This window comes from Paenibacillus sp. BJ-4 (genome assembly GCF_020404765.1).
GTDB lineage: Bacteria > Bacillota > Bacilli > Paenibacillales > Paenibacillaceae > Paenibacillus.
Genome location: NZ_JAIVEM010000161.1, coordinates 1 through 57,671 on the forward strand (window position 1 = coordinate 1; position 57,671 = coordinate 57,671).

Annotated in this window: 50 protein-coding genes, 7 pseudogenes and 1 riboswitch (1 of these 58 running past the window's edge); of the genes and pseudogenes, 17 read left to right on the forward strand and 40 right to left on the reverse strand. The window is 45.2% G+C overall.

The window, feature by feature from the left end; all coding sequences use genetic code 11:
* Nucleotides 1–156: 156 nt before the first annotated feature.
* Nucleotides 157–498, forward strand: a complete 342-nt coding sequence (locus LCF57_RS28365) for a hypothetical protein (RefSeq protein WP_413232226.1) — start codon at nt 157–159, stop codon at nt 496–498.
* Nucleotides 470–724, forward strand: coding sequence for a transposase (locus LCF57_RS28370; RefSeq protein ID WP_413232225.1), 255 nt, complete (start codon nt 470–472; stop codon nt 722–724). Before LCF57_RS28365 ends, LCF57_RS28370 begins: the two co-directional genes overlap by 29 nt.
* Nucleotides 725–898: 174 nt before the next feature.
* Here LCF57_RS28370 and LCF57_RS27990 read toward each other — a convergent pair whose 3' ends face one another.
* The 3 genes and pseudogenes from LCF57_RS27990 to LCF57_RS23440 all read right to left on the reverse strand — a co-directional run bounded on the left by LCF57_RS27990 (nt 899) and on the right by LCF57_RS23440 (nt 2,163).
* Complete coding sequence (locus LCF57_RS27990; protein WP_318840776.1) at nt 899–1,066, reverse strand: tyrosine-type recombinase/integrase; 168 nt, start codon at nt 1,064–1,066, stop codon at nt 899–901.
* 31 nt (nt 1,067–1,097) lie between these two features.
* Nucleotides 1,098–1,652 (reverse strand): tyrosine-type recombinase/integrase, encoded by a 555-nt coding sequence (locus LCF57_RS23435; protein WP_318840777.1) that lies wholly within the window; start codon nt 1,650–1,652, stop codon nt 1,098–1,100.
* A 148-nt stretch (nt 1,653–1,800) separates the two neighbouring features.
* A pseudogene (locus tag LCF57_RS23440) lies at nt 1,801–2,163 on the reverse strand (cupin domain-containing protein).
* Between the two features lie 224 nt (nt 2,164–2,387).
* Between LCF57_RS23440 and LCF57_RS23445 the strand changes: the two are divergent.
* Together LCF57_RS23445 and LCF57_RS23450 are read left to right on the forward strand one after the other, a co-directional pair.
* The gene (locus LCF57_RS23445; protein WP_226002858.1) at nt 2,388–3,251 is read left to right on the forward strand and encodes a LysR family transcriptional regulator; all 864 of its coding nucleotides are present in this window, start codon (nt 2,388–2,390) and stop codon (nt 3,249–3,251) included.
* 1,323 nt (nt 3,252–4,574) lie between these two features.
* Nucleotides 4,575–6,500 carry an endonuclease MutS2 gene (locus tag LCF57_RS23450; RefSeq protein ID WP_226002859.1) on the forward strand — a complete coding sequence of 642 codons (1,926 nt, stop codon included), beginning with the start codon at nt 4,575–4,577 and terminating at the stop codon, nt 6,498–6,500.
* Between the two features lie 266 nt (nt 6,501–6,766).
* Here the strand turns inward: LCF57_RS23450 and LCF57_RS23455 are convergent.
* The 3 genes and pseudogenes from LCF57_RS23455 to LCF57_RS23465 form a co-directional block, all read right to left on the reverse strand.
* A pseudogene (locus LCF57_RS23455) lies at nt 6,767–7,669 on the reverse strand (ROK family protein).
* Between the two features lie 526 nt (nt 7,670–8,195).
* Nucleotides 8,196–8,711 carry an ROK family protein gene (locus tag LCF57_RS23460; protein ID WP_318840782.1) on the reverse strand — a complete coding sequence of 172 codons (516 nt, stop codon included), beginning with the start codon at nt 8,709–8,711 and terminating at the stop codon, nt 8,196–8,198.
* A gap of 133 nt (nt 8,712–8,844) precedes the next feature.
* Nucleotides 8,845–8,994 carry a hypothetical protein gene (locus LCF57_RS23465; protein ID WP_226002860.1) on the reverse strand — a complete coding sequence of 50 codons (150 nt, stop codon included), beginning with the start codon at nt 8,992–8,994 and terminating at the stop codon, nt 8,845–8,847.
* Between the two features lie 107 nt (nt 8,995–9,101).
* On the opposite strand from LCF57_RS23465, the gene LCF57_RS23470 reads away from it, so the two are divergent.
* Nucleotides 9,102–9,551 (forward strand): DinB family protein, encoded by a 450-nt coding sequence (locus tag LCF57_RS23470; protein ID WP_226002861.1) that lies wholly within the window; start codon nt 9,102–9,104, stop codon nt 9,549–9,551.
* 182 nt (nt 9,552–9,733) lie between these two features.
* On the opposite strand, the gene LCF57_RS27740 is transcribed toward LCF57_RS23470, so the two are convergent.
* Nucleotides 9,734–9,925, reverse strand: coding sequence for a tyrosine-type recombinase/integrase (locus tag LCF57_RS27740; RefSeq protein WP_318840778.1), 192 nt, complete (start codon nt 9,923–9,925; stop codon nt 9,734–9,736).
* Nucleotides 9,855–10,226 carry a tyrosine-type recombinase/integrase gene (locus LCF57_RS23475; RefSeq protein ID WP_264083780.1) on the reverse strand — a complete coding sequence of 124 codons (372 nt, stop codon included), beginning with the start codon at nt 10,224–10,226 and terminating at the stop codon, nt 9,855–9,857. Before LCF57_RS23475 ends, LCF57_RS27740 begins: the two co-directional genes overlap by 71 nt.
* Before the next feature lie 188 nt (nt 10,227–10,414).
* Between LCF57_RS23475 and LCF57_RS23480 the strand changes: the two are divergent.
* A pseudogene (locus LCF57_RS23480) lies at nt 10,415–10,687 on the forward strand (ATP-binding cassette domain-containing protein); the annotation flags it as partial.
* Nucleotides 10,674–10,871, forward strand: a pseudogene (locus tag LCF57_RS23485) (ABC transporter permease); the annotation flags it as partial. The pseudogenes LCF57_RS23480 and LCF57_RS23485, both read left to right, overlap by 14 nt.
* A gap of 263 nt (nt 10,872–11,134) precedes the next feature.
* Here LCF57_RS23485 and LCF57_RS23490 read toward each other — a convergent pair.
* Nucleotides 11,135–12,085 carry a tyrosine-type recombinase/integrase gene (locus LCF57_RS23490; protein WP_226002862.1) on the reverse strand — a complete coding sequence of 317 codons (951 nt, stop codon included), beginning with the start codon at nt 12,083–12,085 and terminating at the stop codon, nt 11,135–11,137.
* A gap of 435 nt (nt 12,086–12,520) precedes the next feature.
* On the opposite strand from LCF57_RS23490, the gene LCF57_RS23495 reads away from it, so the two are divergent.
* Nucleotides 12,521–12,865 (forward strand): hypothetical protein, encoded by a 345-nt coding sequence (locus tag LCF57_RS23495; RefSeq protein WP_226002863.1) that lies wholly within the window; start codon nt 12,521–12,523, stop codon nt 12,863–12,865.
* A 119-nt stretch (nt 12,866–12,984) separates the two neighbouring features.
* On the opposite strand, the gene LCF57_RS23500 is transcribed toward LCF57_RS23495, so the two are convergent.
* From LCF57_RS23500 to LCF57_RS23520, 6 genes are all read right to left on the reverse strand, one after another.
* Nucleotides 12,985–14,031, reverse strand: a complete 1,047-nt coding sequence (locus LCF57_RS23500) for a FecCD family ABC transporter permease (RefSeq protein ID WP_226002864.1) — start codon at nt 14,029–14,031, stop codon at nt 12,985–12,987.
* Between the two features lies 1 nt (nt 14,032).
* Nucleotides 14,033–15,097 carry a FecCD family ABC transporter permease gene (locus LCF57_RS23505; RefSeq protein ID WP_226002865.1) on the reverse strand — a complete coding sequence of 355 codons (1,065 nt, stop codon included), beginning with the start codon at nt 15,095–15,097 and terminating at the stop codon, nt 14,033–14,035.
* Nucleotides 15,098–15,322: 225 nt separating this feature from the next.
* Nucleotides 15,323–15,763 (reverse strand): hypothetical protein, encoded by a 441-nt coding sequence (locus tag LCF57_RS28375; RefSeq protein WP_413232223.1) that lies wholly within the window; start codon nt 15,761–15,763, stop codon nt 15,323–15,325.
* Between the two features lie 3 nt (nt 15,764–15,766).
* A complete protein-coding gene (locus tag LCF57_RS28380; RefSeq protein ID WP_413232224.1) occupies nt 15,767–16,297 on the reverse strand; it encodes an ABC transporter substrate-binding protein in 531 nt (176 codons plus the stop codon).
* Nucleotides 16,298–16,334: 37 nt separating this feature from the next.
* On the reverse strand, nt 16,335–18,050 hold the full coding sequence (locus LCF57_RS23515; protein ID WP_226002866.1) for an ABC transporter ATP-binding protein: 1,716 nt from the start codon (nt 18,048–18,050) through the stop codon (nt 16,335–16,337).
* 47 nt (nt 18,051–18,097) lie between these two features.
* The gene (locus LCF57_RS23520) at nt 18,098–19,105 is read right to left on the reverse strand and encodes an ABC transporter substrate-binding protein (protein ID WP_226002867.1); all 1,008 of its coding nucleotides are present in this window, start codon (nt 19,103–19,105) and stop codon (nt 18,098–18,100) included.
* 262 nt (nt 19,106–19,367) lie between these two features.
* On the opposite strand from LCF57_RS23520, the gene LCF57_RS23525 reads away from it, so the two are divergent.
* Nucleotides 19,368–20,507, forward strand: a complete 1,140-nt coding sequence (locus LCF57_RS23525; RefSeq protein WP_226002868.1) for an iron-containing alcohol dehydrogenase family protein — start codon at nt 19,368–19,370, stop codon at nt 20,505–20,507.
* A gap of 292 nt (nt 20,508–20,799) precedes the next feature.
* On the opposite strand, the gene rbsB is transcribed toward LCF57_RS23525, so the two are convergent.
* The 6 genes from rbsB to LCF57_RS23555 are packed head-to-tail and all read right to left on the reverse strand — an operon-like array spanning nt 20,800 to nt 26,593.
* A complete protein-coding gene (rbsB, locus tag LCF57_RS23530; RefSeq protein ID WP_226002869.1) occupies nt 20,800–21,720 on the reverse strand; it encodes a ribose ABC transporter substrate-binding protein RbsB in 921 nt (306 codons plus the stop codon).
* A 33-nt stretch (nt 21,721–21,753) separates the two neighbouring features.
* Entirely contained in the window at nt 21,754–22,722 is a 969-nt protein-coding gene (gene rbsC / locus LCF57_RS23535) for an ABC transporter permease subunit (protein WP_226002870.1), read from the reverse strand.
* A 1-nt stretch (nt 22,723) separates the two neighbouring features.
* Complete coding sequence (locus LCF57_RS23540) at nt 22,724–24,205, reverse strand: sugar ABC transporter ATP-binding protein (protein ID WP_226002871.1); 1,482 nt, start codon at nt 24,203–24,205, stop codon at nt 22,724–22,726.
* A 37-nt stretch (nt 24,206–24,242) separates the two neighbouring features.
* Nucleotides 24,243–24,692 carry a D-ribose pyranase gene (rbsD, locus tag LCF57_RS23545; protein WP_226002872.1) on the reverse strand — a complete coding sequence of 150 codons (450 nt, stop codon included), beginning with the start codon at nt 24,690–24,692 and terminating at the stop codon, nt 24,243–24,245.
* A gap of 1 nt (nt 24,693) precedes the next feature.
* Nucleotides 24,694–25,572, reverse strand: coding sequence for a ribokinase (rbsK, locus tag LCF57_RS23550; protein WP_226002873.1), 879 nt, complete (start codon nt 25,570–25,572; stop codon nt 24,694–24,696).
* Nucleotides 25,565–26,593: a LacI family DNA-binding transcriptional regulator gene (locus LCF57_RS23555; protein ID WP_226002874.1), complete on the reverse strand. Its 1,029-nt coding sequence runs from the start codon at nt 26,591–26,593 to the stop codon at nt 25,565–25,567. The genes rbsK and LCF57_RS23555 overlap by 8 nt, the downstream gene beginning before the upstream one ends.
* A gap of 213 nt (nt 26,594–26,806) precedes the next feature.
* Between LCF57_RS23555 and LCF57_RS23560 the strand changes: the two genes are divergently transcribed.
* Nucleotides 26,807–27,532, forward strand: a complete 726-nt coding sequence (locus LCF57_RS23560; RefSeq protein WP_226002875.1) for a DsbA family oxidoreductase — start codon at nt 26,807–26,809, stop codon at nt 27,530–27,532.
* Between the two features lie 61 nt (nt 27,533–27,593).
* Here the strand turns inward: LCF57_RS23560 and LCF57_RS23565 are convergent, their stop codons facing one another.
* Both LCF57_RS23565 and LCF57_RS23570 read right to left on the reverse strand, forming a co-directional pair.
* Nucleotides 27,594–28,382: an SDR family oxidoreductase gene (locus tag LCF57_RS23565; RefSeq protein ID WP_226002876.1), complete on the reverse strand. Its 789-nt coding sequence runs from the start codon at nt 28,380–28,382 to the stop codon at nt 27,594–27,596.
* 226 nt (nt 28,383–28,608) lie between these two features.
* Nucleotides 28,609–29,589, reverse strand: a complete 981-nt coding sequence (locus LCF57_RS23570) for a copper amine oxidase N-terminal domain-containing protein (protein ID WP_226002877.1) — start codon at nt 29,587–29,589, stop codon at nt 28,609–28,611.
* Nucleotides 29,590–29,840: 251 nt separating this feature from the next.
* Between LCF57_RS23570 and LCF57_RS23575 the strand changes: the two genes are divergently transcribed.
* The gene (locus LCF57_RS23575; protein ID WP_226002878.1) at nt 29,841–30,758 is read left to right on the forward strand and encodes an AEC family transporter; all 918 of its coding nucleotides are present in this window, start codon (nt 29,841–29,843) and stop codon (nt 30,756–30,758) included.
* Nucleotides 30,759–31,123: 365 nt separating this feature from the next.
* Here LCF57_RS23575 and LCF57_RS23580 read toward each other — a convergent pair.
* From LCF57_RS23580 to LCF57_RS23590, 3 genes and pseudogenes are all read right to left on the reverse strand, one after another.
* Nucleotides 31,124–34,192, reverse strand: a pseudogene (locus LCF57_RS23580) (X2-like carbohydrate binding domain-containing protein).
* Nucleotides 34,193–34,466: 274 nt separating this feature from the next.
* Nucleotides 34,467–34,664 (reverse strand): annotated as a pseudogene (locus LCF57_RS23585) (M20/M25/M40 family metallo-hydrolase); the annotation flags it as partial.
* A 353-nt stretch (nt 34,665–35,017) separates the two neighbouring features.
* Nucleotides 35,018–35,527: a GNAT family N-acetyltransferase gene (locus LCF57_RS23590; protein ID WP_025719325.1), complete on the reverse strand. Its 510-nt coding sequence runs from the start codon at nt 35,525–35,527 to the stop codon at nt 35,018–35,020.
* A gap of 114 nt (nt 35,528–35,641) precedes the next feature.
* Between LCF57_RS23590 and xerS the strand changes: the two genes are divergently transcribed.
* Complete coding sequence (xerS, locus tag LCF57_RS23595; protein WP_226002879.1) at nt 35,642–36,742, forward strand: tyrosine recombinase XerS; 1,101 nt, start codon at nt 35,642–35,644, stop codon at nt 36,740–36,742.
* Nucleotides 36,743–36,746: 4 nt separating this feature from the next.
* Here xerS and mobB read toward each other — a convergent pair whose 3' ends face one another.
* From mobB to LCF57_RS23630, 7 genes are all read right to left on the reverse strand, one after another.
* The gene (gene mobB, locus LCF57_RS23600) at nt 36,747–37,295 is read right to left on the reverse strand and encodes a molybdopterin-guanine dinucleotide biosynthesis protein B (protein ID WP_318840779.1); all 549 of its coding nucleotides are present in this window, start codon (nt 37,293–37,295) and stop codon (nt 36,747–36,749) included.
* Nucleotides 37,292–38,569, reverse strand: coding sequence for a gephyrin-like molybdotransferase Glp (glp, locus tag LCF57_RS23605; protein ID WP_226002880.1), 1,278 nt, complete (start codon nt 38,567–38,569; stop codon nt 37,292–37,294). The genes mobB and glp overlap by 4 nt, the downstream gene beginning before the upstream one ends.
* A 135-nt stretch (nt 38,570–38,704) precedes the next feature.
* The gene (locus LCF57_RS23610; RefSeq protein ID WP_152381786.1) at nt 38,705–39,460 is read right to left on the reverse strand and encodes a DUF4247 domain-containing protein; all 756 of its coding nucleotides are present in this window, start codon (nt 39,458–39,460) and stop codon (nt 38,705–38,707) included.
* Nucleotides 39,461–39,473: 13 nt separating this feature from the next.
* On the reverse strand, nt 39,474–39,980 hold the full coding sequence (locus LCF57_RS23615) for a DUF4178 domain-containing protein (protein ID WP_226002881.1): 507 nt from the start codon (nt 39,978–39,980) through the stop codon (nt 39,474–39,476).
* 25 nt (nt 39,981–40,005) lie between these two features.
* Nucleotides 40,006–40,413, reverse strand: coding sequence for a DUF350 domain-containing protein (locus LCF57_RS23620; RefSeq protein ID WP_025719331.1), 408 nt, complete (start codon nt 40,411–40,413; stop codon nt 40,006–40,008).
* A 136-nt stretch (nt 40,414–40,549) separates the two neighbouring features.
* Nucleotides 40,550–41,218, reverse strand: a complete 669-nt coding sequence (locus LCF57_RS23625; RefSeq protein ID WP_010348252.1) for a PspA/IM30 family protein — start codon at nt 41,216–41,218, stop codon at nt 40,550–40,552.
* 87 nt (nt 41,219–41,305) lie between these two features.
* Nucleotides 41,306–42,328 carry an NADH:flavin oxidoreductase/NADH oxidase gene (locus LCF57_RS23630; RefSeq protein WP_226002902.1) on the reverse strand — a complete coding sequence of 341 codons (1,023 nt, stop codon included), beginning with the start codon at nt 42,326–42,328 and terminating at the stop codon, nt 41,306–41,308.
* A 311-nt stretch (nt 42,329–42,639) separates the two neighbouring features.
* On the opposite strand from LCF57_RS23630, the gene LCF57_RS23635 reads away from it, so the two are divergent.
* Nucleotides 42,640–43,446: a polysaccharide deacetylase family protein gene (locus tag LCF57_RS23635; protein ID WP_318840780.1), complete on the forward strand. Its 807-nt coding sequence runs from the start codon at nt 42,640–42,642 to the stop codon at nt 43,444–43,446.
* Between the two features lie 166 nt (nt 43,447–43,612).
* A pseudogene (locus LCF57_RS23640) lies at nt 43,613–44,656 on the forward strand (IS3 family transposase).
* A 179-nt stretch (nt 44,657–44,835) separates the two neighbouring features.
* Here LCF57_RS23640 and LCF57_RS23645 read toward each other — a convergent pair.
* The 3 genes from LCF57_RS23645 to LCF57_RS23655 form a co-directional block, all read right to left on the reverse strand.
* On the reverse strand, nt 44,836–45,504 hold the full coding sequence (locus tag LCF57_RS23645) for a 3D domain-containing protein (protein ID WP_226002883.1): 669 nt from the start codon (nt 45,502–45,504) through the stop codon (nt 44,836–44,838).
* 7 nt (nt 45,505–45,511) lie between these two features.
* A riboswitch (cyclic di-AMP (ydaO/yuaA leader) is annotated at nt 45,512–45,698 on the reverse strand.
* Between the two features lie 255 nt (nt 45,699–45,953).
* A complete protein-coding gene (locus LCF57_RS23650) occupies nt 45,954–46,676 on the reverse strand; it encodes an amino acid ABC transporter ATP-binding protein (RefSeq protein ID WP_226002884.1) in 723 nt (240 codons plus the stop codon).
* Nucleotides 46,663–48,126 carry an ABC transporter substrate-binding protein/permease gene (locus LCF57_RS23655; RefSeq protein ID WP_226002885.1) on the reverse strand — a complete coding sequence of 488 codons (1,464 nt, stop codon included), beginning with the start codon at nt 48,124–48,126 and terminating at the stop codon, nt 46,663–46,665. The genes LCF57_RS23650 and LCF57_RS23655 overlap by 14 nt, the downstream gene beginning before the upstream one ends.
* Nucleotides 48,127–48,274: 148 nt before the next feature.
* Here LCF57_RS23655 and LCF57_RS23660 point away from each other — a divergent pair, with 148 nt between their 5' ends.
* Together LCF57_RS23660 and LCF57_RS23665 are read left to right on the forward strand one after the other, a co-directional pair.
* Complete coding sequence (locus tag LCF57_RS23660) at nt 48,275–49,456, forward strand: M20 family metallopeptidase (protein WP_226002886.1); 1,182 nt, start codon at nt 48,275–48,277, stop codon at nt 49,454–49,456.
* A 36-nt stretch (nt 49,457–49,492) separates the two neighbouring features.
* A complete protein-coding gene (locus LCF57_RS23665) occupies nt 49,493–50,563 on the forward strand; it encodes a hypothetical protein (protein WP_226002887.1) in 1,071 nt (356 codons plus the stop codon).
* A gap of 68 nt (nt 50,564–50,631) precedes the next feature.
* Here LCF57_RS23665 and glgA read toward each other — a convergent pair whose 3' ends face one another.
* Nucleotides 50,632–52,074, reverse strand: a complete 1,443-nt coding sequence (glgA, locus tag LCF57_RS23670; RefSeq protein ID WP_226002888.1) for a glycogen synthase GlgA — start codon at nt 52,072–52,074, stop codon at nt 50,632–50,634.
* Between the two features lie 21 nt (nt 52,075–52,095).
* Nucleotides 52,096–54,018 (reverse strand): 1,4-alpha-glucan branching protein GlgB, encoded by a 1,923-nt coding sequence (gene glgB, locus LCF57_RS23675; RefSeq protein ID WP_226002889.1) that lies wholly within the window; start codon nt 54,016–54,018, stop codon nt 52,096–52,098.
* A gap of 239 nt (nt 54,019–54,257) precedes the next feature.
* Here glgB and LCF57_RS23680 point away from each other — a divergent pair, with 239 nt between their 5' ends.
* Nucleotides 54,258–55,484 carry a glucose-1-phosphate adenylyltransferase gene (locus LCF57_RS23680; RefSeq protein ID WP_226002890.1) on the forward strand — a complete coding sequence of 409 codons (1,227 nt, stop codon included), beginning with the start codon at nt 54,258–54,260 and terminating at the stop codon, nt 55,482–55,484.
* An 88-nt stretch (nt 55,485–55,572) separates the two neighbouring features.
* Here the strand turns inward: LCF57_RS23680 and LCF57_RS23685 are convergent, their stop codons facing one another.
* Nucleotides 55,573–56,997, reverse strand: coding sequence for a sensor histidine kinase (locus tag LCF57_RS23685; protein WP_226002891.1), 1,425 nt, complete (start codon nt 56,995–56,997; stop codon nt 55,573–55,575).
* A protein-coding gene (locus LCF57_RS23690; protein ID WP_226002892.1) for a response regulator transcription factor crosses the window boundary here: on the reverse strand, nt 56,994–57,671 show its 3' portion. 21 nt of this gene lie beyond the right edge of the window; the window shows 678 of its 699 coding nt (coding positions 22–699); the start codon falls outside the window, past its right edge — the gene reads right to left on this strand; its stop codon occupies nt 56,994–56,996. Before LCF57_RS23690 ends, LCF57_RS23685 begins: the two co-directional genes overlap by 4 nt.

The following is a 57,671-nucleotide window of genomic DNA, read 5'->3' on the forward strand; positions in this document are numbered from 1 at the left end:
ACTATAGGGAAGAATTCGAACCTTACAAAAAAAGGGGTGTGCAGCTGCTTAATCTGCGCTATCTGACTCGGTAATATGAGGCATTTTCAAAGATGTGTGTGCAAATAAAGCTGCAGTTCCAAGCTGTCTTGGATCAGGTTTTCCCTGCATATAAAGGTGTCCAAGATCAGCCTTCTACTTTCTTCAAAACGAGGTCGTTCAGAAAATTGGATTAACAAACAAGTCCAACGATTGCTCGATGCAGCAAAACAAAATCCCTTTCAGCAAACGATGTACTCAAGCCACTTGATTAATCTAAAGATCCTGATCGCCCGGATTCTTCAGTACCAGGAGCATCTTGCTGAGTTAGAACAGAACATAGATGCCCTGGCTAAAGAGATTGAAGAGTATGATTTAATCCAGACTATTCCCGGTATTGGCCATAAAATTGCTGCAACAATTTTGTCGAAACTGGTCGCGTTTGCTGGCATTGACCCCAGTTGTTTTTGCTTCAGGTAAGTTCACAGCAACTCGAAATCGAATCACCAAACGCGGTTCCCGGCAGCTTCGATATGTCCTAGTTATGGCCGTGCAGTGTGGGTTGATCCGTTCTCGCAACACTCGGATTAAAGNTAAAAGAGCCGAAGGAAAGCCTCACAAAGTTGCTCTAGTGGCATGTGCAAATAAGCTGGTTCATTGGCTGTATGCCATTTTAAAAAGTAAGAAATCATTCCGTCTGACATAACAAAAAGTTAATGGTATAACCTTCCAATGCAACTCGAATTGGAAGGGTGTTTGGCATGCTTATTTTTCACTATACCATAAGGTTTCTAAATTGTTTTGCTGGAAATGTTGACAAGCTATTAGCTGGTATAGTTGAATGCGGCGGATCTCTAAAGGAGAATCAGCCGCTAACATACTAAAAAAATCGACGATACAGTTCTCTCCGACGCTTTCCACGGAGCTGAGCATAGATTTGCGTGGTTGAGGCTTTTACATGACCCAGCATGCCTTGGATAAAAGCTAAAGGTGCTCCGTTATCAAGCAGCTGACATGCATAAGTATGACGGAATCGATGGGGGTACACATTTGTCTCGACCGCTCCGCGATCTGCCAGCTCACCTGAGCGTTGGAATGGCCATTCGCTTAACAGGAATTGTATCAGTTACAAATAAGGCTTTACAGGAGTCCTCACGACTGGCTAAATACTTCTTCAACCATACTTTACACTCTGTGGTGAAGTAATCGACCTCTCCAATTCGGCAGCCTGTGCTGTAGAGAAACTCAAGTAAAGCTCTTTCTCTTAGTGTCTGACAAGAGATCTTCAGATGAATTACATCTTCCTCCATCAAAAACTTAGGAATTCGCTTATCCATTTTGGGCTCACGTAGTTTGAGCGAAGGGTTTGTGGATATATAGGTTTCTTCATATGCAAAACGGAATAGAGAGCGCACAAAACGGATGCGGTGCCCTAGGCTACTTGGCTTTAATCGATCTGACTGCTTAGCTAGGTATTCCTTCAACAGATTCATAGTTACCTCGGAAATATCTATATCCCCGAGATCTGTTACCAGCATTCTGAGCTGCAACGCATATGCTTTCAATGTATTTGGACTAAATCCCTGGATTCGCTTATCCGCTTCATAATGACGCCAAAGTTCGCTTAAAATCATAATAAAACCTCCTACTTGGGCAATTAATTCTAGTTTGCTTCTATTAGGAGGTTTTAGACTATTGGTTCAACTAGCGTTTCCCATTAGTTGAATCATTAGCTAAGGATCGAATCAAAATCAATATAATATTTCACTGATGAGCGTTTCATCAAATTCGTTGAGGAATCGAAACGGTTCGTTCATTCACCACATTTCCCGTGTTTAGAGTAGTTTTTGGTTCGATTAATAGTAAATGGACCTCTTCTTCAGCAATTGGCTAATGTTCAACTCCTTTAGGCATAATAACAAACTCCCCTTCGTTAACAGCTATTTCACCGTCTCTCAAACGGATTAGGAGTCTCCCTTTCCATACGAAGAACATTTCGTCCTCGTGATCATGGTGATGCCAAATGAATTCACCCTTGATCTTTGCCATTTTTACGTATGAATCATTCAACTCTCCGCCTATTCTGGGATTCCAATAATCAATTATTTGCAAAAATTTATCTTGTACATTGACCTTCGAAACCATGAGATTCCCTCCTCATTATTAGTAACGTGTGCTGCATTTTGCCCCGGCTAGAATCTCCTTTTTCCCCATTCACCTCCTCATCATCAGATAACGAGGTACTCAATCACTTGGTTTTGGTGTAAATCCCTCTTATTCACTAAGTTTACATACTGCGATGCATCACGTAAAATTAAAAAATAGTGTATAGATAATCAAATTTTGTGATGCAAAAGGAGAGAGTTGTTTTGGACATTAGATCTTTGGAGGTGTTTAAGGCAGTAGCAATTGAACAAAGCATTACAAAAGCTGCTGAGAAATTGAATTATGTACAGTCCAACGTTACTGCACGAATACAACGTCTTGAGCAAGAGTTGGGCGTTCCTCTGTTATATCGATATCATAAGAAGGTATCCTTAACGCCTGCAGGACATGAACTGTTGCCGCATGTAAACAAGTTGCTTTACGATTTCGAGGAAGCGATTGAGGCAGTTAAGCTTTCTTCTGCCCCGCGGGGAACTTTGCGCATTGGAGCTATGGAGTCAACTGCTTCTACACGATTGCCATTGATTTTTACAAAATATCACAAGAAATTTCCACAAGTAGAATTAAGCTTATATATGGCACCTACTGTAGATCAGGTTAGTACCATTCTCAAATATAAGGTAGACGGCGCATTTGTGGATGGGCCAATTCTTCATCCGGAAATTGTTGAATACCCTGTCTTTGAAGAATCTCTAGTTTTGATTACAAGCTACTCTCCGGAACCATTCCAATTAGAATTGATTTTACATGAACCACTGCTTTCGTCATTCACGCATTGCATCTATTTGGGACGTTGGCAACGATGGCTAGAGGACAATGGCTATGCTCCTATGAAGGTGATGGAATATGGCACTCTAGAGGGTGTCCTTAAATGCGTTGAAAACGGGTTAGGAGTCACCGTCTTACCAATATCTATGGTTGAATCACGGATGCAGGGAAGACTTAACTGTCATCCATTACCGGAACCGTACAGAACAGTGCCCACTGTGTTTATAAGGCGTCGTGACTCGTACATGACCAGTGCTCTCTCACGATTTATGGAGCTGGTGGGCATAACTAATCTGTGATTTGTTGCTATTTGCCAACTTAGAGTATTATTCGTAGGTATAATGACTTGCCCCAGAATTTCCTTTAATTTTTATCTTTATCTTAGAAAATGGAAGTGATTGATGAACCCAATGATACTATCTTCTTCATGCATTACTTCATTCCACTTCATTATCCATCACCTATATTTGAACAGATTTAAATGATGAATAATGCATATAAACCATATATTACTATGGTAAGTCACTAAAGATAACTGCCCGTTAGCGTTATGATCGATCCTCGATTAACGCTTTTTTCCTAAGTCTGAAAATAAAAGGATCTACATATTAGTCTAATACTATATTTTCACTGAACAATTTAATTAACACATAACTCCCTTTGAACAGAAAATTTGGAGAGAAGGCTTTAACTTGCATGTTATGGCTTGGGTCTACTAAGTCCAATGAATTTTAAAAAAATGTACAAAATAGCTGCTCACTCCGGATATTTTTTACAGTATGAATATTTATGTCAAATATAATTTATGCTAATAATGCATGGTACAAAAGGATTGGGATTGTTTTTTTAATAATGTACACATTGGTTTATAGAGATACTTTCAATTCAGGGATATGATAAATGTGCTCATATCGTATTGCTGCTTGAGTGGGGCCATTTTCATAGATGGATTCGCAGTATATACGAGTTCCATTCATCATTACATTTTTAATGATTATCATTCCAATTAAAAGTTAATAACTGCCCAATTGTCATCAAGTTAACATAATATATATTACGTATATCATATTTCTTTGTTCTCATGATCACTTTTGTATCGAATTGAAGAAGTCGGCCTTGACTTCAGGGCTTGCCTGATCGTATAGTATGGGTATATCTTCAATTAAGGGAGAGATTTTGATGTCGGTGAACGTTCTTAACTAAGCAATTGCATATTCAGGGAAGACCATCAGGCGCTTGTACCCTTTCGGGACAGGTTTAGTTTGCTGTTGTGTTTTTACCCTGGTATTAGTTAAGAACATGCGGAGATCATAAATCGCCTCAGGGATTATTTCATCTAGGCCTTATTCCGTGCTGTGTTCAGCGCGGTCTTTTTGTTTTCAGATTTTGTAGTTTCCTTTTAAATGTCTTTCATTCTTGAGCCGAATAGCTTACAAATGGGCTGATGCGTGAATGAATTGGAGACGAGAAAGGAACTACACAAGCTGAATCATAGGCTTATTTGACGATATTTCCCTCTTTCTTTAAGGGCGGAGAATGAACGATTTGTTCATTCTCCGCCCTTTTTCTTTTGCAGCAAGGTTCCAAAAATCCTGAACAAACAACCAAAGGAGAGATTTCTCATGAATGAAACCACGATGCAGCGTTTGGAATACGACCGAATCAAAACAAGAGTCTCCGAATGTGCCTTTTCTTACCTTGGTAAGCAGCATGCCGCTTCCATGCTTCCCATTACAGACATTCGTACCATCAGGACTCGCCTGAATGAAACAAACGAAGCCTTGCAGTTAATACGCCACGGAGCAAGCGTCCCCATCCCCTCGCTGGAAGGGATGGAATACATCCTTCACTTGTTGGGAACCGGCTATTTGTTCAGCGAGCGCGATTTTTCTCACATGGCTCAGTTTATAAGAAGTTGCAGCCAACTCATAAAATACATGAATTCCAAGGCAGATGTCGCTCCAACTGTCAGTGCCTATGCTTCCTCCATGTATGGTATGGAGCCACTTCTGTCCGAAATCGAGAAATGTATTTATTCGGGACGAGTGACGGATATGGCCAGTAAAGAGCTGGCAAAAATCCGCAAAAAAATAACGGTTACTGAAGAACGCATAAAGAGGAAACTTGATTCTCTTATCAGTCGGCATCGATCCATCATGCAGGAAAATATGGTTAGTCAGCGCGGCGGCCGCTATGTGCTTCCAATCAAAAAAGAATTCCGTAAACAAGTAAAGGGCAGCGTCCTTGATGAATCAGGAAGCGGTCAAACAGTTTATGTTGAACCTGCTGAAATTGTTAGCCTGCAATTTGATCAGAGCGCGAACATGGCGGAAGAATCAAAAGAAGAAATGAAAGTGCTCGGAGAACTTACAGCCCTCGCCGAATCATATACCCGGGAGCTTAGTATCAACACAGAGACGGTAGGAGTACTGGATTTTTTATTGGCCAAGGCTAAATATGCCATGACTCTGGATGCTGTGCCTGTCGAGCTTAACCATGACGGGATAATAGATATCCATGGTGCTCGTCACCCGTTGATGGCGAATACCATGGTTCCGCTTGATTTTTCCATCGGCCAAGGCTATTCCTCGCTCATTATTACCGGTCCGAATACAGGCGGAAAAACGATGGCCCTCAAAAGCGTCGGCCTGTTAACTCTAATGGTACAATCTGGATTGCTCGTACCTGTTTTGGAAGGCAGCCGAATGGCTGTATTTGAGGAAATTGAGGTAGACATCGGGGACGGTCAAAGCATTGAACATGCGTTGAGCACCTTCTCAGCACATATTCGCAACATGATCGGCATTTTGGAAACGGCGGGCAGCTCCACTCTGATTCTGATCGACGAAATGGCATCCGGTACCGATCCGGGAGAAGGCGTAGGACTCTCTATTGCGCTGTTGGAAGAATTTCACCGTCGACAGGCAACGGTAGTGGCTACAACACACTTTAGCGAAATCAAGCATTTTGCTGAAAATACACCGGGCTTCCAAAATGCTCGTATGGAGTTTGATACCGAAACGCTGCAACCCTTGTATCGCCTTCGAATCGGCGAGGCCGGAGAAAGCTACGCATACGCAATTGCCTTGAAGCTGGGGATGTGGAATCGTATTATCGAGCGTTCTCAGGCCATTTCTACAGGCAGAATGTCTCGGAATACACAGGAATCGTTTATTATACCTCCTGCTCTTGCTGAGGAAAAGCCAGTTGCTGCAAGTAAACCTTCTCCTAAAAAAGAGACTTTAAACCCTTCAGCCATACCATTTGCCCTTGGCGATAGTGTTTATGTAGGCTACTTGAATCGGACTGGAATTGTCTATAAAACCGAGGATGAACGAGGGAATGTAGGGATTTTGATCCAAGGACAAAAGCTGACCATAAATAAAAAAAGGCTCGTCCTTCACATCGCTGCTACTGAATTGTATCCTGACGACTATGATCTAGACATTGTTTTAGAAACCAAAGAAAACCGCAAAAAACGAAAGCTTCTGGGACGCAAGCATGTCCAAGGATTGATCATTGAATCTCCTCCGGAAAATGAAATGTAAACGCACTTGCAACTTTAATCAGCAAGCGGACACTTGGATAAGAATGATCCACTTGCTGATTTTGCTTGTTGCCATTTCCATTCATTATGAGGACTCATAAATCAATACTTATTTAACATAATATTTATTATGTAAACTAATATTGAAATATCAAACAAACTTCCTGCCAAAAAAGGGCGTGTCTAAAGTTAAGGCGCACCCTTTTGTTTATAATTTATTAGTTTATATTACTCATCTGGTACTCGTCGTAATATACCTTTTTGTCATCATTCAAGATGAAACGATTGCTTATAGTTATATACAGCACCCAACAAATTTGCTTCATTGCCTAATTTGCTTTGTTCAATATTTACATCCACAACATTTAAGAACGAATGCATATATAATTTCTCCAGCTCTTCCCTTATGGTAGTGACCAGCAAAGGATTTGCAGATATGCCTCCCCCAATGACAAACTTTTCAGGGTCAAGAATCGCCTGCAAATTAATGATTTGTGTAGCAATGTTCCTACAGTATTCTTGAAAAATCTTTTGGACTGTGTGATCACCTTCTTCAATGAACTAGAATACCTTTTCACCTGTCATAGAATCTGCAGGAAGTCCTTTGGCTTTCGCAACAGTTTTAGTTAAAACAAAACTACTCCCTTGCATACCAAGCAGATAATCAACATTGTCTGCATGTTCGTTATTTGTTCTGATAAAAGAGAATTCCCCAGCCGATAAATGATGGCCTTTCAGCAATTTCCCTTGAGAGATGATTCCGCCGCCCATCCCTGTTCCAACTACCAGAACAACACCATCGGTGACCCCTTGTAATGAACCGCACCATGCTTCTCCAAGAGCAGCGCACTTTCCATCATTCTCAATCGCTACGGGTAAATGAAGCGCTTTCTCAAAAACTGCGATCATATTTATATCATTTATATACTTTAATGAGCCTCCATGCACCATATGACCGCTGGCCGAATTCACAATACCTGGCATACTGACGGCTACACCTTCACATTCATCTATAAACTTATTATGAATTTGCTTCAAAGCACCAAGCAGGTCCTCAAGTGAATCTAATGGTGTCGCAACTTTACCTTTATTCATAAATTCACCTTGAAAATACAAACTGAATTTTATAAAAGAGCCACCAATATCAAAAACCAGTATTTTATTTTTCATGCTACGTATAGTCCTTTCATTGGGCAGTTTGGAGTGCTTCTTTCAATAACATTAATTAATTTTAATTGTTTTGTAAATCCATCATTTTCTTTATCGTTAATAAGACATCGAAAGTGCTGCTATTATTCAGAAAGTACCATCCAGATCACTTACTACCAGTTTAAACACCAATAAACCCCTCCCCTGTATTCGTATCTCATGTAGATCCTTCCCGCTTAATAAATCGACTAAAAAAAGAACCTTTATTAAGGGGCTATACAAAGTCATTCGAAAAAATCATCAAAAGAGCGCATAGGCTTTACTTCCGTAGACTGCCCAGATAATACTAAGCACCAATAAGTCCCCCCCAAAAATCACTGAGCATAATAAAATCAGTGAGATCATAAGAGTGTCCTCGCTTTCTCTTTTAAGTTATACATGAACTTTCATGGATGAAACGCGTTCCAAGTCAAGGTGTCATTTATAATTTATTTAAAGACAATAATTTCGAGATAAAAAGGCAACTTATGCTTGGATTTGTAGGATTCTAAAAAATGAAAAAAGGACTCTTCTTCCATATTCTCTCTATAGACCACAATCTGATCAGGGTCAAATATGGATTGCAATATTTGGATAACTTCACATACACCGTTGAAAAAACTTCTGTACCCTTGCTTTCATCCCAATCCATAGACGGAAGAAATTTGATTTCACCAGCCAATCCATGTATGCCTTTTAAAACTCCACCAAGTAAATAAATTCCCATCCCTGGGGGAGAGTTCTCAGAAAAATAAATAGCCAACACACATTGATCTTCAGCTATTTCTTCTCTATACACGTATCCACATACAGCAGCATTTACGTCATTCTCCAGAATAGCCGGCAAACCAAATTTGCTTTGCACATCCTCTGCCAAACGAATTCCATTTAACCTTTCATGACTGCTTACTGTAATTTCTCCATCTACTGATTGTCCGGGGATTCCTATACCAATAACTTTAATGGAAGGATGGAGAGAAATGATGTCTTCAATTGTGGAATAAAATTGTGTAGCATTAAAAATTTGAAAAGGATGCTATTCTTTCATGAGAACGTCCTCATTTAAATTAACTACCGTCGTAGACACTACATCCGTCCCTTGTTTTTCATTCATATGTAAATCAGCGCCAGACTGTACTTATAATTAAAACGATAGGTTAACGCTGCATCAGAGTATTGATAGTTACCACACTTAAATCAGTCAATGCAGCTAGTTGGGGTTTAGTTGCCATGTCAACCTGCTTCAATACTTTGCGAACCAAATTTAAATTTATTTCCTTAATCAAATTTGTATTTGCTTTTTCCATACATAGCACCTTCTTTTTATAATTAATTCACCATAGCTTTCCAACTTAATCTGATTTATTCTAAGGTTTATCATATGAAAAACGCTCAAATAAGGAGGGCCCGTCTATTGAAGAATGCTGTTGAAGAGCTCACTAGGCTCATCGAGAATCATGAAAAAGAACTCTTTTCAATCTCAGAACATGAATTTAATGCCAAGCCTCTCCCGGAAAAGTGGTCTAAAAAGGAAATACTTGGGCATCTGTGTGACTCCGCCTCGAATAACCATCGAAGATTTATAATCATTAAGCATTCAACATCCCCAGTAAAAATTGAATCATATGCACAAAATGATTGGGTTACAGCCAATCAGTATCAGAAAGCGTTCTCTCACATGGATGTCATACATCTATGGAAGCTTTTAAATAAGCAAATCATACATGTATTAAACTCCTGTACTTCACTCGATTTTAAGAAAAGGTTTCAAAAAGAGGACCAATCCACCGAAACACTACAATGGCTCGTTGATGATTATATTCAGCATATGCGACATCATTTGGAGCAAATAAGGAAAAAATAGGATTAAGCGCTATGATAAAGGATACACCTCTCACGATACTAATAACACAAAGTCATTAATGCTATTTCCAAGTCAGGGTGAATTCCTTCTAGTTGGTTTACATAATTATAATTATGTAAACCAACTTTATTTATCTAGGGGTAGCACCAGCGAAGCTGACACCCCCCGCAAAGTAGGTGTAATTAAATAAGGAATTTATTGATAACCTCGTTATATTCCTGCTGGGCATCGGTGATTGCAAGCTTAGAACAGACTTCCAACGATTTGCGGCTTTCGTGGCCAGAATAAGGTTGTATGAGTGCGTCATCGACACCCTGCTTTTTGAGCCAGGTCAACAGGAAATGTCGCAGTTTGTGCGGCGACAGATTTTGCACAAGACCGGCTTCCTCCGAATAATTGGTTAAACTCTTTCGTATTCCCCGTATTCCCCAATCGGTATACTTTTTTCTTCCAAGATGATTCGAACAGGTAAACCGCCTGCTTCTTTTTCATCGAATCGGCGTGCATGGCCAGCATTTCCTTGAACGATTGAGGAAAAGGGACGATGCGATCTTTTCTTCCTTTGTCCTTATTAATCCGGATTTGGCAGTAATGAAAGTCAACATCGGACAACTTGTTATTAATAAGTTCGCTTACCCGAATGCCGGTATAAAGCAGCGTCTTGACAATCATCATGTCTTGAAAGTTTTTCGCCTGCCAAACAACGTCGTAGTAGCGTTAAGCTCCTCTTCGATAGGTACATAGGGGAGATACGTTTTACGCCGGTGTTCGTTCCGAGTCCATATAGGGATAGGATAAGTCTCTTTTGCAGCCGCGTCCAACGCTTGCTTTAGTGCTCTGTAGTCTTCTTCCCGCCGTTCCTCGCCGTCGTGGACGAAATATTGACCGGACGGGAAAATCTGATTATGATTGCCAAGCTGAGATACCTCAAAAACCCGCGTGAGGTGGCGGTTAACATGCTTAAACGCTTCGGCCTGACAGACGCCGCCGACCGCAAGACGTCTACTTATTCGGGCGGTATGCGCTGCAGGCTCGACATCGCCTTGAGCCTTGTGGGAAATCCGCAGATCATTTTCCTCGACGAGCCGACTACCGGGCAGTATTTGGAGGAAGCCGAGCAGCTTGCCGACCGAGTCGATGCCATCGGTCGTTCGCACCTTTGCCGAAAACCAGCCGGTGACCGCAATAGTGGAAGCCATTCGTGCGCTACTGTCAGATCAGCCGGTGGGCAATGATATAGGGGTCGCTCTTGCGTGGTGTGTTGGGATTTTGCTCGTAGCGTATTTTTTTGCGATGAGGGTTTATAAAAAGCGGGTATGAAATAGTTAAAGAAGGAAACTGCAATCTAGAACTTTAAATTCACGTTAGCTGCTGCTTTTTCTATTTCAATGATCAGACTAAAACTTAGTATTGTTTAAAGGAAAACGCCAAGCCGGTAGACATAATCATAGGCTTGGCGTATATTTTCGCAATATGAGACTCCGAGTGTTAAATTTACATATATATCTATCTACTTTGCGGGTAGTGTCAGTTTCGCTCGTACCACCCCATCTACTGTATTCACTAAAGGTACATACTTACAATTATGTTGTTGGTATCTGAATATCCAGCTTATCCATCGCTTTTTCCTTCTCACGATCCGTGACATGAGTATATACGGTAGTTGTTTGGATGGATGAGTGCCCCAGCAGCTCCTGTACCGTTCGCAGATCGGCCCCTTTACGTAAAAGCATCGTCGCAAACGTATGCCGCAGCTTATGGCTGGAATAGGCCACCCGACCCTGTGCACCTTTATCCTGCTGGAATCGCTCGAACGTTTCTGTTGCGATTTGCTGGATAGAGCGCACCGCCAGTCGGCGGCCTTTTTGCGATACGAACATTGCATCCTCCTTCCCTCTCCACGGCGTTAATCTTTCCTCCAATGCACGGTCTAAAATATCACATACAGCCTCCGGCACTGGAAGCGTACGCCACTTGCGTCCTTTTCCGAACACATCTAACGTGCGTCGTTCCCGGCTATAATCAGAGATATTCAATGAGTGAACCTCCCCTACCCGCAATCCCATATATACCATGAGTAGAAAAATAGCCGTATTCCGATTAGCATATTTTCCTTCCACTGCAAGTAAAAATGGCCTGATTTCATTTTCATCCAGGTATACTGGCATACGATTTTTTACTGTCTTTGCTTTTTTAATTCCCGATGCCGGATTTGTACTGCATAATTCAAACTCCTGTAGCGCTTTGAAAAAGCTGCTCACCGCTGCATGCTTGCGATTCCGGGTGCTATCCCCAGCTCCTCCCTCCCGGGCTTTGGACAGATACGACATAACATGAATCTTTTTCACCTGATCAAGTGGTTTATCCCGCAACGTGCGTAAAAACTGCTTTACATCCCCCATATAATTTTTTTGCGTATGTATTGTATATCCCGCATCCTTCATCCAGATCAAAAAGGCTTCCAGCTCCTCAGCATATATTTCATCCATTTCATCTATTGTGATCGACTCTATATGATGCAACTCTTTTTTCACACCAGTGACCTCCTCTTCCATTCATATTCTGAAATATGCTGTAAAACGTTCAATTTTGTCTGCTTTTTATCGACAATTCAATCGACATCTTATGCAAGTAGGATATGTAAAGTCGTTTTAAACCTAAACTGCGTATAATTTATATTATACGCAGTTATTTTGAGCGCTTTTTAAGTATAAATAAAGCCCCTTCCCCTTGTCTAGCACCCAATTCAAAATTCGGGGCCCATAAAATAATCATTATTGCACGCTGATAAGGAATAACCAATGATTGCATTGATTGCACCTTTGCAATTCCAACTTCCCTCTCTCCATCGCTTCCAGCAAGCTTATGATCGATTCCATCTACATTCGCCTTAATTGGTGAGGTTCATCTATAAACTCTGTATGTAACGTTATCACCAGCATTAGGAAGCATATCTAAGAACCCATGGGGTGAGTAGCCGTTGGCACGACAAGGATGATGAGAAGAAGTATTTTACTGTCTTGCTCCGTTTTCCCTTGATCATCCAGTACGATATACTTAAAGAAGTGGAAAGCCAAGCTTATTTACAGCCTATGCTCATTTCAAAGATATGGGTTTATCATGACAAAGGGAGTGTTCATTTATTTATGAGTACCGAAATGCTGGAACGTCGAAGTGAAATTCTAAAACGTAACATCCATCAGTTGCTGGTTCAGGAAAATCAACACGGCGTGACACGTCAAGAAAATTACACGTTGCATAAAATGATCAGAGAGCTGCATCAAACCTCTCATGCCTTGAGTACTTCCCGTTGAGATGAAAGGCTGCTAAATCAAATTAAAAAAATAACCCTCAGCCCCACTTCCCCTTAGTGGTGTTGAAGGTTATTTGTTGTGCGTAGTCTATAATTGACAGTTGGTACTCTTTTGTGATATTACCCTTTGGACCGACTCAGCAGATATAAGAAGTACGGCGCACCAATGATGGCCACGATCAAGCCTGTCGGAATTTCTTTCTGCAAAGGTAAGGAGCGTGTAATCGTATCTGCTACGAGCACCAGGAGTGCTCCGGCTAAAGCGCAGGTTACCAGCAGCATTTTATGCTTTGGTCCTACCAGCTTTCTCGCCAAATGCGGAGCGACCAAACCAACAAAACCGATACCTCCGCTAACTGACACGCTGGAACTTGCCAGTCCAACTGCAGCAGCCAGGAGAAGAATACGCTCCTTTTCGATAGGGGTACCTAACCCGGATGCAGTTTGATCTCCCAGGTTAAGCACATTCATTACATTTGCCTTATAGTACGCGAAAGGAAGCAATACAATAAGCCAAGGCAACAGAGCCATGACGAATTTCCAATTTGATCCCCATATGCTTCCAGCCAGCCAGCTTGCCACAAATGTGTAGCTTTCAGGTGTTAGCTTTAGAGTCATCATGATCATGGCAGCACTAATACCCGCCGCTACACCAATTCCACTTAGCAGTAGCCTTGTCGGGGAAATTCCTTCACCCTTTTTGTAAGAGAGCGCATAGATTAGAATTGCAGCCGCTCCTGATCCTATCAGCGCAAGCCCGGGCAGTAAAAATAATGAATTTGTAGTTTGCATAGATGGAAAAAGCAATACAAACAGCATAACCATTAGCCCGGCCCCCGCATTAATCCCCAGAATACCAGGGTCCGCCAGACCGTTGCGTGAAACACCCTGCATGATACAGCCAGATACAGCCAGACCTGCACCAATCAGAATGGAAATCACCATTCGCGGCAAACGGAATTCAAACAGGATTAATTCCTGTTGTGGAGTTCCTTGGCCCAATAGGGTTTTAAAAAGTTCCATTGGCGAAAGCCGAATCGTTCCCGTATTCGCACTTACGATAAATGCAGCAATGAGCAAAATGATCAGAATGATAACAACGATCCAATCATGGATTTTTTTGCGGTGACTTGCTTTGGCAATAGCCCCGCTCGTAACGCTATTCATCTTACAGCGCCCTCCTTTCTTTGCGTGCCAGATAAAGGAAGAACGGCACACCAATGAGGGCAATAAGTACGCCTACCGGTGTTTCCTCAGGTGCATTAATCATGCGGGCCGCCAGATCGGCAAACACGATGAGCAAAGCTCCCATAATGGCCGAGCATGGAATGATCCAGCGAAAATCGACGCCAACCAGCTTTCGGGTGATATGGGGAATGATCAATCCCACGAAGCCTATGGAGCCTACCAACGATACCGCTGCACCTGCAAGAATTAGAACAAGAATCATTCCCGCTACCTTTACCAGACCTGTTCGCTGACCAAGACTCAGTGCGATTTCATCGCCCAAACTGAGCAGCGTTATGGAACGCGACAGCATGAGAGCGCCAATAAACGCTGCCACAACCCAAGGCAGGATGATACCCAACTGAACCCACTTGGTTCCGCTAAGTCCTCCTGCATACCAGAAAGCCAGATTTTGTCCAACATTAAAATACAAGCTAATCGCATCACCCAAGGCAGACAATAATGCCGTCACAGCTGCACCCGCCAATACAAGCCGTACTGGTGTAATGCCGCCCTTGGATAAGGAGCTTGTTCCATACACCATCACAACAGCCGAGGCCGCACCAACAAAGGAGTACAGCATCAGCTGTAAAAAGGAAGAGCCGGGAAAAAGAGCAAAGCAAATCGCCATGGCCAAACTCGCGCCCGAATTCAGCCCAAGCAAGCCCGAGTCAGCAAGTGGATTACGGGTCATCCCCTGCATAATGGCTCCTGCAACGGCAAAGCAAACTCCGATCAGCACACCACCCAAAATCCGTGGCAAACGGATTTCCCAAATAATTTGATGGTTTTGAATTGTAGGATTAAAATGAAAGACTGCGTTCCATACTTCAAACAGCCTAATCGAAGCTGCACCAAAAGATAAGGATAAAGCAATACCAAACGCCAAAAGAGCTAGCCCGGCTGTTAAAATGAGTGAAGCCGCCCATGGCCGCGAGTAGAATTGAGTTGGCGGCTGGTTATGACTACTCCGCGCAGGATTATCCGATGATTCTGATAATTTCATGACTATAGTTCACCCTAACTGTTGAATAGTATGTAGGTTATCACGAAAACCTGTGTTGACGACGTATGATAATGAGAATTATTATCATGCAATCTTTATTATTGTAAATTAATGAGGCAATGGCTTCAATAGTTAATTTCGACAATCTCATGTAGCTCTGCTATTTGGGAATAAAAAAAGCCCTTCGGCATACATACCAAAGGGCTGCCAGCAACATCTGAACAACTACTTCTGTGAAACGTGATCTTTATTCCGCTGCACAAGAAGATCTGCAAGTTCTTCAGCTTGTCCCACAATAGCAATGGGATCAAAATACCAATATCGGTCCTCCTGAAGCTCAAAAACTCTGCCATTTCGAACGGCACTCAGTGACTTCCATATGCTGTCTCCCGTATATCCGGTGTTTTCCCTACTAACTGTCAGAAAAATATAAGAGCCTGCATACTTGTTAATCACCTCTTTCGAAACTGACTTCCATTGAGTTTCACCCATCAGTTCATTTTGAACAAGCGGTGGTGGTGTCAATCCCAGACCTCTATATATCGCCTGACCTCCTCTACCAAAGTTGTCACCATATACATAGTATTCCTTGGCAAAGGCCTCCATAACGGTAAACGTATCCCCAGGTTGGATGATTCCCTTCAACTTGTCACGCGCCGCCTGCATCCGCTAATCATATTGGGCAAGCCATGCTTTGGCCTCCTGTTCTTTTCCAAGAAGCTCACCAAAAGCTGTCAGCTCGTCATGCACATTTTTGTATGTTCCAAAAGGAATGACGATGGTCGGAGCAATCTTGCTGTATTTCTCATACTCGCCTACATCGTTGGAACCCACCAGGATCAAATCCGGCTCCAGAGCCAATACTTTCTCAACGGACACGCTACCGCGGTCTCCAATACTTGCAATGTCCTGTACAAGCTCCTTCGAGAACGGGTTATCCAGATAATACTTAACACTTCCCACAGGTTTGATCCCAAGCGCCAATAAATCATTTTGATACATATCTACTACGATCCGTTTGGGCTGAACAGGAATTGTAATCTCACCATGAATAGTTTGGACTATTTTGGTTGCTGCTGGCTTCTGCCCGGCGGGTGTTTGATCCTGCTTTTCAGCAGACGAATTCGTTTTGCCTGCACATGCGCTTAGAGCTAAAATGAGTATTAGAAGTATTGTCAAACTCCAAGTTTGCTTCTTCAAGAAATTCATCCCTCTCACTTCTACTTTTCAGACCTGGTTACGTACCATACTGAGCTTGGTGCAGGCGGCTATATGCCCCCTTTGCAGTCAGCAATTCTTCATGTCTGCCTTGCTCGGCAATACCCTGATCTGCAACTACGATAATGCGGTCTGCATTTTTGATCGTTGCCAAACGGTGGGCAATCACGAGTGTTGTACGGCCTTGCGACAGCTCTGTCAGTGCCTGCTGAATCGCGGCCTCCGTTTCTGTATCCAATGCCGATGTCGCTTCATCCAAAATGAGAATTGGCGGATTTTTCAGAAACATCCGGGCAATAGACAATCGTTGCTTTTGACCGCCGGACAGCTTTACGCCTCGTTCGCCAATCATCGTATCCAGCCCTTCCGGATATGAGCGAACCAGATCTTCAATCTGAGCCCGCCGGGCAGCATCCCAAATTTCATCTTCTGAAGCATCGAGCTTGCCGTAAGCAATATTTTCACGAATCGTTCCATCAAAGAGGAATACATCCTGCTGTACGATACCAATCATGGATCGCAGCGAATCCAGCTTCATTTCACGGATATCCATGCCATCAATCGTAATGCCGCCTTCCTCGACATCATAGAAGCGAGGCAGCAAACTGCAAAGTGTCGTTTTACCTGCTCCCGAAGGACCAACCAGTGCAACGGTTTCTCCGGCATGTATGAATAGGTCTACTTTGCGTAATACCTTATCTTTGTTTTCATAGCCAAAGGTTACACCTGCAAATTGAATATCACCGTTAAGATGGTTAACGGTCTTGGCCCCTGGCAGATCCTCTACGTCGGATTCACTTTCCAGCAAATCCAGGTAACGTCGGAAGCCGGCAATCCCTTTGGGATATGTTTCAATGACGGAGTTAATTTGTTTGATGGGTGCGAGAAATACATTGGACAGCATCACAAATGCGATAAATTCCCCATAGGTCATCTGCCCCTCAATAACAAACCATGTTCCACATACAAGCACAAACAATGAAACCAGCTTCATCAGTATAAAACTAATCGAAGAATTCCACGCCATAATGCGATAAGCGATCAGCTTTGTTTTACGAAACCGTCCGTTATTTTCAGCAAAGCGTTCCATTTCGTGTGCTTCGTTGGAAAACGCTTGAACAACACGGATACCGCTAACGTTGTTTTCAATCCGGGCGTTGTAATCCGCAATATCAGAAAACATACGATGGAAAGCAGCATTCATTTTACGACTAAAATACAAGGACAAGTAAATCATCAGCGGAACAATAATAAATGTCAGCACAGCCAGTTTCCAGTTAATGCTGAGCATGATACCGAAGGCCCCGCCCAGCGTCATCAGCGCGATGAACAAATCCTCGGGTCCGTGGTGGGCAATTTCTCCGATATCCATCAGATCGTTGGTCATACGGGAGACGAGATGCCCTGTTTTGTTATTGTCAAAAAAGCGAAAGGATTGCTTTTGCACCCGATCAAACAGCTTCTTGCGCATGTCTGACTCAATATTAATTCCCAGCTTATGCCCCCAATACGTAACTACGTAATTCAGTCCGGCACTTACGACATAAATACCAAGCAAAGCTAGACAGGCATATAAAATCCATTTCCAGTTCCCGCTGGGCAGCAAATCATCGACCACCCGGTTGACTGCAAGCGGAAAAGCCAACTCCAGCAGTGCAGCCAGCAAGGCACAAGAGAAATCAATAATAAATAAAGTCCGATAAGGACGGTAGTATTCGAAAAATCGCCTTAGCATATATATGACTTCTCCTTTCTTATTTCAATTGAACTGATAAATTATTATTATTTAGGATCGTCGGAAAACATTTTAATGGCTTCATCCAGCGATTGATCAATAGCAAGGGGTGAATATGTAAACCATGGATCGGCCTTGATGAAATACACTTTGTGATTTTTGACCGCCGGCAGGTTTCTCCACAGTGCACTTTGCTCGATCTCCCTGAGCATGCCGTCCTTGCTCGCTTCATCATAAACCAGCATAATAATTCGGTCTCCTGACAGTTCAGGTAACTTTTCCATTGAAATAACATCATAAACATAATTAAATCTCGGGTCCTTCGCCAGCTTCTGGCGTATGTACTCAGGAGGATTCAATTCCAGTGAACGGTAAATAACATGTCCTACATTCCGCGCTCCGTATACCCTTAACACATTCTTATCGTAGGCCATATAAATCGTAACCGTTTCATCTTTTTTGAATTTTCCAGCCAGCTTCTTTCGACCTTCTTCAGCCTTTTTGTTGAAGCTAGCGATCCACTGCTCGGCTTCCTTGTCCTTACCCAGCACGGCTGCGACATCCCGCAGTTGCTCAAATACATCCCCATCTCCAAACGAAACGACTACGGTTGGAGCAATTTTCTCCAGCTGCTCCTTCACTTCTGGCGTGGTATATTCTGTTGTGATGATCAGGTTAGGTTGTAGCTCCAGTACCTTTTCAACATTCGTCGGGTTCCCAATATCCGCAACTCCGTCAATCTTACCTTTTAAATACTCACCTTCTAACAGATGAGAACCAACGCCTACTGGTTTGACACCCAGAGCCAGCATAGCATCCAAATATTGCGTCGTGACTACTCGCTGCGGATATACAGGAATACTGATCTTATTGCCAGCAGCATCTGTATATTCACGCATAGCAACCGTTTTTGATTGCTCGGAAGAATTATTAATGCCGCTCTCTTTGTTCGTCTGAGTGTTGTTACCTGCGTTCCCGCATGCGCCCAAGACTAACGTCAAAAGTACGATCAGACAAATCGTAACTCCCAATTTCGATCTGTTATTTTGCTGCACGATATATCCTCCTTAAATATATACATCTATTATGATAGTGATTCTCATTATCACATAACTGTTATTCTATCTTTTACCGACTCTTCTTACAATACAAATTTTAGAGTATTGCTTCCATAGAACCTTTGAATACAGAAATAGATTTATTTAATCCATAATCTGTTGACCCTTTTCTTGATATAATGCTAAGCTCTATTTAATCTTTAACCTAGTTAACTACTAGGTATAATAAACAATAAAAATCAGAAGTGAGGTCCTCGCTATGATTACTGTAAAAGCTCCATTGGTTTATTGGAATGAACCCGACGTGCTAAAGCGCAGTGGTGAAAAGGTCGCTTCTCTTGGGCAACATGCTTTGATTATTACCGGAAAAGCAGCTTTGCAAGTAGTACGCGACGATCTGTTGAATGCCTTAGAGCAGGCCGGGGTCAGCTACAAAATTCAACTATTTCAGGGACAATGCACTAGCAGCGAAATAATAACCTTTGTACAAACTGCGAAACAAGCGAAGGTTGATCTCATTATTGGGATTGACGGCGGCAAAACGCTCGATTTGTCTAAAGCTGTGGCAGAAAAAGCAGGATTGCCAATCGTCACTGTGCCAACGATAGCAGCCACCTGTGCCGCATGGTCAGCTTTGACCGTGCTTTATGATGATAACGGCCGAGCTGCCGGTTATTTACCCCTGCTTCGTTCTCCTGATCTGGTGCTGGCTGATACACATATATTGGCTACCGCCCCTAGACGCTATCTGGCCGCTGGGATTGGTGACACACTGGTAAAATGGCACGAGTTTGCTGTCAATTTGAGCGGTAACGCCCAAAGCCTGGCACTACGGAGCAGTGTCGCCACAGCCCAATTAGCGCTCGATATTTTGGAAGAGCATGCGCAAGCCGTATACGAAGCAGCCGGTACAGATACAATTCCTGCTTATATCATCCCGGCTTTTCAGGATGTACTGGACTCCATTATCGTGCTTGCCGGGTTGGTCGGAAGTGTACAAGACGGCTCGGTTCACGCGGCTATTGCACATGGACTGCATGACAGCCTGACACAATTTCCAGAAACTCATCATTCCCTGCATGGGGAAAAGGTTGCTTTTGGTTTATTCGTGCAGTGGGTACTGGAAGGCAAAAGTGACTCAGAGTTGCATGAGCGTGCGCTTCAGCTTCATCGTCTCGGCTTGCCTGTGTCTTTATCCGATTTGGGTATACAAAGTGAACCGGAACAGATTGCCAGCCGGATTGCCCAAGGCCTGGCCTTGCGTGAGGGTGCAGCGGATCACTTAGCTTTTGTAGTTACCCCTGAACCAGTCGCCACCGCTATTATCCGTGCAGATGCTATCGGACATACGGTGCGCCAATACAAACACACTTCCAATGAAAAGGTGATTACTTCATGAAAAAACAAGCTCCGCAACCCTTCCCCCTCTACTTCCTCCCAGCTTTACCTGGCGATTGTGCTTGCTGTATCCGGGTGTGCTACATCAGGCAATTCCGGAACACAAGAGGGGAGCGCAGCTAACCCTCGCCATTTTGAACCAGCCTTGATGATGCTAGGATTACTTGTCCCCTTTTAGCCAGCAACGCAGCAGTCACGGGATGATCGAAATGAATAAATTTATAGAATAAAAAGGACTGATGCGCATGTTTGCATCAGTCCGAAGCCTTAATTATGTTGGGCATACACCCGTTTTATTTCGATTGATCCACTAACTCCAGCTTGGCGGGAATTGATTTTTTCACGGTTTTCCCTTGGAGTACATCCTTGGCTGCCTGAACAGCCAATTGCCCAATTAGCACAGGCTGCTGAGCTACGGTGGCTGTCAGCTTACCCTCTTTAATAGATTTAAGCGCATCCTCGTTACCGTCAAAGCCGATGACAGGAATCTTCTTACCTGAGCTTTGGATGGCTTCGATTGCCCCCAGCGCCATTTCATCATTATGGGCAAATACGGCCTGAACATCCGGGTTGCCTTGCAGCAGATTTTCCATTACATTCAAGCCTTTGGTTCGGTCAAAATCGGCCGACTGCTTGGCAATAACTTTCAATTCCTTGTCCGCTACTTCGTGGAAGCCTTTCCCCCGTTCACGTGTGGCCGATGCGCCTGGTACGCCTTCCAGCTCAATGACCTTGGCACCTTTTCCGACTTGATCAATCACGTATCTAGCCGCCATCCGTCCTCCCTCAACATTGTCGGAGGCAACGAGCGCTTTCACATCTCCTTTGTCAGCGGAACGATCCAGCGTAATAACCGGGATGTTCAAAGCATTTGCAGACTGCACCACGGTAGAAATTGCCGACGAATCTGTCGGATTAATGAGCAAGGCGTTTACTCCCTGCTGAATCAGATCGTCCACGTCATTGCTTTGTTTCGCCGAATCATTTTGTGCATCGACGACAATAACCTGTAGTCCTTGTTTTTTGGCTTCTGCAACGACTCCGTCTTTGAGCGATACAAAAAATGGATTATTCAGCGTGGAGATCGACAAGCCGATTTTAATGTCCTTTAAGCTAGCGGCCGCTTTCGGTTTAGCCCATTCCGGCGGTTCCAGGGAACAGCCTGTCATAAGCAGGAGCAGCAAGGCTGTCATGATTAATGTAAGCTTTTTCATAATTGTGGTCTCCTTCTGTACAGATTAGGTGGTTTATGCGGATTTCTTGCGGTCAATCAATACTGCAATGGCGATTACGATCCCTTTTACCACCATTTGATAAAAAGAGTTAACCCCTAGCAAATTCAAGCCATTGTTTAATGTACCGATAATAAGCACACCAATCAACGTACCTACAATTCGTCCGCGTCCTCCTGACAGACTTGTTCCACCCAGTACGACGGCCGCAATGGCATCCAGTTCATAAGAGGTTCCTGCTGTCGGTTGCGCCGAGTTCAAACGTGAGGTCAAAATAGCACCCGCCAAAGCGGACAGCATTCCAGCGAGAGAGTAAATCCAAATTTTTACACGCGGCACTTTAATACCGGATACGATGGAAGCTTTCTCATTTCCTCCGATGGCATACGTTTTACGTCCAAACGGCGTTTTATGCAAAATGATCCACAGGACAGCAAAAGTAATGAGCATCGTAATCGCCGGAACCGGAATACCAAACTGGTAGCCACGACCGAACAATTGGAATACCAGACTGTCCCCGAGTCCTGTAATAGGATTTCCGTTGGTATAGACGAGTGTCAATCCTCTAAAAATGGTCATGGTTGCTAGTGTAGCGATGAACGGAGCCATTTTACCTTTGGTGATCATCAAGCCATTGACCATCCCCATCACACCACCCAATGCACAGCCAATGATAATTGCCAGAATGGGATCAAAGCCGGCCAGCATCATATTGGCGACAAAGGCACTGGATAGTGCTAATATGGAGCCGACTGACAAATCAATTCCACCTGTAAGAATAACGAAGGTCATACCAAACGCAATCAGCGCATTAATGGACACCTGGCGTAACAAATTCAAAATATTAAGCGGTTCCAAAAAGCTGGGATTCAACACAGAGACGATGATCACCAGAATAATGAGTCCCAACAACGGACCAAGCTTTTGTGTAATTTGTGACATCGCAAAGCCTTTGCTGCCTTTTGCTTCGTTCATAGTTGTCATATTACTGTCCTCCTGTAGCTAACGTCATAATGTTTTCTTGTGTGGCCTCTTCCCTGCTCAGCTCTCCGCTGATCTTGCCCTCATGCACCACGACAATACGGTCGCTCATGCCGAGTACCTCGGGGAGCTCTGAGGATACCATGATAATGGCGACCCCGCGTTCAGTCAGCTCATTCATCAACTGGTAAATTTCCCGTTTGGCCCCCACGTCTACACCTCGCGTTGGTTCGTCGAGGATGAGAACGTTGGGTCCAATGCCTACCCATTTGGCGATAACTACCTTTTGCTGATTCCCACCTGATAAGCTGCGGACAGGTGTTTCGCCCGATTGAGTTTTTATTTGTAAGCGCTTAATTAATGTGTTAACAAAATCCAGCTCTTTTTTGCCTGAGATAAATCCTTTGGATGTAAAGCTGAACAGATTCGGCAGCACCATGTTTTCCCGGATCGAAAAATCCAGCACCAAGCCCTCATCTTTACGGTCTTCTGTAATAAAGCCAATTCCCAGTTTCACGGCGTCATCCGGCTTGCGGATAGACACCTTTTTTCCACGTACATGTATCTCGCCGCTGTCCAAAGCATCCAGTCCAAAAAGTGCCCGCATGATCTCGGTCCGTCCCGAGCCCATCAAACCTGAGAAACCTACAATCTCACCCGATCTTACCGAAAAATTCACATTCTCAAACAGACCTGTATGCGAGGCGTTTTTGACCTCCAATACCACTTCCCCCAAAACAGGTATTCTTATCGGGTAACGTTCAGTTAGCTCTCTTCCGACCATTTTACGTACAACCTCATCAAAATTTGTATCGGGAATGGCCTGGGTATCCACTGTTTTTCCGTCACGCATGACGGTAATCCGGTCGCAGATCGCAAATATTTCCTCCATCCGGTGAGATATATACACAATCGAAACGCCTTCCTTTTTCAAGGAAGTAATAACCTCGAACAGCTTTTGAATTTCCCGTTCGGTTAAGGCTGCTGTCGGCTCATCCATCACGATCACTTTTGCATCCGTCATTAGTGCTTTGGCTATTTCAATCATTTGCTGTTGACCAACGGAGCAGTCGCCTGCCTCACCATTCAAAGGAAGATTTACCGCAAGCTTAGCGAATTGCGCGTTTGCTAACGCTTTCATTTTAGTGCTGTCCAGTAATCCCCACTTGGATGTCATTTCCTTGCCAATAAACAAATTTTCTAGCACCGTCATTTCCGGCCACACATTCAATTCCTGGTGAATAAAAGCAATTCCCTTTTGCTCGGCCTCCTTAGGGCTGGCAAAATACGTTTCCTGACCGTCGATCACGATCGTTCCATCATCACGCCGATGCAATCCGATTAAAATATTCATCAGCGTTGATTTACCTGCGCCATTTTCACCCATGAGAGCATGTACTTCTCCTTCACGGAGATCAAAATCTACACCACTCAGCACCTGATTGGTTCCAAAGGCTTTGTAAATTCCCTTCATTTGAATCTGCATGCTGCACCCTCCTTCTTATTCAAAAAATAACTTTTCATCAAAAGTAAACCCCCGCCTGCAAAATACAATTGGCATACGGCTTGGCTTCACCTGTACGAATGACCGCCTTGGCATGCCTGGTCAGCTCCTTGAATTGTTCATGCGAACAAAACTCAATGACAGCAGCCTGCTCCAGATTCAAATGAAGGGAAGTCACCTGCGGATTTTCTAGCTTCTCCCCTGCAAATGTGCGGGTAATATACTGTAGTGCCTGTTCGTTTTCTTGTTTGATTTCTTCAGCCAACGTTACCTTTTCGATCACCATATCTGCAGCGATTACATCAACTACGTCTTGAAAAGAGGGAACGCCTACTTTCAGGGCCAAGTCTATTTTGGTAACGCCTTCAGGAACAGGTAGACCGGCATCGGCCACGACAATATAGTCCGTGTGGCCGAGATCCGACAGTACTTTGCATATATGACTGTTCAGGATTCCATGTTTTTTCATATTATAATTGCTCCTCCACTTCACGGCGGGTCGGCATGCCACCCTGGGCTCCAAATTTGGTTACGGACAATGAAGCAGCACGATTAGCGAATTTTACACTGTCTGCCAGCGATTTTCCTTCAGCCAGCGCCACCGCAAATGCAGCATTAAATGTATCCCCAGCACCAGTCGTATCCACAGCTTCTACTTTATAAGTAGGAACCACAACTTCCTGTTCACCGTCGAAGAACCGTACGCCATTACTGCCTTCAGTCACAAACAGCTTGTTCGGATATTTGCGCAAGGCCTCTTGAAGGCTCAAATCCTTGAACATGATAGCAGCCTCATGCTCATTCGGCGTAATGTATGTCGCATTCTCAATCACGCTTTCTTCCACTTCACGAGCCGGAGCAGGATTGAGCAAAAACGGTATTTGGTACTTCGCACAAATTTCGCTTACATAAACAACCGTTTCTGTCGGTATTTCCTGTTGAATCAACACAATATCCGAGCTTCGGATGACATCAAGCGCCTCTTCCACATAGGCGGGGGTCACTTCATTATTCGCTGCTTTTACCACGACAATACTGTTATCGCCCTCAGCCAGCACAATATGTGCTGTTCCGCTTTCCATATGTGTAACCGGTTTCACATAATCAATATGGACATGATTTTCTTCGAAATTGCGTAAAATTTGTTGTCCGAAATGGTCATCTCCTACACGTCCAATCATCGTGACGTTCGCTCCGAGCCGGGCTGCGGCTACTGCCTGATTGGCGCCTTTGCCTCCAGGCACGGTTGTAAAGCTTTCGCCCAGTACGGTTTCTCCTGCACCGGGGCGTTTGGTTGAAGTAACTACGAGATCCATTGAACTGCTTCCGATAATCGAAATTTTAGCCATGAAAATCCACCTTTCTCGTCGTTTCCCGCTCAATGAATTTGACGGGCAACTGTATGCTTGAATGAGTAAGTATATTCGAATGAAGATTCGGTGTGCTTGACTTCGTTGCTTGCGATTGCTCAATCAGTTGAATCAGCAGACCTGCTGCTTCCCAGCCCATTTCATAGGCAGGCTGACGGATCGTTGACAAAGGCGGGAATAACAAGCTGCTTAATGGTATATCATCAAACCCGATAATTTGAACATCATCCGGGATTTTCTTTCCTAATCGATGCGCCTCATGTATTACCGCTGTAGCTACAATATCGTTACTGGCAATAACTCCATCCGTATCCGGGTGCTTGCTGAACAGTTCTTTGGCCCATGACTCCGCATCCTTAAACGAAAAGGACGTTGTTTCGACGACATGATAAGCAATGTTCGATTGCTGAAGCTCTTCAACCGCCCCGAGAAAACGATCCTGCGCTGGACGAATATGTGCGGGTCCCTGCAAGACTGTAATTTGTTTGCTGCCACGGGCAACCATTTCCTGAGCTGCCAATCGACCGCCATAGGCTCCATCCGCATATACGGAGAGGCTGTCACTGGAAGTCCGATCGAGAAAAACGACTGGTATTTTCAGCCTGGCGTAGCAATCGGCGTCGGGATCATTGGTAGATGAAATGACACCAACGACGTTATTTTGAACAAACGTGTCCATGTAATCCAGTTCTTTTTGACGATCTTCATCACTATTGCCAAAAATAATCCGAAAGTCATTTTCTTGCATTCGATCCTCCACCCCGCGAGCTAGCAAGGGAAAGTAAGGATTCGTAATATCCGGCAGAAGCAGGCCAATTAATCTGGATTTCTTTTTATACAAAGAACGAGCAACTTCATTCGGCTTGTAATTCAGCTGCTTGACAGCTGCCTCAACCTTCCGGCGTGTGTCCTCATGCACATATCCTGTTTCATTAATAACTCTGGATACAGTCGCTACAGAAACACCTGCATGGCTGGCGACCTGTTTTATTGTTGTCATTGTGTAGTTTCAACTCCAATGTGTAACCGGTTACACATATAAAATATCACAGCATTTATTTTTTTACAAGCATTAAATATTTGCACGTTAAGTCCTTTAGCCTTATAATCCTTATTGTAACCAATTGAGTTTCACCTTTAAGACACATTCTAAAAATGAGCTGTGCCATTTCAGGTTATGCAATAAAAAATGTAAACATGGAGGCTTTTCCTTATGAATATTGAAGTTTGGTCTGATTTTATGTGCCCGTTCTGTTATATCGGCAAACGCCGTTTGGAACAAGTGCTGCAGCAATTTCCACACCGTGATGAAGTGAAATTGACGTTTAAGAGCTTTGAGCTGAACCCCGATGCTGTAAGAGATAGTGGTAAAACGATTAATGAAGAGCTGTCTGCTAAATATGGCGTCAGTCTGCAAGAGGCTCAGTCGATGAATGACCGGATGAACGAAAATGCACGCTCTGCGGGTTTGGCGTACAACATCCATGCGATGGTGCCGACCAACTCTCTTGATGCTCACCGTTTGACACATTGGGCACAAACGCAGGGCAAAATGCTGGAACTTAGCGAGCGTTTATTCCAGGCTGTTTTTATAGAAGGCCAGCATACCGGCGACCAAGAAGTGCTTACGGCATTGGCTGCTGAGGTTGGTTTGGATCAGAATGAAGCCGCCGCCATATTAGCCAGTGACCGCTTTACAAACGAAGTTAGAGCCGATGAAGCCGAAGGCGCTGAGTTAGGTGTTCGAGGTGTACCGTTCTTTGTGTTTGATCGGAAATTTGCAGTTTCGGGCGCTCAGCCGGATGAAGTGTTCCGTGATGCTCTGCAAAAAGCATGGGACGAACGTTCTCCATTTACGATGGTAAACGCAGGTTCCTCCGAAAATGATGCAGGCGGTATATGTACCGACGACGGTTGTGAAATTCCTCGCCATAACTAAAGCTTCTAAAATAGCGTACCGGCAGCCGATTAGCCCTGCTGCTGGTACGCTTCTTTAATTTTTATAACGATTTAATCATTCCGCCATCGACAAGAATGGTACTGCCTGTCAAATAGGATGAAGCTGTGGACGCCAGAAAAGCGACGACTTTACCAAACTCCTCAGGCTCTCCATATCGTCCTAATGGAATGCCCCCTTCTGCTTGATGGCGAACCTCATCCGCTGTTTGCTGGGTTTTCTCCGCTCGAAGCTCGTCCAAGCTACGAACACGATCCGTTGCAATTCTCCCCGGTGCTACAGTATGTACCAAAATATTGTATGGAGCTAATTCCATAGACAATGTCTTCGCCAATCCAGCGACCCCAGTACGTAGCGTATTGGAGATAATCAGGCCAGGAATCGGCTGCTTTACTGAAGATGAGGCAATATTTAAAATTCTACCGCTTTGTTGTTTTTTCATATATGGCAGAACCTCACGAATCAATCGGATATGACTAAGTAAATTTTGCTCAAAGGCCTGCAGCCAAACTTCATCCGTAAAGTCATCGAAGGTTCCGGCAGGGGGACCACCCGCATTGTTAACCAAAATATCGATCGTACCATATAAATCCGCTGTGTGGCGGATGGCCTCGGAAATATGCTCTGGTTTCGTTACATCACACACTATATATTCAACCCGTCCACTCGCCGTTGCCTGTAATTCTGCCTGTGTCCGCTGAAGCTCTGCTTCGTTCCGTCCCGAAATCATGACATTCGCCCCTTCACGCGCCAGCTCTCGTGCGCATGCCTTGCCAAGGCCTTTACTGGAACCTGCCACAAAGGCAGCCTTTCCTGTTAATCCTAAATCCATCTATGCCACTCCCTTTTCTCTGTCATCTCTATTTAATTGTACACATGCCGGACACGTAATGCGAGTATCCTTTCCTTTTAAGCACCAAAAATGCTATGATGCCGAACTACTTTCTCACGTAGTTGGAATGACGAAATCAATTCTTGATTCCAAAGTCAAATAGAAAAGACTCTGACGATTTAGTCAAGAGCCTTTTCGCTTTTACAAAATTTGTTGTTCACAGGAATTAAGGTGTTGATATAGGCGTTGATGATTTTGACTGCTCGTATACAACCACGGACTGGCTCTCAGGCTCCCATTTAACATTTGTCCCCAAGGCCTCACCGATTACCCTTACAGGCACCATGGTCGTCCCGTCCTCGATGGATGCCGGCTGCTCGATTGAATACGGCTGACCATTAATATATGCTTTGGAACTGTTAACAAATAATTTGACGGATACGTCGTTACGAGTTACAGTAACTGCCTTTTCTTTTGGATCCCAGGAGACCTTCGCATCCAGGGCTTCGGAAGCTGTTCTAAACGGAACAAGTGTGGTGCCATTGCGATTAATCGGTTTGGTATCGTATTCTTCACCGTTCACGAACAGCTTCATACCCGACTTCCGTCCAGCCTTCTTCGCGAATTCACCCAGCTTTTTGTAGCTGTCCAGATTGGACACATCAGCTAGCACCGCCTCCTCCTGCATGTAAACGGCATCCGTTACATTTCCGTTTTCAGCCAGCAAATCAGCTGCCTCAGTCAGTGCTTTACCGGAATTCCGAATCAATTCGAGTTCAGCAACCTGCTTCTGTGTCAATCGGTCCGGGTATTTTGTAAGCAGCAGGTTCGCAATAACTGCACCTGCCGGCTTGTCCTTCGTATTTTCTACCGCATTAAGCAGACCCTTGTATCCGTTGTGTCCCTTGTGACCATTATGGCCTTTAGACTCCCCGTAGGTGTCATACGTTACTGCAGTTACTGTAGTAGGTGCAGTTTCACCCTTTTTGCCGGCTGTTTCGTCCTTCCGTTTTTTGGATTGATCATTGTCTGAATCATGCGGTTTGATTACCTTTTCCGTGCTCTTTTCATTCTCCTCTTTAATGGACATCTTTGCTTCCCGTTTGCCCTCTTGATCATTTCCGCGTCCTGGCTTGGCTGCAGCGGTTCCCGCTGTCAATCCCAAGACCAATATACACGCTAATAAGGCTGTCCAAGTGTTTCTCATGATGCGATTCCTCCTTATAGTAAGACCGGGCTCAAATGTCCCTAGATGTATTAACGGCTTCTATAAGCTGATTTTTTATCTTTTTTTTATCTAATGTGTGAAACACCGTTAAAGCTGCAGTCCTGATTGCAAATCCACTATAAAATTTTTTATTATACGCCTAACCTATTTCCGCAGTATAATGGAAATTACACATGTTTTTTTAAGAATCAGCCTTTACATTCGGATAATAGAAAGAAGATGAAACAGACATGTTCGGCACCATTCTTTTGGAAGTTGTTTTACCTATTTTTGTACTCATTGGCTTGGGGTGTATCATGCAATATTATTTTCGACTGGATTTGTACACCTTAGCTAAAATCAATTTTTACTATATCACCCCTGCGGTAGTGTTTACGGGCCTTTATAACTCAGAAATATCCTTAATGCTAATGGGTGAGGTTTCGCTTTTTTATGCCTTATACATAGCTATTCTGTATGTGATCAGTACAACCGTCGCCCGATCTTTGAAATATAGCCGCGGGATGCGTGGTGCCTTTACAAACAGTGTTATGCTGGATAATTCAGGGAATTATGGTCTACCGATTAACCAATTGGTATTCAAAGGTGATCCACTGGCCATTTCTGTTCAAGCTCTGATTATGACCTTTCAAAGCTTTGTTACGTTTACATACGGTACTTTTGTTGTACAAAATGGTAAGGCCAATACGCGAAAGATTTTAATTAATTTTTTGAAAATGCCTGTGCCATACGCGCTTGCGCTGGGCTTGCTGCTGAATGTGTTGCATAGTCCATTACCTCATTTACTAACTGAGCCTTTGAATTATATCAGCCAGTCGATGGTTGCCGTTGCTTTGCTTACTTTGGGAGCGCAAATTGTGCAATATCCTTTCCGCTTGCGCCGTACAGCTGTGTACATCAGTATGATACTCCGCCTGATCACAGGTCCCATAGTGGGTTTTCTGCTCGTATCACTGCTTGGCCTTAAAGGAATTCCGGCTCAGGCGCTGCTGATTGCATCTGGTATGCCTACTGGCGTTAATACAAGTATTTTGGCGGAAGAATATAAAAATGAACCTGATTTTGCCGCACAAACGGTACTACTTTCTACAATTGTGAATGTCATTACGATGACACTGTTAATTTCAGTATCCCGGCATATGGTTTGATAAGATTGATCCGCTATCAAATTGGAACAAAACGCTTCTGCCGAGTGGCAGGAGTATTTTTTTACGAAAAAAGGAACATAAGTTCGGTATTTTTGTCTTTTTCCTAATAGGAGTGGTTTGTATGTTATACGAGGATAGTAGGCGAGAAAGAATCATTATCTATTATGAATTTTTCATATAGTGAAATAATAATTATTTATATGTTATTGAAGCTGGATTGGTTGCTGCTTTTACCCTTGTCTTTGAACTGGTTTTCTGAAGGATTAAGAGTTGTCGGGGCCACTAAAAATAAAGCCAGCTCACTCTTTTAAAAGTGGCTGGCATGTTACGTTCCGATTGCCTTCAATTTTGGGGCTCACGGCTTTTTAAGGCTCGATCCCCCATTGCTTGCTTCCAGACAAGTAAGCGGTTACCTTAGTGGAATCTTTTAAGCTATTCGCTGTGGGATCAAAGGAATAGTCATCGGTTTGTGTGTAATTGCTCCAGTCCACTTTGGATATCCGGGTTTGCAACTCGACACTTTGACCAGGCTGTAAAGAACCCGCAGCAGGCTTAAAACCAATTTCTGCGTAAGAATCTGCCCCTGGCTTCGTATTGGATAGCGTTTTAAAGCTAGCAATCACGTTCTCTGTTCCAATGCTTGACCAATCCGTAAAGAAAATTTGGGCTTTATCCCCGTCAATGGTGTAGTGATATCGTAGTGTCACGTCTGCAAGGGAAATGGATGAGGTTCCCGTATTGGTTATTTTAAACTTGGAACTGATCGTATTACTTATTGCAGATACATTTCCATTAAAGGCTTGTACCTTCAGAACACCCTCCTCAGTTCCCGGCTCACCGGGCTTATCTCCTTTTACCGTAATTGTGAATACTGCATCGTTGCCTGTACTAAAGTGGAAGTTCAGCGCTGTCTCTCCTTTTGGCAGTTTGGATAAATACTGATTGGTCAGAACGACCGTTTCTCCACTAAGCGTATAATCCTCACCTTTTTTCAACACCACGCTTCCCTGCTTGATGGCGTCCAGCATATTGCCGTTAAGTGTAAGTTTGACGGCAATATCGGTATTGCTATTATCCACTCCATAGGTTGCAGCTGTCGGTGTAATGCTTGCTTGTCCGGTAGAAGGTTGGTCACCCCCTACTCTATCCGCTACCAAAATGCCACGGCCATTCGTTCCCAGATAAGCACGTCCATAAATTCGCGGATCACCAATAATTGTAGTTACACGAGCATATTGGTGCTTGTCATCATTAATGCGTACCCAATTTGTCCCTGCATCATCCGAGCGGTAAAACCCGCGTGTACCGTCAATTTTACCAACAATAAATACCGCTGCATTGGTACGGTTGGGCGCTGCTTTACCAAAGCCTATAGAATCTGCCTCCTGTACATTTGAGAGCTTGGTGAATGTAACACCGGAATCCTTGGAATGCCATAAGCCGTATGGGCCTCCGTCCTCGGAGCCTCCAGCGAACCACACATCTCCTTCTGCTCCTCGTACAGCATCAATGTCGGCATTGCCTTCTGTTGGCAATCCGGTTGCCGCTGATGCCGTGAATGATGCACCTCCATTGGTGCTCACATATATTTTTCCGGAAGCAAATGCGTAATATTTATTAGAATTCACCCGGTCAGAGGCGATTTTTGCATTTGTGGGAACCTGTGCTTGCTGTCCATGAGTTGCCGCCCGTTTTGGAGTAGAATACCCCCTTATCCGATGTACTCCAGAGCAAACCATTGCCATCAGCCGCTACCGCGATGCTGCCTCCTCCTGCTGTACCGGAAGGCTCGCTGTTAGCTTTGTACCAGTTCGCTCCACCATCATTGGAAAATCCGATGGATTTGGCATTTGGATCTTTTTTGTAATCCGCTTTGCCCACCCGTGCCATAAAAGCAGGATTCAGCTCGGCATAATCAATGCTTTCGCTGCTTGTAAAGGTCGGATTATCCAGCATCTTAGCTGGAGCCTTGAACAAGTCGTCATGTCTAAAACCGGAGACATCACCTACTGCGCTCACCAAAGGTGCACCAGTTGGAGGACTTACCAGATCCAGAATTGCCGTTTCCTCTATCCTTTAGCGGTCACTGAAATGTCCAGCTTGCCTCCTTTATCCCAGTTGGTCAGGTTTTTAGAGCCATAAATCGTAGCTCCCGTCCCATACAGCATATGGTCTGAATTAAATGGATCAATCTCCAGATCACCGATCATCCAATCCAGTTTCGGGGATACCTCGGGTGGCGCAGGATTGGCATTAAAGGTCAGCCAAGGCGCAGCTGTTATATCCAAATTGTATTTCAGCTTGCGAGTCGGATACCCATCGAATTCCCAAATCGGACTCCAGGTTGTCCCGCTGTCGGTGCTGCGGTAAATCGTTGCATCCGGCCACCAGGAATTCAAAGTAGCCACCATAAGAGTACCCGGCTTCTGCGCGTCTACTGTCAGTCCACCATATCCAAAATAATTGTCTGTGCTGCTACTGGCAACGGGGCTAATGTTGCTCCATTGCCCACTTGCTGTATTCAATTTCCACACTTCTCCCTTTGTCCAATCGTATGGCCCTGCTCCATCACTATACGAAATGTACAGATTACCATCCGACGATAACACCCCATGATGTGGCAAATAGCCGGTTGGTTGTCCTGCGATAGCAGACCAGGTTGTCCCGCCATCTGTACTCCGATAGACACTTTGCTTTTTATCCGCAACACCTGCATAGATCGTCTGTGTTGCTTTACTATCAGAGCCCGTCTTTTTGTCAAAAGTAATCCAGGCCAGACCGACAATATCACTCGTATACTCATTCGAAGGGTCCTGCACATACGTTCCTGGATTTGGAAAGCTGCTCACCTTGCTCCAGGTTGCCCCATAATCCGAGCTTTTCCATAATCCATTACCACTACGGGCTCCAAAGAACAGTATATTGTTCTTGTTCGGATCAATAACCAGACGTTCACCCATCGAGCGCCCTGGCATATTGCCTCCCACCTTAAAAGGAAGCTTTGTCGTCTGCTACGTATTGCCCCGGTCGGTAGAACGCATAATTTGCCCGTTTTGTTTATCCCATGAATTTGTATACGTACCTGTAGCTATATATACACGATTTGGTTCAACAGGATCGGTGGCCAGTGCATCCACACCATTTTTGTTCCAATCCTCCCAGCCCACAGAATCCGTCAATGGAATCCAAGTCTCATTGGCAGCATCCCAGCGGTAAGCACCTCCGATATCTGTCCGGGCATAGATCAGATTTTTTTCCTTTTCATTAAAAATGATACCAGGCACAAAACCGCCGCCTCCACCCGTAACGACACTTTTCCAAGTGTAATCGTCACTTGGAGCCGCATGGGTCGGCGCTACCATCCCCGTCCAGGAAGCACCCGCTACCACAAGCGCCAAACATGCAATTCTCAACCTGCTTTTTGCTTTACTCAATGAATTCAACCTCCTTCTTCATTTTCATTTGAATGTGCAAGCCATACCAGATGAAAGAAGCCCTCACCTCCAATCATTTATCGATAAAATAAAGTTGCGAAATTCCATTAGTGTTAGCGCTTACATTTGTTCTTGCACAATAGATTCGTCATCTTTTTTCCAGTTCCTTGTGTAAAAAATCAAGATAATGTAATATTAACGCCCGTAGCACAGTCTGCACTAAGGGTGAATTTTTCATATAGTGAATTAATTACTATATTCCTCATTCTTTTAGCTGTCTAAATACTTTGATATATAGCAAAAAACCGCGCATTGCGCGGGCCGTATGACCATCATGTCCGCATACATGCATAACACCGGGGACTGTTGATTTATAAGGCGTATCCTTTTCATCCTGAATGGGAAGCGCATCAAAATCGGCACGAAATGCAATCGTTCTACCCGGCTGACCCCCCTCTAAAATGCCAAGTACTGACTCCACCATTACCCGAGCATGCCGATAATACTAGCACTAGTGACAGAGTTAGAGCTACCATCTTTGCATATCGACTTGTTCGTTTCACCTGTAAAACACTCTCCAATCTTAGGGGGAGTGTTATGAATGCATTGCATTTTTGAGCGATCTTCCATTGTTGATAATTCCAATCAGTTATATATGAATTATACAAATAACTGTATACCTGCGTTTTTATAGTGTCAATGCAGGTTCTAATTGGAATGATCTATGGATGGGATGGATAGAAGACTTGAATTGACAACAAAAAAAGAGCCGACTGGATCATCTCCTCGACTCTTTTTTGTTAATAATATACTATTGCGAATTTTTCATGTATTGAAAAACTGACTTATATTCCCTCGTACCGGATGTGTTTGTTCCCTGTACTCCCCGTTCGTATAGCGATCAATCACCTTGCGCCAAAAGGATTGTGCCGGTCTATTCGTGCTCATCTGGGTCACCTTCCAACGCCCGGCAAAACGTCCAAACAGCTCATGAGCCGCCCAAGTTCCAACACCATTATGCCGATAAGGACGAAGCACAAAGAACTCAGCCATATAATAGTCAGCCTCCCGATTGTTGGACATTCGGTCAACCAGCGCGAAGCCCACAGGGATATCCTGTCTCCATATTAAAAAAGGCAGCTTCTGTTCACCGCTTGTCCAATATTGATACAAATCCGGATAAGCCGGGAATGTACCCTTCTCAGTAACATCAATTCGAAGATAGGCTGTAAAATCATATAAATAAAATTGCATGAGCTGCACAATAATGTCCTTCTGCGACTCTGGTACACTTTTTATGGACAACTTAAGTTCGGATTTGATATTATACCCCATACTTTCACCCCTCTTGGCAGTTCCATGCGTTCTTTACTTTGATTACATCCCGTCCAGTGCTGCTCAAAATATGTTAAAATACATATATATTATGACCGGACGAGGTGGAACCCAATGAATATTCAAAAGATCATCGACCGGCGCAAACTGGATGAAAAAATGCCGGATCTACCATGGTACGTACAGCAATTTATGGATTACAAGCTACCTGACCTATCCCCCTCAACATTGCTGGAATATGTACGGGATTATGAAGCATTTTTTTCATGGCTTCGCTCAGAAGGCTTGTCTGCCGGAGAAACAAACGCCCAAGTTACGCTGGAAGAATTGGAGACACTTCATATGGACAGTATTACGGGTTTTCGTTTGTTCCTGTCCACTAAGCGTGAAGGCTCCAACTCCCGCATTACAATTTCACGCAAGCTATCGTCTCTCCGTTCCCTCTTTCATTATTTAAGTCAGATCGCTGAGGATGAAAATTTTTATCCATTGCTCAAACGCAACATTATGGCCAAGGTCGAAATCAAGCGCATACATAAACCCAAGGATACAGCCGCCAAGCTCAAGGGAAAAATATTGGAAGAGGAAGAGCTGCTTGAATTTATCGGCTATATTTATGAAGGCTATGGACACGATCTGGCCGGTAACAAGCAGGCGCTTTACTCCTATGAGCTGAACAAGGAACGGGATGCCTGTATCGCCAGTCTCATCCTGAACTCGGGTCTGCGCGTGTCCGAAATCGTCAATCTGAACATGGATGATCTGGATCTAAACAATAAATTGCTATATGTGTACCGCAAAGGTAATAACGATGAAACGTTTAAAACACCAGTGTATTTCCGCGAGCAATCCAAAGATGATCTTGTACTGTATTTGTCCCTGAGACATGCCCGTTACCGCGCTCCAAAAAAAGAAAAAGCTCTCTTTGTCGCACGTCCCAACGGCAGTACGGAGGGAAAACGGATGACCAAAAGAGCGATTCAGGCAATGATCATCAAGTACGCCAAACGGTTCGGCAAGCCTTACCTGACCGTTCACAAGCTACGCCATTCGTTTGCCACCGACTATTATTTGCAAAATGACATCTACAAAACCAAGGAACAGCTTGGGCACGCTTCGACAGAAACGACTGAAGTCTATGCCCATCTGACCGACAAAACCATGTCTCAAGCGATTGAACGGCGGTTGGAGTCCCAGGCTGAATCATCCGATTGATGTCTCAGTTCCGTTCATTCGGCACATCATCACCTTGCTGCTGAATTTGGCCGATCACCCAGCGACCTGCCTGGTCGTTGGCATCGGCAGCAAATATTTGTATCGTTTGATCCGAATAGTGACCCTGAGCCCATTCCATTTGATGCCTCCAAACCGCTACTCCCTGTACATTTGACAGCGTAGCGGCAAGATGGGCATCTGTTGATTCACGTATCATGACGAGTTTTGGGTAATGCTCCTGCTTAAAGCCTTCAAGCAATACACAGTCATATGCCTGAAAATGCCGGATCAGTCCGCTGACAGGTCGACTCTGCTCTTCTAAAATGGCTGTTCTTTCAGCAGAAACAATAGCTACGCCTTCGGCGCCTGCTTGCCGGTGTTTGTATGTATCTGTCCCCTCATGATCCATCTCAAACTCATGTCCATCATGCTTAACCACCGCCACACGTAACCCAGAATCCCGCAAATAACGAATCAATCCTCCGAGGAAGGTCGTTTTCCCCGTATTTTTGTAACCAACGATCTGACACACATATGGCTGCTTCATATTCACGTGATCTTTCCGCCTTGGAGTACCAGTACACGCACCTCTTCCCCTGCACGCAAGCCTTCTGTTGTTGGAGGAACCACGATCAGACAGTCGCTGTCCTTAATCGTCACCATGACACTGGATTCATCCGCTCGCGCAGGAATGGCATACACTTGACCGTCGCGTATTTCCAGAGAGCTGCGCACAAAACGGGTAAAATTGTTCACCTTCGCATACTCTGCTCCCAGCCGTACCGTCCAGGTTTGTAAATACGGCTGCTCCGAAGACAGCATCATTTGAATGGTAGGCCGCACAAACAGCTCACAGCCTACAAAGCATGCACCGGGATTGCCCGAAAGCGCAAATAACAGCTTGCCGTCAATTACGGCGGCTGTTGTCACACTGCCCGGACGCATCGTGACCTTATTGAACAGCATATCTACGTCCTCCTGCCGCACCAGGTCACCCATAATATCATAATCCCCTACCGATACGCCGCCGCTCGTAACGACGATATCATAGGCTGCGATTGCTTCACGTACAGAAGCAATCGCAATTTCCAGCTCATCATGAATGGCTTGCAGGATGAAGGGCTCTCCTCCTGCCTCCCTAATCTGAGAGGCCAACATATATGTATTACTGTTTCGAATTTTTCCGGGTTGTAACGGTTCATCCACCGCAAGTAATTCCGATCCTGTGGAAAAAACGGCCACCCGTGGCTTCCTGTAGACAGGAACCTGATGTACACCAAAGGTAGCCAAAACCGAGATATGTCCCGCTCCCAGGCAGGTTCCTTTACTGAGCAAGAGCTGACCTTCCTGAATCTCATGACCGATCTGTGTTACATTTTTACCGATCTCCATACGCTTCTTCAAGCCGACGTATGTCTGTCCATCCTCCTCACGTAGCTGTGTTGCTTCCAGCATGACAACAGTGTCGGCTCCCTCTGGTAATTGCGCTCCCGTCATAATACGTGCCGCCAATCCCGTCTCTACCCGCTTGTCCGATACGGTCCCGCATGGAATTTCGTCCACTACACGCAGCCAGATTTCCTGACCTGATGAACAAACCTCGGTGTCCGAACCAAGGATCGCATAACCGTCCATACCAGAGCGACGAAAACGGGGATACGGATGTGGTGCAGTCAAATTCATCGCTAAATAACGTCCATGCGCCTGCTCCAGCCCTACTTCCTCCCGCTCTCCCTGTTTGACATGGTTAGCTATTATTCTCTGTGCCTCATCTACCTGAACCGCTTTACGCTGGAATTTTCCCGAGTTTAATGTTGTCTGATTCATAACCTCACTCCGTTCTTCTAAAGTTCCCTCTTTCTGTTATAACCCTAAAACCGTTTTCTGGCAAATCCTCTTCCCTGATATTAAACAAAAAACAGCCCGGGATCTTATTCCCGAGCTGTTTGGGCAAAATGACAATCATCGTCGACTTCGTCGGCTGATTTTGCCTGAGCCACTACGTGTTTTAGGCTTGCTGTAAGATTTGCGGGGCGAGCCAAATATGCCGGAACCACTACTGCCCTGATCACGTGAAATCGAGCCTCTGCTTGGTGAACTGCTGCTGGAGCCTCTGTCGAACAAGCTTCCGCCTGATCCGACAGTGGAGTCTGATCCCTTCCCTCGACGAGTAACCGAACCTTTTCGTTCCACTGTAATTGGGGGAATGGCTTTCTTTTCCTGCACTGTAGGGGCTCGGTATTGCCCCTGAGAAGGCCGATATACATCCCTGCTTGAATAGCCCCGGTAAGAACCTGATCCACGCAACGAGTCAAAGAGAGCATCCAGCACAGTTGCGGTTAAGTATCCTTTTAGAAAGCTGGAGCTATAATTTTGTTCGACATACTGTTTACTGTCGACTTCAATTAGCGTATCTTCCTTCTTGGCTGGGTCTTGCTGCAAATGGTACCACTCATCGTTATATACCAGAAACATCCGCTCATTGCTCTGCGGCGACATTTGTTCCGGTGTACGCTGTTCTTTCAATTCCTCCGCCACTTCTGGAACCGTTTTGCCAGCGGCCCGGTACACGTATGAGGTCGAGTTTCCGCTACCACTTACCGATTCCAGCGGGTACGTATCTTTCACATTTGGCGCACCGCAGCCGCTTAGCACGGATACGAACAAGCTCAGCGCCACAATGACCTTTAATGCATACTGCCAGGTGCGTTTGCTCATGTGTAACCCTCTCCTAGCTTGCCCGAATAACCTTGACGTCTCCGGTAATCACTTCTTCACCTTCATAAAGCATAAAGCGACCGTCCTGCCACTCTACCCGCAACAGATGATAGTCATCCGACTGATATTGCCAAACATGCTGTTCTCCACCCTGCCGGAAAGGCGTACGCCCCGTAACAGTAACATGCCCAAAATATTGCTCCTCCAAATGATACGTTGTATCATCTAATTCCAAAATAGTCGGCACTTCCTCCGGGTTGTCCAGCCGGCCATCGATCGCCTGATATAGTCCAAATTGGAGTGTTTCCCGTTCCTCAATATGAAGATAGCTGACTTGGTTACCATCCTGAAGCGTCAAAACAACGGCATTCCGGGCACGATTATGTACTCGGCCCACCACTTCATAGGTGACGAGCGACACTTCACAGATATCACCCGGATTTAACTGAAGCATACTCTTCTCCGCTTTCGGCGGCTCAGGCTTGGCAAATAGATTTGAAATTCGTTTCCATACACCCATGATAACTTTCCCTGCCTTTCTTAACCTAGAAGCATGCTGTAATAATCAAGGCGCCAACCAGATGCAGCGTCCCTGAAAACAGCCCGAAACCAATTTTGCCTTCCTGTGTGCCTTTATCCAGATCAAACTGCGCCCAGTACCGCAACAACAGACGTACGATAATTTCCAAAATAAACAGGATGACAAAGGCAATTACAGAGTACACAAGCGCCTCTAGCAAATTGTTAGCTGTAGCGATGGAGCCTGACAAAATGTACCCCTGTGCAATCAGCTTCATAATCAATCGTACCGTTACAGCCATATTACCGGCTTTCACTTCGGCAAAATCCTTATACTTCGTAAATAAAGAGTCGACATACATCAATACGAACAGCAACACGGCACCCGCGCCAGTCCATACAAGCATCGCTTTCATCGTTTCTAAAAAATGCATTTCATCCCATCCTCCACATCTTCTTGACCTTCATTTATGTTGATTTTTGATTTACGCCTCCAGGCAGGGAAAAGCGAAGGAGAAAACGTTTCTCCTTCGCTTCCAACAATTACGCTGATGGCCATGCTCACACTTCTTATTTATTTTCGTATTGCTTCAACAAAGCAGCAAGCTCGTCGTCCACGGCGCTCTTCTTATCCAGCTCCTTGAACTCCTCATCCAGCGATTTTTCCTTGGAGGACATTTCGTTGCTCGCTTCAGCACGTGCTTCCGCCTGCAGCATTTTTTCTTCCATTCGCTTCAATCCGGCAGTTGCCGTATCTGAGCTAAAACCGTTCATTGCTTTGTTAATTTCAGTTTGCGCTTTAGCTGCGTTATAACGGGCAACCAGTGTCTCACGCTTGTTCTTCATTTCTGTCAGCTGTCTGCGCATTTCATCCAGCTTGCCACGCAGGTTATCGGCAGCGGCTTTGTTCTGCTCGTAACCAGCCTTGAACTCGTTCATTTTTTGCTCGGCAGATTTCTTTTCTTCCAACGCACGACGGGCCAGATCCACGTTTTGTGCTTTCGCTGCGGTATGGGCCTGCTCTTCGCGTTTTTTTACCAAGGCAGCTTGCTCTTCATATTGCTGCTTGAATCTCTTTTCAATAGCAATTTGAGCGGCTACCGCTTTCTCTGCATCTTCCAGATCCTCTTGCATATCACGAATGTATTGATCGGTCATTTTGACTGGATCTTCTGCCTTGTCGATAATAGCGTTAATATTGGACATCGTAAGATCTCTTAATCGTTTGAAAATAGACATGTGAAGTTCCTCCTAGGGTTGAATGCTTAAATTTTAAGCTCTGTACACATGTTTACGCAAGGTTTGCAATGACGGTTTCAAAAAAATCTAAAAGCCGCGCAGGTAAGGCTCCGGGATATCCGCCTGTACTTTCAACTCCCGCGAAGCATGCAGCGCCCAATAGGGATCACGCAACATAGCACGACCTATGGCTACCAAATCCGCTTCTTTCTGCCGAACAACCCGGCTGGCATCCTCATAATCATCCAGTAAGCCGACCGCTATTACGGGCACATTGAGCTTTTCCCGGATGTGATGAGCCAAATCCACCTGATAGCCAGCACGCGCAGATGGACCTCCGCCCGAACCAATCGGCCCCTCGCCTCCAGAAGAAATATGAAAAATATCCACACCCGCATCACGATAGCGTTCCCCTATGCCTGATATGTATTCCACATCATAACCGTCCTCGACATATTCCTTGGCAGATATCCGCATGATGACAGGCATATCAGCAGGGATAACCTCTTTAACAGCACATACAACCTCAACACCGAACAAAGACAAATCCTGTCCATACTCATCTTCTCTGGTATTGGTTAAAGGGGAATGAAATTGATGGATCAGATAGCCGTGAGCCCCATGAATCTCTATAGTGTCAAAACCGGCTTCTACTGCGCGACGTGCACCTTGTTTGTAAGCCTGAACCAGTTCTCTGGCTTCAGCTGTCGTCAAGGCGTGCGGCTCTTTGAAGCGTTCGCTAAAGGGAATCGAGGACGGAGCTACAGGCTGCTCAGCATCTTCAGCCTTACGACCGGCATGACCTAATTGAATTCCAATTTTGGCACCGTACTTGTGAGCTTCCTCCACAATTTTACGATATCCAGGAATATGGTCGTCACTCCAAATGCCTAAATCACGATCTGTAATGCGTCCATCCGGGTGAACCGCTGTCATTTCCACAATAATGAGTCCCGTACCCCCTACTGCCCGGCTAACGTAATGGACATGATGCCAATCTGTTGGCTTCCCGTCTTTGGCCTCCACGCTGTATTGGCACATCGGGGGCATTACAATCCGATTTTTTAAGGCCAGCCCCTTTAATTGATAAGGAGTAAACAAGTCGGTCACTTTTATCCATCCTTCCTTCAATTCCATGTCTGTACAATTATGCATTGCATCCCCATTATACACCAGTTGTCACGGTATACCGAATCCGTTATCAGGCTAAAACCTGCGAAAATGTCATTGTTTTCTGTCTGGTTTAAGAGAATATGTACGTTTAGCTTCGTCATCTTCACTCATATCCGTTTCATCGTATGCTATCACCCATTGCATATGAGCCTGATCCGATCAGCGGCATAATTTTAATAGGGCAGGTACATAATAGCTGAGAGTACCTCAAGGTACCACGTACCACTGGACGGAAAGGGGGAATACATATGCCGTACAGAGGAGTGTTACCAAGCATGGCACTGTTACTAGCATTTTCGAGTTTTCCTGTCCACGCGGATGCGCCTTCCAACATCGGAGCGCCCCATCCCAAGGAAGCGGCTGTTGCTTCTTCTGTACACCAAAGTACAGACCGGATTGCTCCTACCTTAGCCATGTTGCGAAAAAAACATGCGGACATTTTTAAAATGTGCGGCCCGCATACCCGCCAAATTGCCTTAACCTTTGATGATGTACCCGACTCCAGGTATACACCGCAGGTTTTGGATGTTTTGCACGCGAACGGCATCAAAGCCACCTTTTTTATCGTAGGTCACCGCGCGGAGAAGCATCCGGGTATCATCCGCCGTATTGTCCGTGAAGGTCATGCTATAGGGAACCATTCTTATACCCATCCGGATTTCAGGAAGGCTACACCCGAACGCTTTCGTAGTCAGATTACAAAAACAGAACGCATTTTACAAACCAGCGCCGGTTTTCGCCCCAAGTTGATTCGTCCACCTTATGGCGAAATTACGGAGCCTCAAATCCAGTGGGCACGTCGTCATGGCTACATGATTGTCAATTGGAATGTAGACTCGCTTGATTGGAAGGGGCTAAGTAAAACACAAATCCAGCGCAATGTGATTCCTGCTACAGGGCCCGGCTCCATTATTTTAATGCACGCAGGCGGAGGTCAAAGTTCCAACCTACAAGGCACGGTTCAAGCCCTCCCAGGTCTAATTCAGTCCTTGAAGGCCAAGGGCTACAAATTCGTTACAGTTCCCCGGCTGCTCCACACATCGGAACGGAAATAAAGGGGTGTTTAAGAGCGAGTACCCAACTAGATCAACATAAAAAAAGCTGTCTTTCCAGCAGAGGTACTCTGGGGACTGACCCCATAAAGTGAGACAAATCAAAACACCTTCAAGAGAATCGAGCCATGTCGTAAGATATGGAGATAACCTTGGAGGTGTTTTTACGTTGGCAACGAGAGTGAGTTACCCCTTAGAAATAAAGATGAAAGCTATTGAAATGAGATTGGCAGGAGTTCCAGTAAGAGAGGTTATGGAGCAATTGGGAATACGGAATAAGACACAGCTAAAAACATGGATGAGGTGGTATCGAAAAGGCGAAGTGCATCGTCTGGAGCAGCCTGTGGGTAAACAGTACAGCTACGGAAAAGGTCCGAAACACTCTTCGGAGCTCGAAAAGGTAAAAGCGGAGAACCGGTTCCTGAAGCAGCAACTGGACCTGTTAAAAAAGTACAAGGAACTGGAAAGGAGGTGGAACCTCAAGTTGTCATTGCCTGGGTCGAGTCCATTCGAGAAGAAGTGACGGTGTCTGAGGCTTGTGTATGGCTCGGGATCGCAAGAGCTACCTACTACCGCTGGAAAACAAGCGTGGAGACAGAGCGTACAGATGCTACGGTGGAGAAAATCCGGCAGCTTTGCATCCGTCATAAATTTCGGTATGGTTACCGGAAAATCACCGCACTCCTTCGAGTTCAGCGGATTATGCAGCGTGAGGATGAAGAAACGAAAGGCCACTGGGCAGCCCGCTCATCCAGCAGAAAATCTGCTAAAGCGGCAATTCCATGCAGAGGCGCCTCTGCAAAAGCTCGTCACGGACATCACCTATTTACCATTTGGCGGAAAGATGTTGTACTTCTCCAGCATTCTAGATCTGTACAACGGGGAGACTGTGGCTTACAGTATAGCGGACAAGCATGCTGCTCCAAGCGACCAGGGAAGCGTATATACGTCACAGGCTTATCAAGCTGCAGTAAAGGGAAAAGGCATTACCATGAGCATGTCCCGTAAAGGAACGCCCGCTGATAATGCCCCCATCGAATCGTTTCATTCCACACTAAAGTCTGAAACGTTCTACCTCGAAGATCTCATGTGTACAACGACTGCAATCGTTGAACAGACCGTTCGAGACTACATCACCTACTATAACTCAATTCGGATTCAAGCGAAACTAAATAACCAGTCGCCGGTGGATTTCCGACGACTGGCTGCTTAAACTTGCAAGGTGTTTTGATCCCTGTCTCACAAACGGGGGTCAGTCCCCTGCTCGTCAAGACAGCTTTTTTTATGTGCGGACCTGTTTTAAATCTGGTCCAGTTTATTAAATTGTACGAATGCACGCATCAAGTTTACATAATATATATTATGTTTATTCAATTCGTGTCCTGGACAATATTATTTATCAATAACGTATAATTTCACATTTTGAAAGCCAAAGTCGTTCACAAATGATTTGCTGCCAGGAATAAAGATATCAATTCGCTTACCTGTAATGGCACTGCCCTGATCGCGGGCGACGGCCACAAAAGAATGGTCTGGTAAGCCGGGGTGGGAATACCCTGTAACTAACACCTTCGTTCCCATAGGAATTACGTTCGGGTCTACCGCAATCGTACCTAGCTTAAGCGGATTGCCGTAGTAGTCTACCGCGCCCCACTTGCCATTTTCATCAGCTGCGGCAGAATACGCTGTAGCTTTAACGTCAACTACTTTACTGTAATTGAATGTTTTGCCCCATGCTTCAATCTTTTGACCCTCATTCGCAGGTGCTGTCTCCTTAAGAAGCTGTGGCTCCGAATCTGAAGCAGCCTTCACACTTGTTTCTCCAGGCACCTTAATTTGCAAACCTGCATATATGTTGCTGGCGGCAATATTCGGATTCGCCTTCGTCAACTCGTCTACTGACACTCCGTAACGTTGAGCAAGCAGGAAGAAGGTATCGCCCTCTTTGGCAGTATGAAGCGAAGCGGCATCCGCTACTCCGGCTGTTTGTGCCAATCCTGCAATAGCAGCGGCAAGCACTGCAAATTTCATAGTTTGTCCAATATGTTTCAGATGTTTCAAAAGATATGTACCTCCTCTGTTATGCCTGCGAAGTTAGCTGTCGGATTCGGACTCAGGAGAAGCCCTATGCTTGCGCAATTCACCCCTAGGCAGCTTCCAATCCGATTCGTCTTATGACGAATCGGAATGACTGCCGTTGTTACGTCCCCCGCACTTCCCATGGTTTTGGTCCAAGCATTCGGCGTATATCATGGGCCTTATGCTGTCCCGGCAAGTTTTGGCTCATTGCATAATATCACAATTTTGTAACCTTTGCTGCATGAAAATGTTGGGAACCTTGAATATCATACTATGTTCATTACAATTTTGTCATCATGAAATCGCTATCTGTTACGAAAATAGGAGGAAAAAGTGACGAAAAAGAAAAACCCTCCTGTTAGACATGAGGCTGTGGTCAAGACCCCAATGACTGTGGAGGGTTTTACTTTATTACTTATAGAATCAATTCGTTACAATACTTTGGCAAGAAAATCTCGGGTACGGTCATGGCTTGGAGCACCAAAAACCTGTTCAGGTGTACCTTGCTCCACAATTTGGCCCTTATCCATAAAGATGATTCGATCCCCTACCTCACGTGCAAAACCCATTTCATGTGTGACGATCACCATCGTCATGCCACGTTCAGCGAGCTTCTTCATTACATCGAGAACTTCTCCGACCATTTCAGGGTCCAAAGCAGAAGTCGGCTCATCGAACAGCATCACGTGCGGCTGCATCGCCAAAGCGCGTGCAATCGCAATCCGTTGCTTTTGACCACCAGATAACTGGTTGGGATAGGTATTCTTCTTATCCTCAAGCCCAACGGTACGCAAAAGCTCTAACGCAATTTTTTCTGCTTCTTTGCCTGACTGCCCTTTAACCTGTGTTGGTGCGAGTGTCAGGTTCTGCAGCACTGTTTTATGCGGGAACAGATTAAAATGCTGAAACACCATGCCCATTTTCTCACGAGTCGCATTAATATTATGACCACGGGCTGTTATCGGCTCGCCCTCAAACAAAATCTCCCCGTCTGTAGGCTGTTCCAACAGATTAATGCAACGCAAAAACGTGCTTTTTCCCGAACCACTGGGACCGATGATGACGACAACTTCCCCTTTGGCAATATCTATATCAATACCTGTTAAAATTTCATTCTTGCCGAACGATTTACGCAGTTGTTTAACGGTGATCACTGGCTCTCAACTTCCTTTCCCATAAACCCAACAGCTTGGACAAGCTGAATGTCATTACAAAATAAATAGCAGCCGCGATGACGAACGGACTTAATCCTTCATAGGTAATGTTCTTAATAACCTGGGCCTGATACATAATATCCACCATACCGATGGTAGAAATAATGGATGATTCTTTAATAATGGTAATAAATTCATTACCAATTGCAGGCAAAATAGACTTAAAGGCTTGCGGTAAAATGACATGACGCATAGCCTTGCCTCGTCCCATACCCAATGAACGGGCAGCTTCCATCTGACCACGGTCCACACCCTGAATACCTGCACGGAAAATTTCAGCCAAATATGCTGAGCTATTCAGTGACAATGTCAGTATACCGGATTGGAGTGGTGTAAAATTGACGCCCAGCGTCAGAGCAACCCCGTAGTGGATGATCATGAGCTGCACCAGCATAGGTGTACCCCGCAGTACCTCTACGTAAGTCGTACCCAACCATTCAATAATACGTACACCGCTCATCCGCAGCAAGGATATCATCAAACCAATGATAAATCCGAACAGTACTCCGAGTGCAGACAGCAACAGCGTGTAGCCGATACCTGTGACGTAAAAACTACGGTATTTCCAAAATATATCAAAAATATTGTTGGAAGAAACCTGACGATCGGCAGACAATACACTCGCTTCCGTCGAAAACTTGTCAATGGAGCCGTCTGCTTTCAACCGAGCCAGCGTTTTATTTACAGAGGCTAGCAGCTCTGTATTCCCCTTGCGAATACCTACGGCTGTCTCTGCTCCCTCATCCCCAGGCACCGCCTTGGCGAGAGTTACAGTTCCGTCCAGTGTGTATCCTTTAGCAACTGTATCTTCAATCACGACAGCGTTGATACGCTGTGTCCGAAGCTGAAGCACCAGGTCGGATATTTTATCCAGCGAAGTTACAGTCGCATTGGGCACTTTTTGAGCAATTTCTTCCTGGATACTGCCCTTTTGCGCGCCGAGCTTCTCGCCTTTCAGAGCAGCCATTGTCTGATATTTGTCCTTATCCTCTGGACGTACCATAATAACTTGCTTGGAGTGATAGTACACATCCGAAAAATCAATGCTCTTTCTGCGTTCATCCGTTGGTGTCATGCCGGACAGTACCAGGTCTACACGACCACTTTGCAGGGCAGGCAGCAAGGAGTCGAAGCTCATGTCCTCAATAACCAGCTCTGCACCAAGATCCTTGGCAATTTCCTTTGCAATATCCACGTCAAAGCCTACAATGGTATCCTTGCCGTTAATGACTTTATGAAACTCATACGGCGGAAAATCGGCACTCATGCCGAGTACAAGTTTTTGCTGCGGCTTTGCTTCCGTTCCGTATGCGGTGAGCATAGGAAGTCCAGCTAACAGCAAGATAACCGCCGTCATAACCAGGGCAGTAAAACGATATGCCTTTTTCAATCTTTTTTTCTCTCCTTAAATTCTTTATAATAAATAAGATTGTGTCATTATAAATGAATATGCATGATTATGCAATGAATGTTATATTACAATTTCAGCATACCTCACGCAGTACCTACATTACAGCTTATATAAAGGGGTTTTTAACATGGATTTTAAACAGAGCATTCAGCAGACCATAGAGCAGCATGCCGGGCGCTTTAAGGACATTTCGTTATATATTGGCGCGAACCCTGAGCTTGGTAACGAGGAATTTCTGGCCGCTGCCCGTTTAAAAGAAGAGCTCGCCTTTCACGGATTTGAGGTTCAGGCACCTGTGCTGGGCTTAGAAACAGCCTTTATTGCGACTTATAAAGCAGCCAAACCCGGACCGGTCGTCGCTTTTCTGGCGGAATATGACGCCCTAAAAGGCCTCGGACACGCCTGCGGACACCATTTGATATGTATGATGAGTACCGGAGCTGCCGTCGGCCTCATATCGGTCATCGATGAGATTGGCGGGGAAGTACGGGTATATGGCACGCCTGCCGAAGAAACACGCGGGGCAAAGGTTCCGATGGCGGCTGCCGGACTGTTTGATGATTGCGATATTGCGCTTATGACACATCCCTATGACCACTACGAGAAATCAGGCAAATCGCTGGCAATGGATGCTGTGCAGTTTGAATTTTTTGGTCAATCCGCCCACGCAGCCGCCAGTCCGCATGAAGGCATTAACGCACTGGACGCAGTGATCCAAACGTTCAACGGCATCAATGCGTTTCGCCAACAGGTGAAAAGTACAGTGCGTATCCATGGCATTATTAATCATGGTGGGCAGGCAGCCAACATCATTCCTGATTACGCCTCTGCTCAGTTTTATGTGCGGGCCGCTACACGTCAAGAACTGGACCCGCTGACTCGCCGAGTTATTCAAATTGCCGAAGGAGCAGCTTTACAAGCCGGATGTCGTCTGGAGACTTCCAATTACGAGATTTCTTATGATGAAATGGTGACTAACCGTGTGCTTTCCGATACCTTTACTGCCAATTTAATGCAGGCCGGCATTGCGCAGAAGGACATAACAGAAGGCGAGGATCACGGCTCCATGGATATCGGAAATGTATCACTGCATTGCCCTGCCATTCATCCCTACATTCAAGTTATTGACGAGAAGCACTCCTTGCATACGCCTGAATTCCGCGATTTGGCGATGCAGGACCGGGCTATGGAAGGAATGCTGCTGGCGGCGAGAACCTTGGCATGGACTGCTTGTGATGTCATCACGAATACTGAACTACTGGCACAAATTAAAGAAGAATTCGCCCTGCTGAAAAACGGAGTTTCTTAATCTCATTCCGCTTTCTTTCCAGAAAGGAGCAGTCATATGGATCCAATGAGCAGCTTTTGGATGTTGTTATTTGTCGTTGTCCTTATTATTTGGATTTTATTCGGTGCTAAATATCGAAAAAAACGGGGTAACCGAAGAACGCGCCGCCGTAATGCATTTTTCCGCAGCGCCCCTTCTCCTTCGTCCCTTTCAGATGAGCGTTATCCAGAGATTACGGATTTGAAAAAGCAACTGGAGTGTTCCATTCCTGCCTCTTATGCTCATAATATAAGGCAACGTGTAATGGAAGCCCACCCTGAGCTGACGGAGCAAGAATATGATTGGCGCTGGAATGAGCTCCAACGATATTTTATGCTGTGCGCGATTATGAATCGAGTGCCAATGTTTAGTCATGATGTGGATGAACTATGGCATGAAATGCTGATGTTTACCCGCGAATACCAGCAATTCTCGGAAGCCTTTTTTGGTCGTATGCTCCATCATGCCCCCCATTCCGGGGGCTCACAGCCTATACCGGGGGAGCGGGCATGGTTTGACTGGTTGTATGTGGAATGCTTTGGTTGGAACCGCTATAGCGCCAGCTTATGGGGAACTTTTTTCAATCATCCGTTACCTAGCGACGAACTCTCACACTATTACAAAATGACAGCTTCGGCACAGCCAGCAGGTGACCGCTGGAATATTCGAGCAGATACGAGCATTTCACAGCAGGCACAGCAAGCGGTTCACAAGATTGTGGAGCTGCTGCGTGAGCGAGTGAATACAGCTGTAGATGATCCTGAAGGCAAGCAGCGGCCAAGGGTCAACTATTTGCAAATAGATACCCTGTTGCTGGCCGCCATATGGTATTCCTGGTATCAACCTGAACAGTTTGCACTGCACATGCGCCCGGATGCTACAGGCAGTGCTGCATTAGCCAGCTCATCCGGATGCAGCTCGGCAAGCGGCTGCTCGAACTGGGATACGCACCACTCGCACCACCATTCCTCTCATGACAGCTCTCATGATGGAGGCTCTTCTCACCATCATTCGGGAGATTCCGGTAGCCATTCTTCATGCAGCAGCGGCTCCTCATGCGGAAGCAGCTGCGGAGGCGGGGGCGACTGATCATAGCAAATAGGGACATTCCTCAGCCATCACTGGCTAAAGAGATGCCCCTTTTTTACTCAATTCAATCAACCGGACTTTGTTAGCGAACGGTAAATATCCATATACGCTTCGGCTGATACATCCCAACTATACTCTCCTGCAAAAGCCGTTTGTGTAAGTTTGGACCAATGTTTAGGTTGGCGATAAAAATCCACAGCACGACGAATTGTATGCAGCATGTCATGCGCGTTATAATTCGTGAAACTAAAGCCGTTTCCTTCCCCTGTGGATTCATTGTAAGCCTGCACCGTATCGTTCAGCCCACCTGTTTCACGCACAATGGGTATACTTCCATAACGAAGCGCCAGCAGTTGGCTGATTCCGCAAGGCTCAAATCTCGACGGCATCAAATACATATCGCTTGCAGCATATATTTTTCGTGACAAAGGCTCACTGAAAGTGAGCTGCGCTGACATCTTCAGAGGATAGCGCCCCGCCGCTTCCCGGAACCAGTGCTCAAAAGCAGGATCTCCTGTGCCCAGCACGACAAATTGAATATCATCATAATATAAGATCTCGTCAAGCACTCTGGTTACCAGATCGAGCCCCTTCATATCGACAAGCCGGGTTACCATGGCCATTAATGGTACGTCCGGCCGGATCGGTAGTCCCAACTCCTTCTGCAGGCCCATTTTGTTTTCCCTCTTCTTTGCCAAACTGGTACGGTACTGCGTATAAATACGATTGTCCGTGGCAGGATTGTAGCTTGTGGTATCAATTCCATTCACTATCCCTGACAAGCGTCCCTGCTCTCCCAGCTTTCGAAGCAGACCGTCTAACCCGTATCCGTAAAACTCCGTCTGAATCTCCTCTGCATAGGTTGGACTCACGGTTGTGACATGATCCGAGTAAGTAAGTCCCCCCTTCATAAAATTCAGTCTGCCATAATACTCCACACCCTCGGGGGTAAAATAACTCCTATCCAGGTTGAGCAGTTCTGTTAAGACCTCATATGGAAAATCCCCCTGATACAGCAGATTATGTATCGTAAACACCGTGCGAATTTCGCTGTAGAAGGGCAAATGGCGATAATCAGCATTCAGAAGCAGCGGAACCATTGCTGTATGCCAGTCATGACAATGCAGAATATCCGGGTGGAAATCCAGATCAGGCAGTACTTCCAATATGGCCCGGTTAAAAAAGGAGAAGCGTTCGCCATCATCCATGTAGCCGTAAATGCCTTCACGACCGAAGTAATATTCGTTATCTATAAAATAAACCTTGATTCCATCCAATGTCAGTTCCTCTACTCCACAATATTGGTCACGCCAGCCTACGGCTACATGCTTTACCGCTACCGGGCGCAGAGAACGTTTATACGTATCAGGAATCCCCGCATATTTAGGCAAAATGATTCGGACGTCACACCCCGCCTGACGAAGTGCCTTCGGCAATGCGCCAATGACGTCAGCCAACCCACCTGTTTTAATAAATGGATGTGCTTCTGCTGCCGCAAACAAGATATTCATATGTGCTTCCTCCCTATGTGGTTAATCTGCTTTTTTAGGTCTCCGGGGCGCCTTCTTGAGTATAACAATGCTTAGGGGTGGGATAGTCACCTCCAGGCTGTAAAGCTGTCCGTGGCAAGGAATTTTGGCGGTCCGTATCAATCCGGAGTTCAACTGTCCACTCCCCCCAAAATCCTTATGATCGCTGTTCAGCATCTCAATATAGCTTCCTGCCTTTTGCAGTCCAATTCGATAATTTTCTCTTTGCACCGGCTGAAAATTAATAAGGACAACCAACGTATCTCCCGGCTTTTTCCCTTTACGCAAATACGTAATTACGCTCTGTCCACGGTCTTCCGCCTCAATCCACTGATAGCCGTCCCACGAATGATCCAGCTCCCATAATGCCCTTTCCTGTATATACAAATGATTCAGCGCTTTCGTATAGGCATGTACAGACCGGTGACTGTCATAATCCAGCAAAAACCAGTCGAGCTGATCCTCATCTTTCCATTCAATAAATTGGCCAAATTCCCCGCCCATAAATAAGAGCTTCTTACCCGGTGAGGTCATTTGGTAGCCGAGAAGCGCGCGTAGCCCGGCAAATTTTTGCTCATAAGTACCCGGCATTTTATCAAGCAGCGACTTTTTACCATGGACCACCTCATCATGCGACAACGGCAGTGTAAAATTTTCGCTGTATGCATAGGCTATGGGGAACGTCAGCAAATTATGGCGCTCCGGCCGATGGTCGAAATCCGTTTGAACATAATCAAGCGTATCGTTCATCCAGCCCATGTTCCATTTATAATTAAAACCGAGCCCCCCATCGCTTACCGGGGAGGTCACCATTGGCCAGGCACTGGACTCCTCTGCCATCATAAGGGCGTATGGATAATAGCGAAATACGGTCTCATTCAGTTGTTGAAGGAATGCGATGGCTTCCTCATTTTCGACGCCTCCTTTGGAGTTCATACGATATTGCCCATCCTGCTTTTCAAAATCCAGACGTAACATACTCGTCACCGCATCCACGCGAAGGCCGTCAATATGGTAGATCTCCATCCAGAACAACGCGTTGGAGATCAAAAAAGAACGTACTTCCGGCTTGCTATAATCAAACGTCAATGTTCCCCAGCCAGGTTTCTCTGCTATTAGCGGGTCTGCGTATTCAAACAGTGGTGACCCGTCAAATAATCTCAATCCATGGGCATCCTTGGCAAAATGAGCCGGAACCCAATCCATGAGCACTCCAATTCCCGCCTGATGACAACGATCCACCAAATACATAAAATCATGCGGTTCACCGTAACGGCTTGTCAGTGCAAAGTATCCGGTGAGTTGATATCCCCAAGAAAGGTCATATGGATGCTCACTCAGCGGCATCAGCTCAATATGCGTATACCCCATATCGGTCACATAAGGCACAAGAAGCTCAGCCATTTCCCTGTATGTATAAAACGTACCGTCTTCTTTTTGCCTCCAAGTACCCAAATGAACCTCATATATATGAAGAGGCTTTCCATAAGGTGCTCTGCGTTTTCGGCGCCAAAGCGCATCATTCCAATCATATCCATCCAATGAAGCAACCACTGAAGCAGTTGCTGGTCTCACCTCAGCACGAACCGCATAAGGATCTGCTTTCAGAAAACGTTCACCGTTTGCACCCGTAATATCGTATTTGTAAAAAGTTCCTTGGGATATCCCCGGAAAAAAACGACTCCAAAAACCGGATTTGGGAACCCTATATAAGGAATCCTGTTCCCCATTCCAGTTGTTACGATCTGTAGCAAGCCCGACATGGAGAGCATGAGGAGCCCAGACCGTAAAACGGACGCCCTGTTCTCCGTTCTCCACAGTAAGGTGGGAACCCAAAGATCGGTAGCTGAAATAAAGCGTTCCTTCATGAAACAAATAAATATCTTCCGGTGATACAGCCTGCTGCGGAAGAATTTGCTCTGTCATCACGTCACCACCCTTATATGTTTGTATCATACGAAATGTATGATTCGAAAAATGCGTTCGCTTTTCGGTCAAAGCTGACCTGAGTTATTACCCCATTCTAGCCACAATGAACAGAAAAATGACTACGAAAAAAATAAACCTTAGTTTTTGGGGTATCTTATACACCTGATGGTTTCAAGAGCACCCCATACCGTTTATGTATGTACTACAACAGACAACTAAACCGGGAGGGAAACGAAATGTTTAATAAAGAATGCATTGCCATGCTGCTGGCAGGCGGAGAGGGACGCCGTCTTGCTCCCCTTACTTCAACGATTGCAAAACCCGCTGTACCTTTTGGCGGTCATTACCGGATTATCGATTTTCCTCTCAGCAATTGCGTAAATTCAGACATTGATACTGTGGGTGTACTAACGCAATATGAGGCGGAATCTTTACATGAGCATATTGGAGATGGGACACCTTGGGGTCTTACAAAAACGGATGACAAAGGGATTACTCTGCTTCCATCCTATAATACAGGTAACGCTGAATATTTGGGAACTGCAGACGCTATTCATAAAAATATCGAATATATAGATAGTCAAAATCCGGAGCATGTACTTATTTTATCCGGTGACCATATTTACTACATGAATTATCGTGAAATGCTGAACTACCACAAGGACAAAGGAGCCGCGGCTACGATTTCTGTTATGGAGGTTCCTTGGGATGAGGCACACCGCTTTGGAGTGATGAGTGCCGATGCAGATTTGCGCGTTACTGAATTTGCTGAAAAGCCGGAGAAACCGGAAAGTAATTTGGCTTCAATGGGAATTTATCTTTTTAAATGGGACTACTTAAAAAGTTATCTGCTGGAGGACGCACTGGATGCTCAATCCAGCCATGACTTTGGTAAAGATATTATTCCCAAAATGCTGGCGGATCAAGAATCATTGTACGTTTATGAATTCCAGGGCTACTGGAAGGACGTAGGTACCGTTAAAAGCCTATGGGATTCCCACATGGACCTATTGGAAGAGAATTGCGCAATCGATCTTCAACGTACGGACTGGCCAATGTATACGCGTGAACGCCGCACAAGGCTCAGCGCACATAAAGTACCTAACCGTAAAACACACCCGATGGGCAGCCTATTGCATGACTCCTGCCAAATAGAAGGTCAAATTGAACGGTCTGTCATATTTAGTGGTGTCGAGGTAGGCAAAGGCTCAGCCATTAAGGACAGTATTGTTATGCCTGACACACGTATCGGGCGCAATGTGCATATTGAGCATGCGATTATCGGCGAGGGTGCTGTCATTCGTGATGGTGCTGTCATCAAAGGCAATCCGAGCGAAATTATGGTCATTGGGCCGAATGAAACAGTATTTGGCAAAATGGCAGTACGTCCGCAGACAGCCCGTATGCTGAAAGAAGCGTATGAGCGTAATACACGCCTGCGTGCTGAAGGCTTTACTTCATAACAGTATGCAATATTCAAAACAGCCAGCCCTCCATTATGTGAGGACTGGCTGTTTTCATGAAATCTGTAACTGACTTTAGTTATACATTCTATCCTTCCGTGAGCTGTGATAGCTCCGTGATCTGCTCAGCTTGCAAAGCAGGCAATGAAACTGTAATGGTGGTCCCTGCCCCCAGCTCACTTCTGATTAACATCTGTCCATGGTGAAGTTCTACAAACTGCTGTGAAATTGCCAATCCCAGTCCTGTACCCCCATTCTGATGGTCCACCTGGAAAAAGCGATCTCTCACTCTGGCCAGGTTTTCTTCACTAATCCCAATCCCTGTGTCTTGGACGGATATCTCAATATTGTCCCCGACTCGTTGCAGAGATAGAAAAATAATGGAGCTTTCATGAGAAAACTTGATTGCATTATCCACAATATTCAGAAACACTTGTTTCAGACGGTTTCCATCTCCATGAACGAGATATGCGTTCTCCTCTGAATCCAGTTGGAGCTTAATTTGCTTCATTTCAGCCTTGGCCCACACGTTCAGCATAATTTCCTGCAGCAACTCCCGTAGATCTACCGTTCCCATGACGAGTTTCATGGCGTTTTGCTCCAGCTTTGAAAAATCGAGAATCTCCTCTACCAAGCCGATCAGCCGATCCGTCTCCTTGGAAATAATCTGCATCCCGATCTTCGTTTCTTCCGGGTCATAGCCGCCAGAATTTAACGTTTCACTCCAACCCTTAATGGAAGTAAGCGGGGTTCGCAGCTCATGGGAGATGGATGAAATAAAATCATCCTTGATTTGATTCGTTCTGACAATTTCCTGTGCCATATAGTTCAGCGTCGAAGCCAGTTCACCCAGCTCATAGCGATAATCGCCTTTGATGCGTGCATCAAACCGCCCTTGCGCCATCTGAGCGGATACATCGCGGATATTGTTAATCGGTCTGACAATGGAATTCGCGAGTCCTGTACTTACTACAAACACGATAATCAATACAGCTGCCATGATTCCCACCGAAAACACCGTAATAGTGAACAACTTGTCATTTACCAACTCCAGTGAAGTTGTATACCGGATAATGTACACCTGATCGCCGACGATATTATCCAATTTTTTGGATACCGCCATCACCTGCTGCCCCGTACCCGGTTGCTTTCCGATCCATTTTCCCGTATCTCCAGCTAGCGCTTGTGTCACATCACTCGTCTGCACACTTAGATCTGCCGCAAAATTCGTCGAGTTATCAATTACATTTCCCTGTTCATCGAGCAATTGCAGTTCCGTGCCATTTAGGGAAAATGTATTCAACAAATACGATTGCAAGGATTGTTCCGGCTCCTTGAATTTGGAAGCAAACTCACTTACCGATGAGATGCGATTCTCGATTTTTTTATAAATGGAGTCATAATAATACGACCGGATGAGAATCATGAAAATGACCTCAACTAACAGAAGCGCCAAGAACACTACGAAAAAATAGTGAAGCACAATCTGTCTGCGAATCCCTTTTTTGATCATTGAGACTGACCTTTCCATTTATATCCATGGCCCCATACTGTTTGTAAAAAAGCAGGCTCGGAAGGATTGTTTTCGATTTTCTGCCGCAAACGTCGGATGTTGACGTCCACAATTTTCGGATCACCCATATATTCCTTGCCCCATACGTGATCAAGCAGAACATCTCGGCTGAGCGGCGTGTTTTCTTTTTCCAGGAAAAATTGAATCAAGGAAAACTCTGTCGGTGTCAGTTCGATCAGCTGACCATTTTTCTTAAATTGCTTGGCTATCAAATCCAGTGTGAACGGGCCGGACTGGAAGGATACCTTGGCCGCCGTTTCGCGATGCACATTCACCCTGCGCAGCAACGACTGAATACGTGCAATCAGCTCCGTCGGGCTGAAAGGCTTGCTCACATGATCATCAGCCCCTACAGACAAGGCATACACCTTATCCTGCTCCTGGACCTTGGCCGTGAGAAAGATAATGCCGATGCGCTCATTCGTTTCTCGAATTCTCCGACAAACCTCGAAGCCATCCATTCCAGGCACCATCACATCAAGCAGTGCGATATCAATATCCCGCACCGTATTCAAAATATTTAGTGCCTCATTTCCTTCCGACGCCTCCAGTACTTCAAAACCGTTGCGTTTCAAATTAATAACGATAAAGCTGCGGATGGATTCCTCATCCTC

Bases quoted from the DNA above. Each gene is read 5' to 3' on its own strand.
- LCF57_RS23435 (WP_318840777.1), bottom strand. From the start codon at position 1,652: ATGATTTTAAGCGAACTTTGGCGTCATTATGAAGCGGATAAGCGAATC.
- LCF57_RS23450 (WP_226002859.1), top strand. From the start codon at position 4,575: ATGAATGAAACCACGATGCAGCGTTTGGAATACGACCGAATCAAAACA.
- LCF57_RS23465 (WP_226002860.1), bottom strand. From the start codon at position 8,994: ATGGAAAAAGCAAATACAAATTTGATTAAGGAAATAAATTTAAATTTG.
- LCF57_RS23475 (WP_264083780.1), bottom strand. From the start codon at position 10,226: ATGATGATTGTCAAGACGCTGCTTTATACCGGCATTCGGGTAAGCGAA.
- LCF57_RS23500 (WP_226002864.1), bottom strand. From the start codon at position 14,031: ATGAATAGCGTTACGAGCGGGGCTATTGCCAAAGCAAGTCACCGCAAA.
- LCF57_RS23505 (WP_226002865.1), bottom strand. From the start codon at position 15,097: ATGAAATTATCAGAATCATCGGATAATCCTGCGCGGAGTAGTCATAAC.
- LCF57_RS28375 (WP_413232223.1), bottom strand. From the start codon at position 15,763: ATGCAGGCGGCGCGTGACAAGTTGAAGGGAATCATCCAACCTGGGGAT.
- LCF57_RS23515 (WP_226002866.1), bottom strand. From the start codon at position 18,050: ATGCTAAGGCGATTTTTCGAATACTACCGTCCTTATCGGACTTTATTT.
- LCF57_RS23525 (WP_226002868.1), top strand. From the start codon at position 19,368: ATGATTACTGTAAAAGCTCCATTGGTTTATTGGAATGAACCCGACGTG.
- rbsB (WP_226002869.1), bottom strand. From the start codon at position 21,720: ATGAAAAAGCTTACATTAATCATGACAGCCTTGCTGCTCCTGCTTATG.
- rbsC (WP_226002870.1), bottom strand. From the start codon at position 22,722: ATGACAACTATGAACGAAGCAAAAGGCAGCAAAGGCTTTGCGATGTCA.
- LCF57_RS23540 (WP_226002871.1), bottom strand. From the start codon at position 24,205: ATGCAGATTCAAATGAAGGGAATTTACAAAGCCTTTGGAACCAATCAG.
- rbsD (WP_226002872.1), bottom strand. From the start codon at position 24,692: ATGAAAAAACATGGAATCCTGAACAGTCATATATGCAAAGTACTGTCG.
- rbsK (WP_226002873.1), bottom strand. From the start codon at position 25,572: ATGGCTAAAATTTCGATTATCGGAAGCAGTTCAATGGATCTCGTAGTT.
- LCF57_RS23555 (WP_226002874.1), bottom strand. From the start codon at position 26,593: ATGACAACAATAAAACAGGTCGCCAGCCATGCAGGTGTTTCTGTAGCG.
- LCF57_RS23560 (WP_226002875.1), top strand. From the start codon at position 26,807: ATGAATATTGAAGTTTGGTCTGATTTTATGTGCCCGTTCTGTTATATC.
- LCF57_RS23565 (WP_226002876.1), bottom strand. From the start codon at position 28,382: ATGGATTTAGGATTAACAGGAAAGGCTGCCTTTGTGGCAGGTTCCAGT.
- LCF57_RS23570 (WP_226002877.1), bottom strand. From the start codon at position 29,589: ATGAGAAACACTTGGACAGCCTTATTAGCGTGTATATTGGTCTTGGGA.
- LCF57_RS23575 (WP_226002878.1), top strand. From the start codon at position 29,841: ATGTTCGGCACCATTCTTTTGGAAGTTGTTTTACCTATTTTTGTACTC.
- LCF57_RS23590 (WP_025719325.1), bottom strand. From the start codon at position 35,527: ATGGGGTATAATATCAAATCCGAACTTAAGTTGTCCATAAAAAGTGTA.
- xerS (WP_226002879.1), top strand. From the start codon at position 35,642: ATGAATATTCAAAAGATCATCGACCGGCGCAAACTGGATGAAAAAATG.
- glp (WP_226002880.1), bottom strand. From the start codon at position 38,569: ATGAATCAGACAACATTAAACTCGGGAAAATTCCAGCGTAAAGCGGTT.
- LCF57_RS23610 (WP_152381786.1), bottom strand. From the start codon at position 39,460: ATGAGCAAACGCACCTGGCAGTATGCATTAAAGGTCATTGTGGCGCTG.
- LCF57_RS23615 (WP_226002881.1), bottom strand. From the start codon at position 39,980: ATGGGTGTATGGAAACGAATTTCAAATCTATTTGCCAAGCCTGAGCCG.
- LCF57_RS23620 (WP_025719331.1), bottom strand. From the start codon at position 40,413: ATGCATTTTTTAGAAACGATGAAAGCGATGCTTGTATGGACTGGCGCG.
- LCF57_RS23625 (WP_010348252.1), bottom strand. From the start codon at position 41,218: ATGTCTATTTTCAAACGATTAAGAGATCTTACGATGTCCAATATTAAC.
- LCF57_RS23635 (WP_318840780.1), top strand. From the start codon at position 42,640: ATGCCGTACAGAGGAGTGTTACCAAGCATGGCACTGTTACTAGCATTT.
- LCF57_RS23660 (WP_226002886.1), top strand. From the start codon at position 48,275: ATGGATTTTAAACAGAGCATTCAGCAGACCATAGAGCAGCATGCCGGG.
- LCF57_RS23665 (WP_226002887.1), top strand. From the start codon at position 49,493: ATGGATCCAATGAGCAGCTTTTGGATGTTGTTATTTGTCGTTGTCCTT.
- glgA (WP_226002888.1), bottom strand. From the start codon at position 52,074: ATGAATATCTTGTTTGCGGCAGCAGAAGCACATCCATTTATTAAAACA.
- glgB (WP_226002889.1), bottom strand. From the start codon at position 54,018: ATGACAGAGCAAATTCTTCCGCAGCAGGCTGTATCACCGGAAGATATT.
- LCF57_RS23680 (WP_226002890.1), top strand. From the start codon at position 54,258: ATGTTTAATAAAGAATGCATTGCCATGCTGCTGGCAGGCGGAGAGGGA.
- LCF57_RS23685 (WP_226002891.1), bottom strand. From the start codon at position 56,997: ATGATCAAAAAAGGGATTCGCAGACAGATTGTGCTTCACTATTTTTTC.